Here is a 48,904-nt window from a genome sequence, read left to right as displayed (position 1 = left end):
CAATAAACCTTCTTTTTTTAAATACTGGTTATGCGAGCCCGGATTCCTCTTAGGAAACAAGGCTTTTCGTATCCAATATTTTTGAAATCGCCTGAGAGTGGATATTTTGCAGCCATCTGTCATGCTTACAGTCAAAAAACATATCCAGTATTTTTATCATTAAACCATATTGGATAGTAACGTTGGCCAGAGGCAGCGAAGGGGTGGCAACAGAGTACTGTTCCTACGTTGCTACCCCTCCGGCTCCTGCCTGAATCCAGTTGACGAGTGGACAGTAACGGCAACAGTTCACCCATCTGTTAAATTCGTAACATTCCTCTTTAGAAATCCTTCGCACGATGATATAATGAAAAACGGTTTGCTTGCGATGTGGCCCGGCCGCATCACTGAAAAAGTACCTTATGGAGGAAATGACGATGCTGAATTGGAAGAATCTTGATACGCTTTCATCCTATGCAGAGCTGCAGAAGGTGAAGGCAGTGAACCTGAAGGAAGTCATGACCGGCGAGAATGGTGCCGCTCGTGTAAAGAACTATTCTGTGCCGATGGCAGAGGGAATGGCATACAACTACGGTGCGAAGGCTGTCGATGAGGATGTCCTCGCAGCACTCGTGAAACTGGCGTCGGAAGCACAGCTTGCAGAGAAGTATGAGGATCTCTACAACGGTGATATGATCAACACTGGTGAGAAGCGTCTCGTACTTCACCAGCTGACCCGTGGACAGCTCGGTCAGGATGTTGTGGTAGACGGTGAAAACAAGCGCGCATTCTACGTTGAGCAGCAAAAGCGCATCGCCGCATTCGCGGAGAAGGTTCATTCCGGTGAGATCGCCAATGCAGCCGGCGAGAAGTTTACCACGGTCGTTCAGATCGGTATCGGCGGAAGTGACCTCGGTCCACGCGCGATGTACCTCGCGCTTGAGAACTGGGCGAAGACGAAGGGTCTCCTCAAGATGAATGCACAGTTCATCAGTAACGTCGATCCGGATGACGCAGCCGCTGTTCTCCGCAACATTGACGTCGCTCATTCCCTCTTCATCCTGGTTTCCAAGTCCGGCACGACGCTTGAGACTCTCACGAACCAGACCTTCGTGATGAACGCGCTTCGGAAGCTCGGCCTCGATCCTGCGAAGCACATGATCGCCGTTACTTCCGCAACTTCTCCGATCGCCACCAGCCCGGAGTATCTCGCAGCGTTCTATATGGATGATTACATCGGTGGACGTTACTCCTCTACCTCAGCGGTCGGCGGCGCGGTTCTGTCCCTCGCCTTCGGTCCGGAGGTCTTCGCAGAGTTCCTCGAGGGCGCTGCCGCAGAGGATAAGCTCGCTGCAGAGAAGGATCCGATGAAGAACCCGGATATGCTTGACGCACTGATCGGTGTATATGAGCGTAACATGCTCGGCTACGAGAGCACCGCGATTCTGCCGTACTCCCAGGGCCTCAGCCGCTTCCCGGCACATCTTCAGCAGCTCGACATGGAGTCGAACGGTAAGTCAGTAAACCGCTTCGGTGAGCCGGTGGACTATCCGACCGGTCCGGTTATCTTCGGTGAGCCGGGCACCAACGGCCAGCACAGCTTCTACCAGCTCCTGCACCAGGGCAAGGACATCATCCCGCTCCAGTTCGTCGGCTTCCGTGAGAACCAGATCGGCATGGATGATACCATCCAGGGCAGCACCAGCCAGCAGAAGCTCTGTGCCAATGTTGCCGCCCAGATCGTTGCCTTCGCCTGCGGTAAGGAAGACGAAAACCGCAACAAGAACTTCGAGGGTGGCCGTCCTTCCTCTATCATCATCGGTCAGCAGCTGAATCCGAGAACCCTCGGCGCACTGCTCGCACACTATGAGAACAAGGTGATGTTCCAGGGCTTCTGCTGGAACCTGAACTCCTTCGATCAGGAGGGCGTACAGCTCGGTAAGGTCCTTGCGAAGAAGGTACTCGCTCACGAGACTGACGGCGCACTGAAGGTATACAGCGATCTTCTGAATATCTGATCGCACAAGGAAGATGCAGAGCATATTCTGAATAGTATATTTCGACATTAATTAAGAGCCAGCGCGGTTGCGCTGGCTCTTTTCTAGTGGTGTTTATACAATGCTGCCTTTTCTTTCAAACGCTGTCTTGGTACAGCATCACTCGCTTGGACAGCACTGGCGATGCCTGGTCTGCTGCTCACTCCGAAATCCCTGCCAGTTTCCTGAATTTTTTATCAGACAGTATGCCCTGTGTCAGGAACTGTCCGTCCCGGAACAGGGCGTAGGTGGTGACCGGCGCGGGCACGTTCTGCGCGGCTTCTCTGTCAGTAATGTGGATGGCCTTAAACGGAACGCTGTGTTCCTCCGCGATCTCCAGAATCTTCGGTACCCAGTAGTATGTGAACGGGCACTGGTCGGTGTAGTAGAGGACGAATCCACTCTTCTCTACCTTCGGGTGTCGCGCACAGTCCTTGAATCTCGGTGGCGCTGCATTATCTGCAAGGGGAAGGTACATGAGATTGATTCCGCAGTCGGAGATGTCTGCCACACGAAACCCCTTATAGGTCAGGAATTTCGGGTCAGCGAGAAATTCCCGCTTCCGGCCCTCCGCGCACAGAATACAAATGCCGTTCTTCTCCTGCGCCCTGGCATCGCGGATGCACGCCTCCAGCAGATCATTTGAGTATCCATGTCCCTTCATGGAGCCGGATACCCAGAGGCAGTTAATGTAGAGATATTCGTCTGCCTCAATCGGCACCCATGCATTTTCGACCGGTATATATTCGATAAAGCACTTCCCGCGCTCCTCGCTCCGATAAAAAACCAGACCCTCGTCGAAGCGCTGTCTCATCCACTCTTTTTTAGCAACGCTCTGCTTGCCAGACATGGCGCAGCAGATATGCTCCTTATCAATATTTTCTTTTGTGATTCGAATATAGTTCATCCGTCATCCAACTCCTCATAAAAAAGTAACCGCTCGGTAACTCTAAGTATAGTTACCGAGCGGTTACCTGCCAATAGATTTCAGGGATGCCCATTCATAAAATGTCACCTATTCGTAACTGTTCGGGCAGGGGATCCGGAGGGGCGTCAACGAAGGCACAGTACTCCGAGTCCACTGCCCGAACGGTTGCACCTATTAAAAAACAGCACCCGTTTTCCGAGTGCTGCGTCTTCTTACAGTATATTCTTGTATCGTCCGAGGAAGCTCTGCATACGTTCGTTCTCGGAGTTAAATACGTGCTCCGGAGTGCCTTCTTCGACGATGACACCGTCGGCCATGAAGATGACCTTATCGGAGATGTCGCGGGCGAAGGCCATCTCGTGGGTGACGATCACCATCGCGATGTGCAGGTCCTTCAGGGACTTGATAACCTTCAGGACTTCCCCGGTGAGCTCCGGGTCGAGGGCGCTGGTCGGCTCATCGAAGAAAAGAACCTTCGGATTCAGCGCCAGGGCGCGGGCGATGGCGACACGCTGCTGCTGTCCGCCGGAGAGCTGGTACGGATAGTACTTCTCCTTATCCGCGAGGCCCATCTTTTCGAGGAGCTCGCGGCCGATCTTCTCTGCCTCCTCCCGGGACTTCTTCTGCACATGGATGACCGCGTCGGTCACGTTCTGAAGCACATTCCAGTGTGGGAAGAGGTTGAACTGCTGGAAGACGAGGCCGTAGACCTGCTTGATCTTCCGGAGTGTTTCCTTATCGGCGTATGCTGCACGCCCGTCGGAAGCATTGTCCGCAACCACCGTATCCTCATACTTCAGTGTACCGGCGTCCATCGTTTCGAGCAGCGTGGCGCAGCGAAGCAGGGTGGACTTGCCGGAACCGGACGGGCCGATGATCGACACGATCTCGCCATCCGCGACGGTCAGGCTGATGTCCTTCAGGACCTGGAGGTCGCCGAAGCTTTTCTTCACGTTTTTCATTTCGAGCAGATTCATCGCTTACCTCCTTACTTATAGTAGTTCATCTTCTTCTCGATGCGCTCCATGAGGAAGGCGACGATGAAGTTAAAGACATAGTAGAACACGCCGGCGACGATGAGCGGGGTCATCGATGTCTGGCTGGACGACAGGGCTTTCGCCTTCGTGAACATCTCCATGACCGAGATGGAGAACGCGAGCGAGGTGTCCTTGACGAGGGTGATGACCTCGTTCGTGATGGACGGAAGGATGCGTTTCATCACCTGCGGCAGGATGATACGGAAGAAGCTCTGCACGCGGCTATAGCCGAGGATGTCGGCGGCCTCGTACTGTCCGACCGGCATGGACTGGATGCCCGAGCGGTAGATCTCCGCGAAGTAGGCAGCGTAGTTGATGATGAAGCCGATGTAGACGGCGGAATTACGGTAGGTCGGGCTCAGCTTGATGTGGCAGAGGTAGTACGGACCGTAATACACGACGAAGAGCTGCAGCATCAGCGGAGTTCCACGCATGATAGAGATGTAGGCCTTCGTGAGTCCGCTCACGACGCCGTTTTTCGACATACGCCCGAAGGCCACCAGCAGGCCCAGCGGCAGGCTGAACAGCAGGGTGATGGCGAAGATCTCGACCGAAACGCCAAGACCCTTCAGTAATTCCAGGATGATCTGTGACAGTGCCAAGGTAATTCCTCCAAAAGCAAAATTTGATGGTTTTAACAACCAGTCTTCATCATATCATATTCTCGCGAAAACCAAAGCCGAGGACACAGCTTCCTGCATAAAAGTGGCACATCCGAAGCAACGCTCTGGAAAGCCCTTAAACGCAAAGATGAACCTGACAGGAGTCTGGCCGGTATCCGCCGGAGCCTTCTTCTGTCAGGTCCCATGTCTACACTCGCATGTATCACTTCAGGGTGAATACGTCGGAGCCGAACCAGTCGTTCGAAATCTTCGCTACGGTTCCGTCGTCCTTCATCTCCATGAGGGTGTCATAAACCGCCTTCGCAAGCTCGTCCTCACCCTTCTTGAAGCCGATACCGTACTCCTCTGCGGAGAGGGTATCATCGAGGATCTTCATATCCTTACCGGAAGACTTGATCTGGTAGCCGGCGACGATGCTGTCCATGCAGACCGCATCACAGGCACCGGACTCGAGATCCATGAGTGCCGTGTTATAGTCCGCAACCTCGGTCATCGATCCGAAGCTCGCACTGAGCTCTGCGTCACCCTGCAGTGCAGCGAGTCCCGAAGAATCCTTCTGAACCTCGACGGCCTTGCCTGCGAGATCCGCCTTCGACGCGATATCGCTGTTGGCAGTCACGACGAATACCTGATTGTTCGCCATATACGGGCCTACCCAGGTGTAGGCGTCCTCACGTCCCTGCATCGTGAAACCGTTCCAGATACAGTCAATGTTGCCGGAGTCGAGTTCCATGTCCTTCGCATCCCAGTTGATCGGCTGCGGTACGAACTCGAGGCCGAGACGGGAAGCCACTTCCTTCGCGAGATCGAGGTCGAAGCCGGTGAACTGTCCATCATCACCGACAAAGCCCATCGGCGGGAACTCCTGATCGAAGCCGACCGTGAACTTGCCGCTCGGCGTTTTCACCGTTCCCTCTGCAGCTGCTGCGGTATCACCCGCCTCGGTGGTGGCTACTTCTGTGGTGGCTGCCTCCGTCGCTGCTGCGGTTGTCGCTTCCGCTGTGGTCGCCACCGGTGTCGAACTGGAAGAACCGCAACCCGCAAGCGCACCCGCTACCATCATCGCCGCTGTCATCATCGCTAAAGTCTTTTTCATAATTATCTCCTCCTGCACTTCCGTGCGACGAGCCGGCCTCCGGAGGCCCCTCGTGAATCCCTCTTATGATTCAACACTCTACCATGATAAAGCAGTGATGTCAACCATGAGTTTTTCGAAAAGATGAGTCGCAAATTACTACATCGTAAAAAACTTTGTTATAAAAGCGATGCCCGACTTTAGCCCTTCGGGCACAGAACAAGTTCTGTGGGAGGTCGTTCCGGAGTTTGCCTGATGCAAACCGCCCTAAAGTCAGGCCATGGAAGCCTGACTTTAGCCCTTCGGGCACAGAGCATAGCTCTGTGGGATATCGTTCCGGAGTTTGCTGATGCAAACTCCTACACTCCTACACTCTTATACTCTAGCGACGCCGCTTTTCCGCGCTGCTTCTGCAGTGGCACTGGCGACCGCGTCACGTACGCGAGGGTCGAAGGCCTTCGGGATGATGTACTCTGGGGTGAGCTCGTCGTCGGATACGAGGCCGGCGATGGCATACGCGGCGGCTTCCTTCATCTCGTCGTTGATGTCGGTTGCACGTACATCGAGGGCGCCACGGAAGATGCCCGGGAAGACAAGGACATTATTGATCTGGTTCGGGTAGTCGGAACGACCGGAACCGATGACGGCTGCACCGGCTTCCTTACTATCCTCCGGCATGATCTCCGGGGTCGGGTTCGCCATCGCGAAGACGATACCGTCCTTCATGCTTCTGACCATCTCCTTCGACACGAGACCGCCGCGGGAAACGCCGATGAAGGCGTCTGCACCATTCAGTGCATCGGCGAGTGTGCCGTGGATGTGATCCTTATTTGTGATGTGGGACATCTCCTCCTGACCGAAGTTGAGGCCCTCATCACCCTCGCAGATGATGCCATGAATGTCGCACATGATGACATTGCCGAAGCCCATCTTCACGAGAAGCTTGCCGATCGCACAGCCGGCCGCGCCCGCACCGTTGATGACGATCTTCAGCTCGCCCATCTTCTTGCCGGTGACCTTTACGGCATTCAGAAGTGCCGCAGCTACCACGACCGCGGTACCGTGCTGGTCATCGTGGAATACAAGGATGTCGCACTTTTCCTTCAGCTTCTTCTCGATCTCGAAGCAGCGCGGAGCCGCGATGTCCTCGAGGTTGATACCACCGAAGGAGCCAGCGAGCAGGGAGATCGTGTTCACGATGGTGTCCACATCCTTCGAGCGAATGCAGAGCGGAATCGCGTCCACGCCACCGAACTCCTTAAACAGTACGCACTTGCCTTCCATAACCGGCATGCCGGCCTCCGGACCGATATCACCGAGGCCGAGAATCGCGGTACCATCGGTCACGACCGCGACGGTGTTCCAACGGCGGGTCAGCTCCCACTGCTTCTCCGGATCCTTCTCGATCTCCTTGCAGACCGCAGCCACGCCCGGTGTATAGGCGAGGGACAGCGCCTCGGAACTGTCGACCTTTGCGCGTGACGCCACCTCGATCTTCCCCTTTAATTCATAGTGCAGCTTGATAGACTCTGCAGATACATCCTTTGCCATCGTTGTGTCCTCCTCGATGTTTATTTCTTTTTTATTTTATATTCGGCCAATGCTTCCGACGGAGCAGATATCTCCAGCCGGTCAGCATTGGCACCGGATACTTCTGTGGTCAATGTCTTCGGCGGAGCGATGATTTTCAGCCTGACGGCATTGACACCGTACAGCATAGATGCTGATGTTAGACCATCTTCTCCGGCCGTACCGCCTCGTCATACTCGCTCTCCGACAGGAAGCCAAGGGCGAGCACCGCTTCCTTCAGGGTCGTGTTTTCCTCGAAAGCCTTGTGCGCGCAGGCAGCCGCGTTCTCGTAGCCGATGACCGGGCTCAGACAGGTCACGAGCATGAGGGAGTTGCGGAGATTTTCATTCATTTTTTCCTTCTTCGCCTTGATGCCGCGGACGCAGTGGAGCTCGAAGGAGACCATGCCGTCGCTTAGGAGGCGGATGGACTGCATCATATTGTAGGCGAGCACCGGCATGAAGACATTCAGCTCGAAGTTACCCTGGGATGCGCCGATACCGATCGTGCTGTCGTTGCCCATCACCTGGATCGCGATCATCGTGATCGCCTCGCACTGGGTCGGGTTGACCTTACCCGGCATGATGGAGCTGCCCGGCTCGTTTTCCGGGATGGAGATTTCGCCGAGACCGCAGCGCGGGCCGTTCGCGAGCCAGCGGATGTCGTTCGCGATCTTCATGAGGTTTGCAGCGAGGCCCTTCAGTGCGCCGCTCGTGAAGACGTAGCCGTCCTTCGAGGTGAGCGCGTGGTACTTGTTGCTGCTCGGCGTGAAGGTCTGTCCGCTGAGGCGCGAGATTTCTTCACAGCAGGCCGTGTCGAAGCCCGCCGGGCAGTTAAGACCGGTGCCGACCGCGGTACCACCGATGGCGAGCTTCCGAAGATGATCGGAGGCCTCGAGGATCTGTGCTCTCGACTCCTCGAGCATGCCGCGCCAGCCGGAGATTTCCTGACTGAAACGGATTGGAACGGCATCCTGCAGATGCGTGCGGCCGATCTTCAGCACATCATGATTCTCCTCCTCGAGACGCTTCATCGTCGCGATCAGCGTGTCGATCGCCGGGATGAGCTGCGCGTGAATCGCAAGCACCGCGGCCATGTTCATCGCTGTCGGGAAGGTGTCGTTCGAGGACTGGGACATATTGACATGATCGTTCGGATGGATCTTCAGCTCCGGATGATCATGCATCGCGATATGTGCGATGACCTCGTTCATATTCATGTTCGACTGCGTGCCGGAACCGGTCTGCCATACCTTCAGCGGAAACTCCTTCGGGTACTTGCCGTCACAGATATCGCGGCAGGCATCCGTGATGGCCTGCGCCTCTGCCTCTGGAAGCTTGCCGAGGGCGTGGTTCGCGGTCGCCGCGGCGGACTTCAGCACCGCGAAGGCGTGAATCACCTCGGGTGGGATCGTCTCCGCGCCGATGCGGAAATTCTCCAGCGAACGCTCGGTCTGCGCACCCCAGAAATGCTCTGCCGGCACACGGACCTCACCCATAGTGTCATGTTCGATACGATATTCCATGTATTTCCCTCACTTATATACTTAAATCTCTGTTCATTATAATCCCCGGAAGGCTGCGAGGCAACGGCGATTCCGGCGTCCGGGTGATTTCGAATCACCAGCGGGTAACCGTTCAGACCGGGGCCCTTTCATCTTTACACCATCTTAATACCATCCTTTATTCCCTTATCCCTCCTTTAACTCCTGCCTGTTATCATAGGTGCAATTCAGAGAAAGGGAGAATTTCTATGACTGAAGAACAGCTTCGGCGGATGCATCGTCTTTCGTCGTTTCAGATTATCACCGGGGGCTTCGCCTGCGTCATCCTCGTGGGTGCGCTGCTCCTGATGCTGCCGATTTCGTCGGCGGGCGGCCTCTGGACGCCGTTCCACGAGACGCTGTTCACGGCGACCTCGGCGGTGTGCGTAACCGGCCTCGTCGTGCAGGACACCGGCACCTACTGGTCGAGCTTCGGCCAGGCGATCATCCTCATGCTGATCCAGATCGGCGGACTCGGCATCATCACGGTCGCCGCCGCCTTCGCTCTTCTGTCCGGTCATAAAATCTCGCTCATGCAGCGCAGCACCATGCAGGACGCCATCTCGGCTCCGAAGGTCGGCGGCATCGTCCGGCTCACGCGCTTCATCCTGTGCGGCACCTTCCTCATCGAGCTCCTCGGCGCACTTGCCCTGCTCCCGGCCTTCTGCCGCGACTACGGACTCCGCGGTATCTGGTACGCCGTCTTCCACTCAATCTCGGCCTTCTGCAATGCCGGCTTCGACCTGCTCGGCCGTCCCGGAAATCTCTATCCGTCGCTGACCGCCTACACCGCGGATCCCGTCGTCAACATCACCATCATGCTCCTCATCGTGATCGGCGGCATCGGCTTTCTGACCTGGGAGGATATCTGCACGAACCGGCTCCACTTCCACCGCTACCGCATGCAGAGTAAGGTGATCCTCGTGACCACCCTCGCGCTGATCGTGCTGCCGGCAGCGCTGTTTTTCGCCAATGACTACAGCGGTCTTCCCCTCGGTGAGCGTCTGCTCGCCGCCACGTTCCAATCGGTGACACCCCGTACCGCCGGCTTCAATACCACCGATCTCACGAAGCTCTCCGGAGCCTCCCGCGGTGTGATGATTCTTCTCATGCTGATCGGTGGTTCACCAGGATCCACGGCCGGTGGTATGAAGACCACCACCTTCACAGTGATGATGGCGAACGCCATCGCGACCTTCCGTCAGCGTGAGAGCGTGCAGCTTTACGGACGACGCGTCGACTGCTGTACCGTGCGAACCGCCGCAACGATCATGATGATGTACCTCACGCTCTTCTTCGGAGGCGCCCTCGTCATCAGCATCTATGAGGGGCTACCGTTTTCCAGCTGCCTCTTCGAGACCGCTTCCGCCGTCGCAACCGTCGGACTGACCCTCGGCCTCACACCACATTTACACATTCTGTCGCAGCTGATCCTCATCGTGCTCATGTACATGGGCCGTGTCGGAGGCCTCACCCTCATCTACGCGACCGTTTCGAGCCGAAAGACCATCGTCGCCAGACTGCCACAGGAGCAGATCACCGTCGGATAAAAAATCCAGGCGTTCAGCTAAGAGCACCCGGAGAGACGGCACCGGAGGCAACGTAATACGAGACCGGGGAAACCTGAGCCGGGGCCCCGGATATGAACTCAAAAATAAAGGAGTAAACTACTATGAAGAATGTTTTATTAATTGGTGCAGGGCGTTTCGGTCGTCATCTCGCGATACAGATGATGCAACTCGGTCATCAGATCATGGCCGTGGACATCTCGGAGGAGCGCATCAACTCAGTGCTTCCGTATGTCACCACTGCGCAGATCGGTGACAGCACGAACGCGGATTTCCTCCGCTCCCTCGGCATCGGTAACTACGATGTCTGCTTCGTCACCATCAGCGGCAGCTTCCAGAACTCGCTGGAAACCACCTCGCTTCTGAAGGAGCTCGGCGCGAAGTGCGTGGTCTCCCGTGCAGAGCGTGACGTTCAGGCGAAGTTCCTGCTTCGTAACGGTGCTGATCAGGTCGTCTATCCGGAGAAGCAGCTCGCACAGTGGGCCGCCATCCGTTATACTGCTGACCACATCTTCGATTACATCGAAATCGATAAGCAGCATGCTATCTTCGAAGTCCCGATCCCGAAGAACTGGCTCGGAAAAAGTATCGGTGAGCTCAATATCCGAAAGCTCTACGGCATCAACATCCTCGGCGTGAAATCGCACGGTGAAACGAATGTCACGGTCACCCCGGATACCGTCCTCACGGACGACGTTACGATTCTTGTCATCGGCGAGTACAAGGCACTGCAGAAGTGCTTCCAGATCTAGGAGGTGCGCCATGGATGTCGATGGGATCCTTCTGATCATCGCCCTGCTTCTCTTCTTCCGCTTCGGGATCTACCTCGTAGCCGAGGAGGACCGCGTGGTACGCTACCTCCGGAAGCATGGCCGTAAGCCATAATATCCCTGCCTGAACTGTGATAAGCATCACAAGTCCGATCAGGGCAACATAGGAAGTCGAACCTCCGGTCCGGCTTCTTTATGTTATAATGGCTTTTGAAAGGGAACTATCGTATGACAAAAGCAGAAACAAAATCCAGTAACCCATCAAATGAACATATCCTCGTCTGCCTCTCCTCCTCGCCGTCGAACGAGCGCATCGTCCGCATGGCAGGACAGATGGCGCAGGCCTTCGGGGGCACACTGACCGCACTTTACGTACAAACGCCGGGGAACCAGGCGCTGAGCAGCGAGGATGAGGCGCGCCTCCAGACGCACGTCCGCCTCGCGACGGAGCTCGGCGCGGAAATCGTCACCACCCACGGCGACGACGTCCCGACACAGATCGCCGAGTACGCGCGCGTCTCCGGCATCACGAAGATCGTCCTCGGCCGCAGCGGCGCGGAACGCCGGCACTTCTGGAGCCAGCCGTCCCTGACCGAACGCCTCACCGAGCTCGCGCCCACCGTCGAGATCCACATCATCCCGGATGCAGAAGTCGTCCGCCATACACAGCGGCCAATGCTGGCGATCGCACCGTCGATACCCACCCTGCGGGATCTTGTTCTCACGCTCGTCATTCAGGCAGCGGCCACCATCATTGGCTTCCTCTTCTTCCGCCTGCACTACACAGACGCGAACATCATCACGATCTATCTCCTCGGCGTATTGCTGACCTCCGTCAGCACAAACGGCTACACCTGCGGACTGCTGGCGTCGGTCCTCAGTGTCTTTCTCTTCAACTATTTCCTGACCGAGCCGCGGCTCACGCTCGTCGCCTACGGGAAGGACTACCCGGTGACCTTCGCCGTCATGCTCGGCGCATCCATCCTCGCCGGCACCCTCGCCGCGAAGCTGAAGGCCCATGCCGAGCTGTCCGCGCGGGATGCCTATCGTACGAAAACCCTCTTCGACGCGAACCAGCAGCTGCAGAAGGCCGAAACGCCGACCGACATCTACCGCACGACCGCGACGCAGATTCAGCGTCTCGTGCAGCGCGATATCCTGGTCTATCCTGCGATGCAGCTGGATGTCCCATACGGACAGACCACCGGTACAGCGACTGCTATGCAAGCAGCGGATGCCGCCACGCCATCACCGTATGCTCCGGCATCTGCTGCTTCGATCACAGGCACCAGCCCATCTGGTGGTGTCGCCTCGTCCCGTTTCTGGGATGGCTACCTCTTCCCTGCGAATGGCGGTGCGCCACGCAGTATCCCGGAGAATGCCTGTGAGCCAGAGGTCGTCGACTGGGTCTTTCAGCATCGGAAGCGTGCGGGTGCGAGCACCGAGAAGTTTCAGAACGCACACTGCCTCTACCTTTCGATCCGCACCGGCCAGCAGGTCTACGGCGTGGTCGGCGTGCCCTGCTCAGCGAAGGCTCCTCTCGACGCCTTCACTTCCAGCATCCTCCTCTCCATCCTCGGTGAGTGTGCCCTCGCGCTTGAGAGCCTTCACAACGCTGAGGAGCGCGAGAAGGCCGCCGTACTCGCGAAGAACGAGCAGCTGCGGGCGAACCTGCTTCGCTCCATCTCGCACGATCTTCGAACGCCGCTCACTTCGATTTCGGGCAATGCAGACGCCCTGCTCCACAGCTACCAGGCGCTCGACGACGACAGCCGGACACAGATGATCACGGATATCTACGATGATGCGCAGTGGCTGACGGAGCTCGTGGAGAATCTCCTGGCGGTCACGAAGATCTCGGATGGCAGCGTGAAGCTGCAGCTCTCCGACCAGGTCGTGGATGACATCGTGGCGGAGGCACTCCGGCACATCGACCGCCACGCGACGGAACACCACATCACGAGCGACTGCGGTGAGCTGCCGCTCCTCGTACGGGCAGATGCGCGCCTCATCATGCAGCTTCTCATCAACCTCGTGAACAACGCGATCAAATACACCCCGGCAGGATCACATATCGAGATCCACGCCTTCCGTGAAGCGGAGCATGCGGTGATCGAGGTCTCCGACGACGGCCCGGGCATCCCGGATGCGCAGAAGGCGCAGGTCTTCGAGATGTTCTATACCGGAAGCAAGCGCGTGGCAGACAGCCGCCGAAGCCTCGGCCTAGGGCTCTCCCTCTGCCGTTCCATCGTGCATGCACACGACGGCGAGCTCTCGCTCCGCGATCATCAGCCACACGGCTGCGTCTTCTCCTTTACATTGCCGCTCAGTGAGATTAATCTCAATATGTAAACATGAACAAGCCAGTGAAGAGGCGACCACTCGCAGGCCTGACGATGATGTACATCCCTAGGCATTGGCCTCACTCGTGTATATAGAAACCCGAATGATATGAGGTGAATAGAATGAATAAAGCACTGATCCTCGTGGTGGAGGACGATACGCCGGTCCGGAATCTCATCACCACCACGCTGAAAACCCATGATTATAAATATCTTTCCGCACCGGATGGCACGAGCGCCATCCTCGAGGCGTCGTCTCATAATCCGGACATCGTGCTGCTCGATCTCGGGCTGCCGGACATCGACGGCGTAGAGGTCATCCGGAAGATCCGCACCTGGTCGAACATGCCGATCATCGTCATCAGCGCACGCACCGAGGACAGCGATAAGATCGAGGCTCTCGACGCCGGTGCCGACGACTACCTGACGAAGCCCTTCTCCGTCGAGGAGCTCCTGGCACGCCTCCGTGCGACGCAGCGCCGCCTCGGCTTGATGAAGTCCGAATCCGGACAGGAATCTCCGATCTTCACAAACGGCGAGCTGAAGATCGACTACGCCGCCGGCTGCGCCTATATGCAGGGCGAGGAGCTGCACCTCACCCCGATCGAGTTCAAGCTCCTCTGTCTCCTCTCCCGGAACGTCGGGAAGGTCCTCACCCACACCTACATCACCAAGCAGATCTGGGGAAGCAGCTGGGATAACGACGTCGCCTCCCTCCGCGTCTTCATGGCGACCCTTCGCAAGAAGCTCGAGCGCGGCGAAAACGCCCAGCCGTACATTCAGACGCACATCGGCATCGGCTACCGCATGCTGAAGGTCGAGTAAAAAAAGCTTTCCGGTTGCCCGGAAAGCTTTTTCTGTCTTCTGCGAAGCCGTACGGGGTCAGACCCCCGCGTGGCGTCATCAATCTCCTTACGCTATTCATAAGGGAGTCTGACCCCCATCAGCAGATTTATCCATCCGCTTCCATCTTCAACGGTGCGCCGCAGTGCGGGCAGGTGCCGATCGTACCGGCGTAGTAGGTACAGCCACAGTAGTCACACTTCAGCATCTTCGGCTTACCATCGATCTTATAGGTCCGGATGCCCTTCTTCTGACCATCCAGATAGTTCGCACGGACCGCGATGGCCGTACCGACGAAGGCACCCACGAGGATCAGACCGAAGAAGAACTCAGCGAAGCCGCCGCCCAGGTTCTCCATATCGACCGTGAAGCCCTTCGCCTCGTAATACGCGAGATAATCATCGAAGGTCGTCGCCATCGCGTCGCCGACATTATCCCCGTTCGCACGGGCGAGGTTCTTCTGAAGCAGATCGATGAGCTGATCCTCATCCTTCTTCTTCGCCGTCTTTCCGAGATCATCACCCCACATCGTATGGTAGTGGAACTCGTTGAAGCCGGTCTCCGGATTCTCCGCACCGTAGCCGTAGGTGATCAGCACGTGGTACTCATCATCGAAGTTGTAGATGTACTCGTTGTACGCGAAGCTCTCCATATCATCGTAGTCCAGCTCCCAGGCGGCATCGTTCGTAAACTCAACGGCCGGGATGATACCGGTGTGATCCCGGAACGCGCTGAGACTCTGATCGAGCCGGTCCAGCTCTGCATCCGTCAGATGCCCGTAGTCGTCCTGGATGAAGATCGACTGATCCACGTACCCCGGCACGACGGTTTTCTTATACCCGATGGAGAACGCGGAAAACATCGTGACGAGACCGAGCAGCATAATCGCAATCCCCGGGATACCCGCGATGATTGCAAATACGACCGAACGGATATACTGCCCCTTTGTCGTCTCCTCGTGATAATTCGGCTCATCGGTATAGACGACCTTCGGCTCATTCATCCGATTATATATGACGAACGCCCGACCGCCGGTGAACGGCGTACTGGAATGTCGGTAGCTCTTCGCACTGCCACCGGATCCGCCACTGGAGCCTCCTGAATAACTGCTTCCACCTGAATGACTGCCGCCCCCTCCTGAATGTGGCATGGTGCACCTCCTTCTCAAAACGCATCAAAGGATGCGAGTATTCCGAACCATCATAGATACTATTATTTTAACCTGTTCGACCCGTGTTTCGCAATACAAAAGGGGCTGCGGTCTGCATCAAGGGCCCAAAATCGACTTCATCGCGATTTTCCATTTTCCTGCATTGACATCGGATATGAAATGACGATAATTACGGATGTAAAACGTGAATGATTTATCAAAAATAAATGGGGTATTCTTATGTTACCATCCAGCGTGGATTTACTTGCATTTATGGGTCAGAGCAACATGGCGGGCCGTGGTGTCGCGGCACAGGCGCCAGCCGTCCCGGAGGGTCACGGTTATGAGTTCCGTGCCATCACGGCACCGGATCGTCTCTCACCGCTCGTGGAGCCGTTCGGCCAGTATGAGGATAAACCAGATGGCATCTACGAGCCGGGCATGAAGTCCGGCTCCATGGTGTCTTCGTTCGTCAATGCTTACTACGCGGAGACAAGTACCCCGGTCGTCGGTGTATCGGCAGCGAAGGGTGGCTCTGCCATCGCGGAGTGGCTGCCGGAGGGCGCGTACTACCGGGATGCGGTCGAGCGTGTACAGCGATGTGAGTTCTGGCTTTCTGCACGCGGTGTAAACATAGCGCATCGGAATATGGTCTGGTGTCAGGGCTGCACGGATGGCGATCTGCATACCGACCCGCAGGTATACTATGAGCGCACGAAGCTGGTCCTTACCTCCTTCATGCGGGACTGTGACCTCGCGTACTGCTTCCTGATCCGCATCGGAAATCACCGGGACGATCCGGCGCTCTATGTACCGATTCAGAAGATGCAGGAGAAGCTCGCCGCGGATGTACCGAACATCGTCCTCGTGAGCCAGTGTCTCGCTTCTTTCGCGGCAAAGGGCCTCATGAAGGACGAATTCCACTACCTGCAGGAGGGCTACAACCTCGTCGGCGAGGAAGCCGGCAAGGCCAGCGGAGCATTCGTTCGCACAGAACACTGACGACAGGCGTAAGCCAGGGGCCCCGGAGAGCGTCCAGCAGAAACCATACGGAGAGGTCGTGAAGAATCAAAATCCCCTGGCTTAGCGCTTACAGTGTCGGAAATTCCTTTTCGAACTCCGAGCTCAGGATGAAGCGGTCGATCATGCCGTTGTTGAGATACCACTCGTAGTCCGCGCCGCTCTGCTTCGCCATCAGGACGAGCCGGACGTCCGGGTTCAGGCGTCGGATGATTTCGCAAAGCTCGATGCCGTTCATGGTAGGAAGCCTGTACGCCGTGATGACCATATCGTAGGCGTCTGGCGCCTTCTGGATGCGATCGATCAGCGCCGCCGGATGGCCGTAAAAATCGATGGCCTTTTCGGATGCGCGGACGAGCGATTTCCACGTCTTCTGCCGCTCTTCGCGGACGACAAAAGCGATCTTCGCGATCGGTTTCGGATGTTTCTGGCTGTACATGCTCCCGGTGACAGACATTTTTCCGACCGTAACGCCCGTATTCCCGTCCGGGCCCCGGCGATCCGCGGCATCCGCTCTCTGCCCTTCGGCTGTACCACGGTCAGATGCAGCACGTGCATCCTCGTCATCCCCGACATCCTCACAGAGCGGTATCTCCATGGTGAAGCAGGTCCCTTCACCGAGCGTACTCTCGACGTGGATCGTACCGCCGATCGAGCCGAGGATGTTCCGGACGACGGACAGCCCGAGGCCGGTACCATGACGGGAGCCCTTCGTCGTATAGAACGGCTCGAAGATCTTTTGCTGTACATCCTCACTGATGCCACAGCCGGTGTCACGGACGCGGAGAATCAGTTGTCCATGCCCGCCCATCAGCTCGATCCCGAGCTCCTTCCGCTCCGTCTTTTCCATCGCCTGAAAGGCATTCTTGCAGAGGTTCATGAGGATATGCTCCGCCATGCCCTTTCGTCCGAGGATATAGAGCGGCTCCTCTGTGATGTCTGTATGCACGGTGATCACCGCCGGTGCCAGCTGCTCGACGATACCGACTGCATGCCGGACCTCCTCCGTAAAGTTCAGCTGCTCCAGACGTACGCCGGTATCCTGCCGTGCGAAGGCCAGCAGCTGCTTCGAGAGGTCCGAGGCCCGATCGACCGATACCAGCATCTCATGGATCATCTCTTTATTCTCCGTCGAGATATTCGCATCGTTCTCGAGCAGCTCCGCGTAGATCATGACGGGCGTCAGATAGTTATTGAACTCATGCGCGATGTGGCTCGACATCATTCCGAGCGACTGGATACGCTGATAGTACCGGATCTCCTCGTTCTTTCGGGCCACCGTCTCCATGCCCCGGTTGATTTCCTTCAGGTACGTGATCTCCTTTTCCTGGGCTACTGCCTGAAAATGGCTCTGCAGCACGAACACCACGATGATCCCGAGCAGCATGATATAGACGAACACGATGCCGATCATCGTCATCATCATATCGTCGAGCGGCGCCGAAAGCTCCGTCACCGGCAGCGTCGAGTTCACGATCCAGCGCTCTCCCTGGATATAGATCGCCTGAAAGGCCACCACACGCTGTATCCTCGGATGCGTCTCATCCGACCAGTCATAGGTATCGATCACACCGGTTCCGGAATCCTCGGTCTCCTGCTTCTCCAGCCACGCATGCATGCTGCTGTAATTGAGCTCCGGATACAGACGCTCACGTCCATAGAGCGCATCGAGGCCGATCTGCGATTTCGCATGATGCATGATGATGTACAGGTCCTGATCCTTCACCACCGAATAACCGTTTTTTCCGATTTTGACCTTTGCCACGCTGTTCTCGTACAGTGCCTCCATATTCATCGCGAAGCACAGCTGATAGGTGCCCTCCTTCGTATCGATTTCCTTCTGGATATACAGCTCATACCAGCCTGTAACCGGTGAGATTTTTTTTCCCGTGATCCGCGCCGCATGCTCGGTGCCGGCATTGGCCTCCGAAATCGCCCCGCGATCCGTAGCCCCGCTTCCTGTGCGCATGCTTCCGCCGCTCATCCGATGGCCGCCCGCGGTCGCTGTCGCTGCATCCGAGGAGCTCGCCTCCGCGTCGTCCAGAGAACGTTCCGTCTTCCCGCTTCCGATCTTCGTCACCATGGTCGACTGCCCCGGCGCATAGCGCGTCACCGTCCCGTCGGGTGCCGTCACCGTCACCCAGTTATACAGCGCGCCGTTTTCCTGCAGAAAGAAGTCCGTTCGTTCACGCATTCCATTATTTCGGATCCAGTCCTCTGGCATACCCGCATTCCGATAGATGAGGTCGATCTGATGGATCTTCTGCTCGAGATAGGAATCGAGATTATCACCCACGATACCGGCGATCGTCAGCAGCTGACTCCCCTCCATGGAGATCGCCTGCCGCCGATAGTTCTGGTAGTAGCGAAAGCCGGACAGCGCCGCGATCATCGAGAGCAGCAGAAAGACGACCACCGCTCTCAGCTCTGTCTGTTTATTCGTAAGCCCGTTCCGGATACGTTTCATCTCACTCTGCCCTTTCTTCCTTCTGCTTTCATCCTGCACCCGCCGTGCGTTCGTCCTCCTCTCAGTACGATGAACTCACTCGCCACCGGGCCGGGCGATATCGGGTCACTCCTCCACGGTCAGCATGTAGCCGATGCCGCGCACGGTCTTCAGGTACTTCGGCGACTTCGGGTCCTCCTCGATCTTGCTGCGGATACGCTTCACATAGACCGTGATCGTGTTGTCGTCGACGACCGATTCGTTCCACACCTGCGCATACAGCTGCTCCTTCGTGAACACCTGTCCCGGATGCTCCAGCAGGAAGCGGAACAGCGCCTGCTCACGCGCCGTGAAGTTCAGCGGCTTCTCATCCTTCAGGCACTCCATCTTCAGCATATCGACCGCAAACGGACCGCGGCGAATGCCGACATCGGACACCTCCTGGCTGTAGACCTGACTCCGCCGTATCAGCGCCTTCGCGGTCTGAATCAGCACCGCCGTATGAAACGGTTTCGTAAGGTAGCTGTCGGCGCCGAAGCCTAGGCCGAGCACCTGATCCATCTCATCCGACTTTCCGGACAGCATCATGACCGGCGTGTGGTCTCCGGCTGCACGCATCTTCTGCAGCACCTCGTAGCCACCGACCCGCTCCATCATCACATCGAGGATCACCAGCTGATATTTCTCTTTTTTCAGAAGTGCGAGGGCCTCGAGTCCATCCGACGCCTCCGTCACATCCATGCCCTCGCGCCGAAGCGCCATGCGGACCGCAAGCCGGATCGCCTGCTCATCGTCCACCAGTAACACTCTGTTCATATATTCATCTCCTGTCATCACGGACTGACCTGCCTTTCTTCATTTTAGCACAAAAGAGCGAAATCAACACTGTCGCGCTGATTTCGCCCTTTCGCGTTTGTTATTTTATAGGAGTTTATCTAAAAAAATATTAGATAACATAGATGAATATACGGTGACTGTGTGATGACAAATCTGTCATTTCATCATTTCCCCGTCATTATTTGCCGAAGGTCAGTACGCCCTTGCGGTAGGATGGATCGTGTATACAAAAAGAGCCATGCGCGGGCATGACTCTGTACGTATAATTTTATATGTTGTTTCCGCTGGCTCCGTTCAGCTGAGGGCCTACGTGCCCTGGACGACACCTCGTGTTTCGCTCAGAAGGATGGCGGGGTGATGGCAAAGATGACGCGGGCGTCGATGGTGCCGCGGTTGTGCCATACGTGGGCGGCATACGGCGGGATGCGCACGCTGTCGTCTGCGGTGAGCAGGAACTCGGCACTGTTCATCTCCAGGACGACGCTGTCGCCGGAAATCAGATAAGCGACTTCCTCACCTTCATGGCTGCGAGCGTCGCGGTAGGAGCTCATGCCGGCCGGGATGATCATCATGCAGAACTCGATGCTGCCCTTCGTGTCCGGTGTCAGCAGTTCATAGCGCACATCCGGAGCGCTTTTAAAGCCGAGGGAAAGGCGATCCTCCGGGTGAACGACCGGAGATTCATGGTCTTCTTCGCGGAAAAACATGTAGATCGGTGTGTCCAGCGCATTGGCGATGCAGCGAAGTGTATTGATCGATGGATTGACCAGGTCGTTCTCGATCTGGCTCAGCATCGACGGTGTAATCTCTGCAAGATTCGCCGTTTTCCGCACGGAAAAGCCCTTCGCCGAGCGGATTTCCTGTATCTTTTTTTCCGAGACTAAGTCCATTCATATAGTCGATCCCCCTATGTGCCATATAAAAATCAGCAGTTCAAATTATCCCACACTAACTTGATGAAGTCAAACAATAGTGAAGTGCGTTTCTCATTCCCAATGGTTATATACGCCATCTGCAAAACACTCAGCAGCATATGGGATCGTCATCGGCGGGCAGTGTCTTTCCACATACTTATGTCGGTCATCCGGCAAAGTTCCCACCAACGTATGGGATCGTCATCGGCGGGCAGATCACGCTTCCGCCGTCCACGTCTTTCCGTGATCTTTCGAACAGAATGTGATGCCGTCACTTTCTGCCGATCCGGAGGTCACGGTCATACGGAGGGTGGTGCCGTCATATGTCGGCATCGTGAGATAATGGTAGTCGTCAAGCGTCAGTCCATAGGATTTTCCAGGTTCCGGGACCTCTGTGATCTGGTCCATCGGAAGCTGGATTTCCGCAAAACTGAGACCACCATCTTCTGTCATGAAGATGCTGGAGTATTCGCCCGATGCTCCCGTAAGTCCGATAAAGCCGAAGCTTTCATCGAAGAATTCGATGCCCTCCGCGACGCCGGCACTGCCGTCAAATGGATCTTCATTGATACTGGTCCACTGCTTTCCGGCATCGGTCGACTTTTCGAGACCGTAAAAGCGAGACCCCAGTGCGGCATCCATCACCACCAGCCGATAGCCTGCATTGGCGTCGGACTGTGCGAAGGTATAGACGGAACCGTCGGCTTGATCCACAGTCCAGCCGGTCGCACTTTGCGCTGTCTCGACGATCTGATCCTCGTGCTGCGCGTTCAGCGCGCTCTGCGGGATGTATTTCGGCTCCATGATATAACGCTCCGGTGTGATTTCCGGATGATCCGGCATGTAGAGCGACATCTCGTAGCCGCTCACCTCACCGCCGGCATTTACCATGTAGATGGCATCGGCGGTACCCGGAACGCCGTCCCCGTCGGCATCGCCCTCGATGAAACGGAGTCCCTCCTCCGTCCGGAAGCTGCGCTTTCCATAATAAAGGATTTCGAACGTAGCATCCGCGTCCGCCACCGCCCAGCTGCGCACCGTCGCTTCGGTATACGCTTTTGAGAGAATATCCGGAAGCGGCGACCACAAAAGTGCAGTATCGAACGTCATATGCGCGGCACCGTCCGTCCATTAATCGATCATTTTCTTCATAAGAGTCCTCTGTTTCTTCATTGTTATTTCTCTGATTCTATAGTGTAGCGCAAAAGATAGACGGATAAACAGACGAATTCTTTTCGATTTTAGAAGTTCTTTTGCATGGATTTCTGATCCTACATATCTCTATTCAGACGCTGCCCACCGGTCCACGTCTGAATGGACTTGTGTATGACCATGCACAGCGTATAGAACATACTGGGAATTGTGCTATATATAGCATCATGTTATAGTAATAAAGTTAAACCAGCATATATAAGGAATAAAGGATGTAGAAATGACGACTACCGAAACCATGAAGGAAAATAAAATGGGCGTGATGCCTGTAAAGAAGCTGATCATAAATATGTCTGTACCGATGATGATTTCCATGCTGGTACAGGCGCTCTATAACATCGTTGATTCGATTTTCGTCGCACAAATCAGCGAGAATGCACTCGCGGCTGTTACCTTTGCCTTCCCGCTGCAGAATCTGATGATCGCGGCAGGATGTGGCACCGGCGTCGGCATGAACGCGCTACTGTCACGTTCGCTCGGCGAGAAAAATTTTGAGTGTGCAGATGATGCCGCAAATAACGGACTCTTTCTGAGCATCGTAAACTTTATCATCTTCCTGCTCGTCGGCATCTTTGTGACGGAACCGTTTATCCGGAGTCAGACGAGCGTTCCGGAAATCATCCAGGCGGGTGACACCTACCTCAGCATCGTCTGCATGTTCTCGGTCGGACTTTTCTTCCAGCTGACCTTCGAGCGCCAGCTGCAGTCGACTGGTCAGTCCGTGCTTTCCATGTACTCTCAGCTCACCGGTGCTATCCTGAATATCATCTTCGACCCGATTATGATTTTCGGTCTCTTCGGCTTTCCATGCCTCGGCGTAGCCGGTGCCGCCTATGCGACTGTATTCGGTCAGTGCATCGCCGCAGTCCTCGGACTTTTCCTGAACCTACATATGAACAAGGAGCTGCATATTTCGCTGTCCCGGATTCTTCACCCGAAGAAGGAAATCATCGGTCAGATCTACTATGTCGGTGTTCCATCGATTCTGATGATGGCGATCGGTTCCATCATGACCTACTGCATGAACCTGATCCTCGCCGCTTTCTCCACGACGGCAGCCGCTGTATTCGGTGTGTACTTCAAGCTGCAAAGCTTTTTCTTCATGCCGGTCTTCGGCCTCAACAACGGACTCATCCCGATTCTCGCCTACAACCTCGGTGCTCGGAAGAAGCAGCGCATCAACGAAGCACTGAAGTTTGCCATCACACTCGCGATCTGCATCATGCTCTGCGGCACACTCGCCTTCGAGCTGGTGCCGGAAGTACTTCTTCGTTTGTTCAATGCTTCCGACGATATGCTTGCGATCGGAACCCCGGCACTTCGCATCATCGCGTTTCATTTTCCGCTGGCCGCCTGTGGCATCGTCATGGGCTCGATCTTCCAGGCCTTCAGTCAGAGCTTCTACTCCCTGATCGTTTCCCTAGGACGCCAGCTCGTCGTACTCATCCCGGTTGCCTGGCTTCTCTCCCTCAGCGGCAACGTCAACAACGTCTGGTGGTGCTTCCTCATCGCTGAAGGCGTAGCTATGGTCCTGTCCACCTTCTTCTTCCGAAAAGTATATCGGAAGAAAGTTGCGCCACTGTAAGGTGAAGATCCAACTTCATTCTATTTTTATCATTCCTTTAAAACACAAACTATTGTATTATAAAAGGATATAAACGCTGCTTTTCCGCATGGAATATGCAGTATCCGGCGAGGTAAAGGAGTGACAGAATGGCGAAATTCACCAGGCAGGCGATCATGTACAGCACGCTGAAGCTCTTGCAGGTAAAACCGATCGATAAGATCACGGTGCGCGACATCTGTGATCAGTGCGAGCTTACACGAAATACGTTTTACTACTATTTCAGTGATATCTATGAGGTGGTGGAGGAGCTTCTGAAATTCGAGACGGATAAGTCGCTTTCCGAGCAGCAGGAGTTCGACAGTCTGTATGATGCGTATCTTCAGAAGTATCATCTCGTGCTGGAGTATAAGAACGCAGTCTATCATCTATACAACTCGAAAAACCGAGACATGATCCTCCGTTATCTCTATGACATCACGGATGATTTTGTCGAGAAGTACGTACGGAACGAGGTCCGTGGGCACCACTTAAGTGAGGACGATATTCACTTCATCACCCGCTTCTACAGCTGTTCGATGGTCGGCAGTATCCTCCGCTGGCTGCAGGAGGGCATGAAGGACTCGCAGGAGGAGATCATCTATAAGATATCGATGGTCTACCAGGCGACGATCCAGACGCTCATCCAGCAGATCGAAGCGTCGAAGAAGACAAATTAAATATCTGCCCGCTCATTTCCGGGCAGCCACGGGGTCAGATCCCCGCTGAGATTTTTTCATCCCCTGGCACCTGGCAGAAAGGGGTCTGACCCCTGTCCATCCATGCACGACTTGAACTGAATCTGGCTGACAATCTGATAGCAAAAAAGGAGCCGCAATCTGCGGCTCCTTTTGTTCAGTCTACGACACCACCCTCAACGACCATGGAATCCGGGTTGGTATCCTCACCGAATACGGCCTTCAAGGTCTCATCATAATCCTTGTGGAAGAAGTTTTCCTCACCGAGTGTCTTGATCTCATCGTTCAGGAAATCGAGCACGGTGCTGTTGCCCTTTGCGACTGCGGCTGCGATAGTGTCATAATCACCGAGGGTCTCGATACCTACTGTGAAGCCAGGATTTGCCTTCGCCCATGCGATGACCTCTGTGTTATCGGTGGAGAATGCATCGCCTCTGCCATCGAGGAGCGCGTTGTACGCATCGGCATACGCATCATACTTCTGGAGCTTCACCTCCGGGTAGTTCTTCTCGAAGTAGGTCTCTGCCGTGGTTCCCTTTGCGACGATGAGGGTCTTATCCTTCAGCTCATCGATGGAGCTGATGACCGCACTGTCCGGTGAAACGACACCGAGTGCGACCTTCATGTACGGCAGTGCGAAGTCGACCTGCTCCTGTCTTTCCGGCGTCACGGTGAAGTTTGCGAGGACAATGTCTACCTTACCGGTCGCCACGTACTCTACGCGAGACGCAGGGTCGAGGGAGGTGAACTCTACGTTTACGCCGAGGTCATCTGCGATTCTGTGTGCATAGTACACATCATAGCCCTGGTACTCACCCTTATCATCGACATAGCCGAATGGTGCCTTATCTGAGAAAACGCCGATCTTTACGGTTCCGGACTGCTTGATCTCGTCAAGTGTACGGAAATTACCGCTTGCAGCTGCGCTGGTCTCAGCCGCCGCTTCTGTTGCGGCAGGGGTAGTTGTGTCTGTCGCAGCCTCTGTGGCAGCCTTCGCCGCGGCAGTGGTTGCGTCCGGTGTAGAGGAAGCGCCGCATGCAGCCAGACTCGCTGCTGCTACGATGGCGGTAAATGCTGCAAATACTGACTTTTTCATAATTTTTCTCCTTTTTTGATATTGTTCAGCATCTTCATGTCGATCTTTCAGATTCGCTACGCCAGGCGTCCTGTAACAGGGGCTTCTCCTGAGCGTCGACCATCCTTCTCGGATCGGTCATGCGCTGAACGGCTGATTAGAATGTTATGTAAATGTATATATGTTCATCTGCGTTCGCTTTCCGGACAGCTACCGCAGGATAAACCACCTCACTCCACATCGTTCTTTCGCTTCTTCGCGACGAACTCGAAGTTCTCGAGGAACTCCTTCGCACGTTCGCTCTTCGGACGGGTGAAGAAATCTTCTGGCGTCGCCTCCTCGACGATATGACCGTCATCCAGGAAGATGATCCGGTCGGCGATGGCTCTCGCGAAGGCCATCTCATGAGTGACGATCAGCATTGTCAGACCCTGCTCCGCGAGCTCGAGCATAACGTCGAGTACCTCACGAACCATCTCCGGGTCCAGCGCCGCGGTGACCTCATCAAACAGCATCATCTCCGGATGCATCTCGAGGGCCCGCACGATCGCGACACGCTGCTTCTGTCCACCGGACAGCATACGCGGATAGGCGTTTTCCTTATCGGCGAGTCCGACGCGCCGAAGAAGCTCTCTGGCCTCCTTCTCCGCATCCGCCTTCGAACGCTTCTGCACCTTCTGCGGTGCCATCGTGATGTTATCGAGGATCGTTTTATGTGGGAAAAGATCATAGCTCTGGAACACCATGCCGATCTTCTGCCGGTACTTCGACATCTCCGCACTGCTCTTTCCCGAGATTTCCTCTCCGTCGAGGGCGATACTTCCATGATGGATCGTCTCGAGACCATTGATGCAGCGGAGCAGTGTCGACTTTCCGCAGCCGGATGGTCCGAGCAGGACGACGACCTCGCCCTTCCTTACGTCGAGATCGATCCCCCGGAGGATCTCGAGCTCGCCGAACGATTTATGCAGATCTTTAATTAAAAGCTGTATGTCAGCCATATCACCTGTTTCCTTTCTACGGGAGTTTATGCGCGTTTCTACAAGCGGTGCGCGGATGGCTGATACATGTGCATGTGAGCTTGCTCGCAAATGCACATGTATCAGCTCAGACGCATAGCGCGACAGCGCGACATGAGTATGAAGCGAAGCGGAATACGAATGGCACCGCAACTATAACTTCTAATTTTTCCAGCGCTTCTCGAGATAGCGGGCCAGCATCGAGATCGGCCAGCAGGAGAAGAAGTAGAGGAAGAAGACGACGCCGTAGATCGGGAGCGCCGCGGTCGGGTAGGCGAAGCGGTTCGCGTCGATGATCTGCTGTCCGGTCTTTAGGACCTCCACGACGCCGATCAGGACGATCAGGGAGGTGGTCTTGATCATACGGGTGATCAGGTTGATCGCCAGCGGGATCAGGCGGCGAAGCGTCTGCGGGATGATGACGTAGAGGCTGGTCTGCAGCGGGGTCATTCCGAGCGCCGCTGCGCTCTCGTACTGGTGCTTCGGGATGCTGATGAGGGCGCCTCGTACGAGGTCTCCCATCTCTGCAGTGCCCCAGAGGACGAAGACGATGACGGCACTGAGCTCACCGGAGAGATTGATTCCGAAGGCCCGGGTCGTACCGAAGTACACGATGAAGAGCAGCACCAGCTGCGGCATGATACGGATGAAATCGAGGTAGACACGGCTCAGTGCCTTCGTGACCGGATTCTTCCTTGTCATGAGCATACCGAAGAGGATGCCCAGCGGGATGGAAATCAGTACGGCGATGAGGGAGATACGGATGGTCACCCACAGTCCGCCCAGCAGTCGGATGAAATTATTTCCCTTAAACAGGATCGAGATCGCCGGCGCCTTCTTCTGGTCCGCGGCCGCCTGTGCGGCTGCAATGGCCTCCGGTGTGGCGGCGGCCAGCAGCTTCATCCCGAGGCCGCGGAAGCTGTCCGCGAAGTGCAGAAGCTCGAGGCCGAACGCATTGGCAACGTGATTAATGACCGAATCCAGCATAGCGCAGCCTCCTTTCAAGTAAGGTTCCGAGGATGGAAATCGGAAGCAGGATGATGAGGTAGGCGATGACCAGCATGCCGAGGGCTTCCGGAGTCTTATAGTAGAGTCCGATGAGGTCCTTCGCGACGTACATAAGGTCCGCCAGGGCGATGCCGCTGAACACGGAGGTTTCCTTCAGAAGGAAAATGACATTCGCCACGAGGGATGGCACCGAAACGGCCATGGCCTGTGGGAGGATGACACTCCACATCGTCTGCACCGGGGTCATCCCGAGGCTGAGCGCTGATTCCTTCTGGATCGGCTCGACGGTTTCGAGACCGGAACGGAAGGCTTCGGTCATGTAGGAGCCGCCGAGGAAGGCAAGTCCGACGATACCGCAGAGCTCCGCGGACCAGCGGATGCCGATCTTCGGGAGACCGAAATACAGGAAAAAAAGCTGTACGAGCAGCGGGGTGTTTCGGCTGAGCTCGACGTAAACGGAAACGATGTGGCGCAGTACCGGGATCCGGTAGTACTCGACCGCGCTGCACAGGATGCTGACGACGGTCGCGAGCACGATGCCCAGAGCACCAATCGTAAGCGTCAGTCGCGCAGCCTCGACGTACATCGGAATGTACTGCTGAATAAACTGAAAATCCAAACTTTTGCTCCTCTCACAGATCTGCTTAACCTTGGATGCCCGTAAGAAATATTTTCCATTTCTTACAGTTTTTACGGTCGTCGAGGAAAGCTACCGTCGCTTTTCTCACCACTTCTGTAAAAAAGAAAAAAGGACCCGCGATGTGCGAGTCCTCTTCGTCCCAATCAAAACAGATCCTCTATTTCTAAATAGATCCTATCTTCCCGGATGAAATTCAACGCACATCAAAGACGCCCTATGGCAAGCCATACAGCAGCAACAGCAACAACATGTATTCATATTACGGTTGCTTCTGAACGTCATGTGCGTTTTCTCCTGAAAGATTTTTCCGGCAGGTCTAATTCCTACTTCCCTACTGGAATTTGCTTAACTTTATCACCATGAAGTGCTGCCGTCAATGCTTTCGACCGGATTCTGCTATCACCATTCGGAATAGAAGTGAAAACCCCGACGGTGTGTATGCGCACGGATCTCTCTTGAAAAAACTGCAGTACACTGGTACTCGCAGCCTGTACTGAATCCGAAAACTTGAAAACCCCGACATGCCATGCACGCCGGGGTTTTCAGGTTCATTTTTCAGGATAATAGTAAAAAATACTGAAAACAGTATTTCATCGCGATTACAGAATGTCGATGTGCTCACCGGCGAGGGCCTTGTTCATGCTGCGGACAGCACAGAATTTACCACACATACTGCAGGTATCGCTGTGGTCGTCCTCCGGGAGACGGTCATTACGGATCTTCTTTGCGGTCTCCGGATCGAGTGCACACTCGAACTGTGCGTCCCAGTCCAGGGCCTTACGTGCATCGGCCATCTTATCGTCGATGTCACGCGCGTGCGGGATCCCCTTCGCGATATCCGCTGCGTGGGCCGCGATCTTCGAAGCGATAATGCCCTGCTTTACGTCCTCAAGATTCGGAAGTGCGAGGTGCTCTGCCGGTGTGACATAGCAGAGGAAGGATGCGCCGTTCATCGCGGCGACAGCACCACCGATGGCTGCCGTGATGTGATCATATCCCGGTGCGATATCCGTCACGAGCGGTCCGAGAACATAGAACGGTGCGCCCATGCAGAGGGTCTTCTGTACTTCCATATTTGCAGCGATCTGGTTCAGTGGCACATGACCCGGACCCTCGACCATGACCTGAACGTTATGTGCCCATGCACGCTTCGTGAGTTCACCGAGACGTACGAGCTCCTCGATCTGGCATACATCGGTCGCATCCGCGAGACAGCCCGGACGGCAGGCATCGCCGAGGGAAATGGTGACATCATACTCCTCACAGATATCGAGGATCTCGTCGAAGTACTCGTAGAACGGGTTCTCCTGACCGGTCATACTCATCCATGCGAATACGAGGCTTCCGCCACGGCTGACGATGTTCATCTTACGCTGGTGCTTGCGGATCTGCTCGATGGTCTTCCGGGTGATACCACAGTGCAGGGTTACGAAGTCGACACCATCCTGTGCATGCAGACGGATGACGTCGAGGAAATCCTTCGCGGTCAGGGTATCGAGGTCACGCTGATAGTGGATGACGCTGTCGTATACCGGCACCGTACCGATCATCGCCGGACACTCCCTACAGAGCTTCTGACGGAACGGCTGCGTATTTCCATGGCTGGAGAGATCCATGATGGACTCCGCACCCATACGAACAGCACTCATCACCTTCTCCATCTCGAGATCATAATCCTTCATATCTCTCGACACACCGAGGTTTACATTGATCTTCGTTCGAAGCATCGAGCCGACACCCTCTGGATCCAGGCAGGTATGGTTCTTGTTTGCGCAGATCGCGACCTTACCCTCTGCCACAAGCTGACGAAGCTTCTCCTCCGTCATATGCTCCTTCTCTGCGACGATCTTCATCTGCGGCGTGACGATACCCTTCCGCGCCGCATCCATCTGTGTTGTATAATTCTGCATATTTTCTCCTTTTTCTGATTCGGGATCAGCCATCATCTGTTCAGCCGCTAGACCATGACTCTGGAAAACAGCGCTCCCGCATCCTCAGGATGCCTCGCATCATGGCCTTTCTTCTGAACATATAAAAAGAGAACACCCGCAGGTGTTCTCTCAGATCCATAAACGTACAGAAGACGTCTCATCCTAAGTATTTACCTACGTTGGCATTATCCAAATCAGGTTGCGGGTCGAGATTTCTGAATCTCCTCTCAGCCGACAGCAGTCAGCTCCCCTCTTTATAATTTTGCATTTGTTAAATTATAGAACGCCTGCCTCCTGTTGGCAAGGCCAGGAAGAAAAAAGATTCAGCAAAAGATTCAGCATCCGTCTTCCTTCGCCCAGCCGTAAGCATACTTGACGGCCTTGTTCCAGCCCTTGATCTTCTTCGCTCTGTCCTCGTCAGAGATCTTCGGCTCGAAGGTCTTATCGATCGCCCAGTTCTTGATGACGTCTTCCTTGCTGGTCCAGTAACCGACGGCGAGCCCTGCAAGATAGGCTGCGCCCATCGCGGTGGTCTCTACGCACCGTGGGCGCTCTACCGGAGCATCGATGATGTCAGACTGCGTCTGCATCAGGAAGTCGTTGGCACTTGCGCCACCGTCTACCTTGAGGGCTGCCAGCTCGATACCGGCGTCTGCCTTCATGGCGTTCAGCACGTCATTTACCTGATACGCGATGGACTCCAGCGTTGCACGGATGATGTGATATTTATTCACGCCACGTGTGATGCCGACGATGGTTCCTCTTGCGTACTGATCCCAGTGCGGCGCGCCGAGGCCGGTAAATGCCGGAACGACATAGCATCCGTTAGTATCTTTTACCTTCTTCGCCATATACTCGGAGTCCGGTGAAGAATCGATGATCCGAAGCTCATCTCTCAGCCACTGAACCGCTGCACCTGCGACGAAGATGGAACCCTCGAGTGCGTAATTTACCTTGCCGTCGAGTCCCCATGCGATGGTGGTTACGAGACCGTTCTTAGAGAAGATCGGCTTCTCACCGGTATTCATCAGCATGAAGCAGCCGGTTCCATAGGTGTTCTTCGCCTCACCAGGATGGAAGCAGGTCTGTCCGAAGAGTGCGGCCTGCTGGTCACCTGCAGCACCCGCGATCGGGATCGCGCCGCCGAGGTACGAAGGATCTGACTCGCCGTATACGCAGCTGGACGGCATCGGTGTCGGCAGCATGCACTTCGGGATATCGAGCTCTGCGAGGATCTCATCATCCCACTCCAGTGTGTTAATGTTAAAAAGCATCGTACGGGAAGCGTTGGAATAATCGGTTACATGAACGTGGCCCTTGGTCAGCTTCCAGATCAGCCATGTCTCGACGGTACCGAATAAGAGCTCACCCTTCTCTGCTCTTTCTCTTACACCCTCTACGTGATCGAGAATCCACTTCACCTTCGTGCCTGAGAAGTACGCATCGATGACGAGACCGGTCTTCTCTCTGAACTTATCGGTGAGGCCCTTCTCCTTCAGACTGTCACAGTACTCGGAGGTTCTGCGGCACTGCCATACGATCGCGTGATATACCGGCTCGCCGGTTTCCTTATCCCATACGATGGTGGTCTCTCGCTGGTTGGTGATACCGATACCTGCGATATCCTCTGCAGTGGCACCGATCTTATTGATCGCCTCGACGGCTACACCGAGCATGCTCGCCCAGATCTCCTCTGCATCATGCTCTACCCAGCCCGGCTTCGGGAAGTACTGTGTGAACTCACGCTGTGCCACGCTGCACATCTCACCCTTCTCGTTGAACAGGATACACCGGTTACTCGTCGTTCCCGCATCCAGCGCCATTACATACTTCGCCATCTCTTTTCTCCTTGTGAGGTCATGTCACATGTAGTCTACGGATAACCAGCTTAAGATAAACTGACAGGAGAATGATACCACAGATATCACTGCAAAATCAAAATCCGGCTATTTCCTCAGTTCTGCGATTCGGCGGTTCAGGGTGCTTCGGGAAATCGAAAGACTTCTGCAGATTTCTTTCTGCGTCTTTCCGGCCTCCAGGAGCTCCCGTATCTTTTTCATCTCATACTCTTTTGAAGAAATGTCTGGACGCTCGTCTTCAGAATGTGCCACAAATCCATCCTGCAAAACAGCCATCTCGAGCTGGGTATTCAGTTCATTGATCTCCAGTCCCATCAGCCGTTCATAATCCTCAGGCGCAATCGACAGCACAGGTCGTGCCTTTTCATGGAGACGTCCGTAATAATCCAGCATACTTTTTGCATAGCGCAGAAACAGCGCACGGTCTGTATGAACCGTGTGTACCGGCTTCAGGCAATGTTCCTTCATGGTCTCATACAGTTTCCAGCTGAACATCCCGGTCTGACAGAGCTCCTCCAGATTTTTATCCGTGCAGAACATGATCCGCACAGATTCCAGATCCCTCCGCTTTTTCCGATTCGCAATCAGTTTCGCGAGATACTCCTGATAGCAGAGCTGCATTCGCTCTGGATAGTGGATGACGACCGTTCCCTCATTGTTATTCTGCAGCAGCCCATCTTCTCCGAACAGATAATCCGACAGATAATCCTGGTAAATGCTGGAACTGCGCATGATCAGGATATCCTTCAGTTTGCGGCTCGATTCGTTGTGAATCGCCTTCGCAAGAAGCTCATTGATCTCCATGTCATCGGTATTGATCAGAATGGTGTCGTGATTTTCCAGTGCATAGTTCCTAGCCTGTTTCAACAGATCCGCATCGCAGATGTTTTCGAGAAAATCGAAGGTGATGTAGCTTCCATTGGCAAACTGCACTGACTCCTTCTGAATCTCACTGTATTTACGAAAGGTAAACAGCATGGTCGCGCCGTGCTTATGCTCAAACGTCGGTTTGACGTTGATGATTCCATAGAAATGGTTTCGCTGAATGGCCGCTTTCACCATCTGGCCTTTTCGCTCCGGTGTCCGGAACGTTTCCTGAATCGACTCATACGGAAACAACTCCTGGATCCGTTTTCCCAGAAGCGGCTCCGTGATCCAGAACTGCTTTCGAAAAGCCTCGTTTGCAAACAGAATATTTCCATAATAATCCGTGTACACCAGCGCCGTATCATTGGCATCGAGGATACTTTTCAACTCGTCATTTTTCTCTTCTATGATCCTGGAGTACTGGCTGTCCGTAATCTTGGAGGCGATCAGATCGGCCATGCTGTGCATGAAGGTAACCGTGGATGTAATCTTTTTAAACAGCGCTTTTCCTGTGTCTTTCGGAAGAATCAGGGCGATGACACCGATGGTCCGGTTATCGAGGCGAATCGGCACGCCCACAAAGGATTCCATCTTGCAGTTATGATATTCCGTACACTGTCGGCAGCTTTCTTTATCTTTCTTCCGTTCGATCAGCAGATCCTTATTATCATAAAAAACCTCCGCGATCAGCGAACCGATTTTGATATCCTGATACAGGGAAAAATACTGGAACGCGCTACCGATGACATTCATGTCTGCGTCGGTGATGATGACATCGGTTTCCAGCACATCTGAGATGGTCCGTGCGAAATCATCAAATTCTGTCTTATGCTCACCCTTAAACTTCATTTCATTCTCCGTAATACAGGTAAGCCCGGGAAAGCCACTCAGTGGCTTTCCCGGACCTTCCTCATCTCATGTTGTTATTTTGTGTACTCCGCCGTAATCTGACGAATCAGCTCTAATCTCTCTGGCGCAATATCCGAAGCGATGGTGCAGTCCGCGCCGATGGCAACGCCCTTTGTTCCTGCCTCATCGAGAATCTTCCTGATTTCCGCTCTTAACTCTTCCTCTGTTCCAGTATAGAGGATGCTTCCCTCCGCATTGTCGAAACCACCGATGACCGGCTTGTCACCGAGGATCTTCTTTCCTTCGCCGAGGCTGATTCCCTCAGAATATACCGCCCAGTTGTACGCAGCAACCGGATAGTCCTTATACCAGCTTAAGTGGTTGGTATATTTTCCATATCCGCAGATATGAAGGATGGTATTATCTGCAAACTGGTTGATATAGTTTAATACATCCAGGTCCAGTGGCTCTACCAGCTTCTTATGACCATCGTGTGTCAGCATCTTATCCTGTACACACTGTACACTGTAGTAAATACCGTCGATGGAGGTCTCCTCGAACAGCTTCTTCACGAGGATCTTGGTGTCCTCTGCGATGCATCTCGCCGCCTTCTCCATCACCTCCGGGCTCTCGTGGAACAGTCTGACGAACTTCTTGAAGTCCTCGTCATACTCCTCGAAACGAAGACGGATGTACTGAAGCGGGGAGAAAAGGTTGTAATACTTATAAATATCATCTCCTGCATACTCGCAGATCTCCTTCACATACTCAACCTGCTTTGTGATCCACGGATGATCTGCTCCCACAGACTCCACCTTATCCAGATCCTCCACCGAAGTGATGGTCTTGCGGCAGACAGATGGATGGCCGAAGAAACCATCGGACATGATCTTTAAGAAGTCCGGCTTTACCTCGTCGATGTACTTCTTCTGCTCCGTTACGACGGTGTTGTAGATGTCCGGATCCGCACCGCTGTAATGGTTATGGAAAGATACGAAGTGATGCCAAAAGGCTGCCGGTACTCGATCTTCCGTTTCGTTCTTTAAAAATGCCTCAAAAACCGCTTTTCTATCGTCTGTCATACAATTCTCCTTTTCCTTCACCTGCCTTGAAATCCAGTGAATTCTTCCATCATTGATATTATTCGGAATCGAACAGTCCGCACCCATGATGTAGCCACGATGTCCGTTTTCCCGGATGAGCTGATTTACAAATCTGCAGACCTCTTCCTCGGTGCCTCTGTCGATCAGGGTATCCGGGTTGTTGTCAAAGCCGCCCAGCACGCACTTGCCTGGGAACAGCTTACGGCCTTCCTCGATGCTGATACCCTCGGTAAAGGTCGCCCAGTTATATGCCTTTGCCTCATAATCCTGATACCAGCTCAGGTTGTTTGTGTGATGCGCGTATCCGCAGATGTGGAGGATATTGTAATCACTCAGCTTGTTTGCGGTCTCCAGCACACGGGTCTCGGTCGGGCGGATCAGACGGTCATAGGTCTCACGGTCATACATACTGCTCTGTACATTCTGTACGCAGTAGTAAATTCCGTCAAGCTTTGTCTCCGTCAGAAGCTTCGTCACCAGGATCTCCAGGTCTTTCTGAATCTCCATGCCGGCCTGATGAAGTTCCTCCGGGAAGTGCTCTGCGAGGTATACAAAGCGGTCATATTTCAGATCATAAAAGTCCAGGCGGATTCGGATGACCTGAAGCGGAGCGAACACGTTGTAGAAGGTCATGACCTTATCGCCGAACATGTCGACCAGGCGGCGCACATGCTTCACCTGCTCCGTAATCCACGGATGATCCGGTCCGATGCTCTTGATGGCCAGAAGATCTTCCGCTGTTTCCAGATGGTTGTTCATCACTGGCGGATATCCCATGAAGCCCTCGTTCATGAGCTTCATCATATCCGGCTCGATCGTCTCAAAATAGCGCTTGTGGCCTTCTACGATCTTTTCAAGAATCTCTGGATGCTCCAGTCCCTGGAACTGATCTTTCCCGAGTACAAAGTGATGCCAGAATCCCATCGGAATACGGTATGTCTCTTTATTGTCCATGGCATCTTTCAGAAGCTGCCGTTTATTCTCGCTCATAGATGCGACTCCTTATTTTCTTATTCTGTGATTTTTCCAGCTGCGTAATCCATCAGTGTAGCGATCTGGTAGGACATCGTAACTGCGCCCGGATCCAGATTGCCCAGTCCGCGGTTTGCCTGATAGCTTGCGCGGCCTCGGATAGCTTCCATATTCTTGGTATTCTCTGCGCCGTCTTCAGCAGCCTTCTTTACAAGTGCACATAACTCTGCAGACGGCGTTCCGTTTGCGAGGCACTCCTCGTAGGTCTTCACTGCTGGTGCCAAGGAGTCGATCATGGTCTTGTAGCCTTCCTTTGCCTGGCCTCTTGCTACGATGGCATCCAGCATCGCCTTTAATACGGTGCACAGCTCTGCATCATGAAGAACCTCCACACCCTTTAATGCCTTCGCCGCAGCGATGTAAGCACTGCCGTACAGAACGCCGGAAGAACCGCCGATAACTGACATCATGATCTTACCGATCTCCTTGAACTCATCCGAAAGCTCCATGACTTCCAGACGATCGATGTTCTTTACCAGGTTCTCAAAGCCCATGTTGATGTTGGTCCAGTGATCACCATCACCGGTAATGCTGTCCAGCCCGGTAATATAGTCACCCTTTGAATGGATCAGCTCATAGGCCAGCTTAATATACTCTGTATAATCTTTTGCAGTTAACGTAAACATGATTTATTTCCTCCATCAGATCTTAAGTGCCGGCGTGTCACACGGAGCATCCAGCAGTTCCTTCAGTTCATCATCCAGCTTCATCAGGGTAACCGATGCACCCGTCATATCGATGGCGGTGCAGTAGTTTCCTACGAAGGTACGGTAGGCCTTGATGCCCTTTTCCTTCAGAAGCTTCTGTACTTCCATATTCAGGATGTAAAGCTCCATCAGCGGCGTTCCACCGAGGCCGTTCACTAATACAGCTACCTCGCTCCCTGTGTAATCATAATCCGCCAGAATGCGGCCAACCAGAATCTCTGCGATTTCCTTTGCAGTCTTGATCTTGGTCGTCTCAACACCCTGCTCTCCATGGATACCCATACCGATCTCGATCTCATCGTCTGCAATCTGGAAACCAGGCTTGCCGACGGCCGGAAGGGTGCACGGCGTCATGGCCACACCCATGGTACGGATATTGCGCACCGCCTTCTCCGCTGCTTCCTTGACTTCTGCGAGACTTGCGCCCTGCTCTGCCTTTGCACCTGCGATCTTATGTACGAATACAGTACCAGCGATGCCTCTTCTTCCGGTTCCCTCTTCTCTGTCCGGAACAGCCACATCGTCCTTTACAACGACCTGTGCCACCTCGATATCATCCATTTCTGCGAGGTCTGCGGAAAGACCGAAGTTCATGATATCACCGGAATAGTTCTTGATGACCATCAGTACACCCTTACCACAGGAAACCTGCTCGATCGCGCTTCCGATACGGTCTGGACTTGGTGAAGAGAAGACGTTACCGGAAATGGCCGCATCCAGCATACCCTTTCCTACGAAACCTGCGTGCAGTGGTTCATGACCTGCGCCACCGCCGGAGATCACCGCAACCTTGTCGGTCTTCTTTTCTTTTCTGCTGATGACTTCCATCTTCGGTGTGTACACCAGCTTATCCGGGTACGCTGCCTGCATGCCCATCAGAGCCTCACTTACTACGTCTGTCGGATTGTTAATAATCTTTTTCATAACATACATCCTTTCCTGATTTTTGCCTTATGCCATACCGAGATAAGCTTTCTTTACCATCGGATCATTTGCAATGTCGCTGGCCTTGCCAGACATACTTACGAGACCGTTTTCCAGTACATACGCTCTCTGAGAAACCTGAAGTGCCATATTCGCATTCTGCTCGATCAGAAGAACCGTAACGCCCTGCTCGTTGATCTTTTTGATCATGTCGAAAATCATCTCTACGAAGTTCGGCGCAAGTCCTAAGGACGGCTCGTCCAGCAGAATCATCTTCGGGTTTGACATCAGTGCCCGTCCTACCGCCAGCATCTGCTGCTCGCCGCCGGACAGGGTACCTGCCTGCTGTGTGATACGCTCCTTCAGACGTGGGAATAATTTATATACTCTCTCATAGGATTCCTTGATCTTATTCTCGTCCTTCACAACGAACGCACCGATACGCAGGTTTTCCTCTACGGTAAGCTCCGGGAATACCTCACGTCCCTCCGGCGAAATACCGATGCCTGCTTTCGTCATTGCATGTGCAGGTAGATGCGTGATATCTTTTCCGTCAAATGTAATCGTACCGCTGCTCGACTTGACGATGCCAACGATCGAATTTACAAGCGTTGTTTTTCCGGCGCCGTTACTGCCGATCAGGCAGACGATCTCGCCCTCATCTACTTCCAGGCTGATGCCCTTTAAGGCGTGGATCGCGCCGTAATTGGTGTGCAGATCATCAATTTTTAGCAGCATTATTCGAACCTCCCAGATATACGTCGATAACCTTCTGATTCTTTGCGATCTCTTCCGGAAGTCCTTCCGCGATCGGCTTTCCATGGTCGATGACATAAATACGGTCCGAAATATTCATAACTACACTCATATCATGCTCGATCATAAGAACAGTGTAACCCTGCTTCTTTAAAAGTCGGATGAACTCCATCAGTTCGTGCGACTCCTGCGGGTTCATGCCTGCTGCCGGCTCATCAAGCAGAATCAGCTTTGCACCGGTAGCGATTGCACGGGCGATCTCCAGCTTTCTCTGATCGCCGTAAGGAAGGTTCGATGCATAATCATCCTTCCGGTCGTAAAGGCCTACTTCCTTCAGAACCTTCAGTGCATCATAGGTAATTGCATCTTCCTCTTCTCTGAATTTCTTTGTTCTGAAAATAGAAGAAGCAAAGTCATATTTTGTTTTGATATGTGCACCAACAAGTACATTTTCGATTACCCGCATATCCGAGAAAAGGCGGATATTCTGGAATGTTCTTGAGATACCTTTTTTTACGATATCTCTCGGGTTTATGCTCTGGATTTCTTCACCCTTAAACTTGATGGTACCCTCATCTACTTTATAAACTCCGGTCAGCATGTTGAATACGGTCGTTTTTCCTGCTCCGTTCGGTCCGATAATACTGATGACCTCACCCTCGTGAACCTTGAAGCTGACATTTTCCACCGCAACAATGCCACCGAATCGTTTCGTTATTCCCTTGACCTCTAATAACAAATCTTCTCTAGCCATTGTGCCTCCATCCGTTCCCAACTCGTTCTATTACACGTTTGCCTCTTCACCGTTCATCTTCGCCTGCACCTTCTGAGATAATTTATAAGGTAAGGTCGATTTCCATCCCAGTAATCCTTCTGGACGGAAACGCATCATCAGAACCAGGATGACGCCATAGAGAACGAAGCGGTATTTCATAAGGCTTCTGGAAATCTCCGGGAAAGCAACCAGAACGATTGCTCCTACAAACATGCCTCTGAGAGTTCCCATACCGCCTAAAATAACGATACTTAAAATCAGGGTTGAAACATCAAAGTTAAATGTATTCGGATCGATATAACCGATCAGGGAAGAATACAATGCTCCGCCCAGTGCGCAGATCATGGCCGAAATAACAAATGCCAGGATCTTATATTTTGTGATATTGATTCCCATCATGGTGCTGGCCATCTCATCGGTTTTGATAGCTCTGAGCGCTCTTCCGGTCTTCGACTGGATCAGTGCTCTGCAGAACAGAGCGATCAGCACGATCATGATCAGAATCAGGAAATACATACCATTGTTTGCCACCGTCAGCTTCATGCCGAAGATCTGTGGCTTCGGGATATTTTTTACGCCGAGTGTACCATTCGTTACACTCTGCCAGTTCATCAGAACCATCTTGACGATCTCACCAAATCCCAGGGTGATGATGGAAAGGTACGTTCCGGTTACACGTAATGTAGGCAGTCCTACCAGCACGCCGATGACGGCAGCCACCAGCATTCCGATGATCATCGCTGGGAAAAAGGACCATCCCAGGGTGACAGCTAAAAGTGATGCTGTGTAAGCTCCGATGGCGACGAAGCCTGCATGCCCCAGCGATACCAGACCGGTATAGCCGGTCAGGATATTGAGACCCAGTCCAAGGATCGCGTAACATCCGATTTTTGCAACGACCGTCAGAAAATACTGGTTCTTTGCCACGAACGGCAGTGCAATCAGAAGAACAGCCAGAACGCCCCAAAGGATCTTTGCGTTCTTCGCTGTAAACTGTTCGAACGAAGAAAGCAGTGTACTATTATCTTTTTTCATCTTTATCCTCCAAGTATCGTTACGGTGTCTTATACCTTGGTGATGCCCTTCTTACCAAACAGACCGTTCGGACGAATGATCAGCACCAGGATCAAAATGATAAATGCTACAGAATCGCGGTAGGTAGAGCCGAAGAAGGCAACCGCCATACACTCGGAAACACCGATAATCAAACCGCCCAGGATCGCGCCCGGAAGACTTCCGATACCGCCGAGAACGGCCGCTGCAAAGGCCTTTAAGCCGGCCATGAATCCCATGTTCGGATAAACGATTTCGTAATAACCGCCAACCAGCGCACCGGCGAGTGTTGCAGATACACCTGCGAGGAAGAATGTAAAGCTGATGACAAAGTTTACATCGATGCCCATCATCTTTGCGGCCTTTGCATTCTGCTGACTGGCTCTCATCGCAAGACCGATCTTGGTTTTAAATACGATGAATACGAGGATCAGCATCAGCACGACCGACACCACGCACATCATGATCTGTGTCAGTGTGATGGAAATAGAACCGATCTTGATCATGCCGTAACCGAAGATGTTCGGGAAGTTTCTTTTCTCTGAACCGAGAAAAACAATCAGGAGGTTGGTGATGATGTTGGAAATACCGATGGTCGTAATCAGAGATGCGATTGGCGGTGAGCCCTTTTTACGAAGCGGCTCCAGTGCGATCTTATCGATCATGATACCTAACGCACCGGTTACGAACATACTTAAGAGAATCCCTGGTACGATGCCGAATTTCATACTTACGATGAATACCATGGCGATTTCCGCGCCAAACGCGTAAATGGAACCATGTGAGAAATTGACCAGTCGAAGGATTCCGAATATCAGCGAATAACCGACCGCTATTAACGCATATCCCATGCCCAGGGCTAAACCATTAAAAACCTGTTGAACAAGCATTGAGGCTCCTTTCGAAGATATAGTGAGAGCCGGAAAGCACGCTTTCCGGCTCTCTCAGATGTACTTACATAAATTTTTAAGTTTGCTTATTTCATTTTAACGAACTTGCCATCTTCGATGGTTACCTTTACGAATGCCTTATCTACATCACCCGTTGCGTCAAACTTGGTCTGACCGGTAACGCCTGGATAATCCACGTTGTAAAGCGCATCCTTCACCTTATCGGACTCCGTAGTGCCTGCAGCTTCGATTGCGGTCAGCAGCATGCCTACAGAATCATATGCCTGAGAGGTCAGTGCAGATGGTGCGCTGCCGTACACATCGGTATACTGCTGTACATATGACTTAACCTCAGGATCATCAGAATCTGCAAAGAAGATAACCGGGAAGCATACACCGTTTACGGCGCTTCCACCAAGCTCCAGGAGCTGCTGGCTGTAGGCGTTAGAGAATGCGATGATGGCAACATCCGGATTCACCTGCTTGTACTGCTTTGCAACTGGTGCTACGAGGTTATACATACCACAGCAGATAACAGCCTCTGCCCCTGCCTCGTTCAGCTTTGCGATTGCTGCAGAATAGTCATCGGAGCCTTCCATCACTTCCTCATGTGCTACGACAGAAACGCCCTTATCGCTCATACCGTCGATGATGTCGGTGATGATCTTCGAGGTATTGGTTCCCCAGTCGGTCATGATGGAGATGATACCAATCTTCTTCTTGCCGAGGTCGTTAACTGCGATATCTACACTCGCACCACCCTCCTTGGAAATAACGGTGTTGTTTCTGAAGATATAGTCACCGATGGAAGAATAGTCCGGATGAGAGGAAGATGGGGAAATCTCGATCACACCGTTTTCCTGGTAGATCGGCGCTGCGGTCATACATACGCCAGAAGCGAAATGTCCGATGACGCCGGCGATGTTGTCCTTATCCGATACGATCTTCTGTGCGATGGTGGTTGCTTCCTCAGAAGTATTCTTATCATCGTACTCAACGATCTGTACCTCTCTGCCCAGGCATCCGCCGTCCGTGTTCCACTTCTCTGCCATTAACTTGGCTGCGTTTGCGAATCCGATGCCGTACTCTGAGTTGTCACCGGTCATCGGTCCTGCAACTGCGATGGTAATCGGATTCGATGTGTCCAGATTACCGCTGCCACCCTCTGCTGCTGCAGAAGTCGCTGCCTCTTCCTTCTTCGCTGCTGTGGTTTCCGGAGCCTTACCGGAACCGCCGGAGCACGCTGTCGTCAGCGCCATCGCTGCAGCGAGTGTTAATGAAAGTGCAATATGTCTTTTCTTCATATCTGTTTCCTCCTGATTTCGTGAACTTTCCCTGTTCACCTTTTCGCTTGTGATGTAATATTACTTTTTTTCATCAGCAGAGTCAATGCATTTTGTGCATTATACTTATTTTTGCCGTTTCTACATGGCGATCATTTGTTTTATTTGTACATCTTATTGCATTATTACAAAGCTTTTTTAGATAGATGTGTCATTTTGAGACAAGCGGTGAACCGTGCACTTTAGAATTCTTTTGATTTTACCTAGCATGCGCTCCTTTCATAATAAAAAAAACCATCACATCCCTGTTTCAGGAACATGACGGCTTTGCCACCTAGTTATAATTTATATAAGGCTACTAATATCAGTGCTGTTATCAATAACCTTATTTTTATTATTTTTATACTAAAGTCAACATTCATTGTCAAGCATAATTTATGTCTGCCTTTCATTCGTATATTATGCCACTATCCACACTTACATCCTGAGCAGAAGTTCCTTTGCGACGACGTCACCGCCCTCCAGGTAGTAGCGTGGTACGCGCTTGCTGACCGCGCAGATGAGCTCGTACGGGATGGTGCCGGCGAGCTCCGCGAGCTTCTCGACCGGCTGCTGTGTGCCGAAGATCTCCACGACACTTCCGACGTCAACATTGGTCTTATCCGTAAGATCGATCATGCACATATCCATGCAGATCTTGCCACGCTGAGCGGCCGGACCATCGACGGTCATCAGGCTGCAGCGGTTCGACAGTACACGGAAGAAGCCGTCGGCATAGCCATACGGCACGACGCCGATGCGCTCCTTTTTCGTGGTCGTGTAGATGCCGCCGTAGCTGATATGCGTACCGGCCGGATAGATTTTAATCGTGCTGACCGTCGTCTTCAGTGACATGAGGGGCCGGAGGCCGAGCTTCTGCGCGAACTCGCCATAGCCGTACAGCAGGAGGCCCGGGCGCACCATATCGAGCCAGGTCTCCGGATAATCCACGGTCGCACCGGTGTTGGCGCAGTGCCGGAGGAGGAAACGGTGCCCCCACTTCGCCTCGGCAGCTGCGATCACGTCCGTGAAAAGCTTAAACTGATGCTCGGTGTACGCCCGGCAGTCCTCGCCCGGCTCGTCGGCCACTGCGAAATGCGTGAAGATCCCCTCCGCCTCGAGGCCCGGCAGCCGGCACGCCTCCACGATCCCGTCGACGCCATGCTGGAAATAATCGCCGTCACAGATGTAGCCGAGTCGTGACATGCCGGTATCCACCTTGATATGGATCTTCAGCGTTCCGCCGTACTTCACCGCCTCCGCACTGTATTCATGCGCCTTCGCCTCACAGGTCACGGCCTGCGTGATGTTGAAACAGATCAGCCGGTCGACCTGCTCCTTCGGCGTGTGCCCGAGAATCAGAATCGGCATCGTGATGCCGTGAAACCGGAGCTCCATCGCTTCGTCAATGCTGGAGACCGCGAGGTAATCCGCGCCGAGCTCCTGCAGTTTCTTTGCGATATGTACCGAGCCATGCCCGTAGGCGTCGGCCTTCACCACACCGAGAAATTTCCGATCACGCCCGATATAGTCCCGGATCGTATGATAGTTGTGGCTCAGGGCATCGAGATCGATCTCCGCCCAGGTCCTCCGAAGTGTTGACGTCATATCTGTAGATTTCATCGCATGCAGCCTCCTTCGATGCTGATCGACCAGCTGTTCGTATAGGTCTCCTCCGGCTCCACGGTGATGAAGTCCGGTTTCGTTTCGAATTCGTCGATGACGCTGTCCGTCGACGGGAGGGACGACCATGGTTCGATGCAGACGAACGGAGCGTCGGTTTCCGGTGCGTGCCAGATGCCGAGGTACGGCATGTCCGGGAAGGTCACGGTGACCTTCTTCTCGTCCTTCTGCGAGCCCAGGGTGACGGTATGCGGCATATCCTTCAGGATGATCGCATCGTGGTCAAACAGGCTATGCTGCAGCGGCAGATAGCGTCCTTCCGCCAGCGCATAGTCATGCATGCCCCCGCTGATCGTATAGCGCTCCGTGAGCTCCATCTGCTTCGGGGTCGATACCTCATGGAAGTCGAGCCGGTAGTCCTCGAAACGGAGCGCCGGGTTCAGCGGCACGTTGAAGCCCGGGTGGATGCCGTAGCCGAAACGCATCGTGCGCACATCGCGGTTCCGCACCTGGAACTTCACGATCAGCGTTTTTCCACATAAGCTATAGAAGATATCCACGGTCCAGTCGCGGTCATAGAGCTGCCGCGTCGACGTATCCGACTGAAGCTGCAGATGCAGGGAAGTCACCGTCTCTGCCTCAGCGCCAGCCTGACCTGCTGCATCTCTTACCGTTTCGGCTCCTGCCTGCTCCTCGCTCTCCACCTTCGTGAGCTCGTAATCCCGCAGAAAGCCATGCTGACCCATCTCATGCAGCGCGCCGTCCATCCGATACTGATTATTCGTGAGCCGCCCGATGCACGGGAACAGCTGCGGCGCATGCCGCTTCCAGTACGTCGCATCCCCGATCCAGATATACTCCGTTTTATCCGCGTCCTTCATCGACACGAGCTCGCCGCCCTTACTCGACACCTGCACTTCCATCTCACTATTCCTAAGCGTATAAATCATCACCACCACTCCTTTTCACGCACACGACTTGCATCCGCAAAATCGTCATATAATTAACGATATAACTATATCCTATTCTCTAATAGAAGGAAATAGAGTAAGCGAATTAGCCATAGTTTTAATCATACTGTACACACTGCCGCACTCCGCGAAGCATCAAGTTTGGAATTTGCCAATCGTATATTCGCAATTATTTCGAAATTGCCAACCGAAAATATGGAATTATTTAGAAATTGCCAATCGAAAATTTATGTTCTAAAAACTCAGCCGAGGCATCTGCCCCGGCTGACTTCAACTTCATTTCTTTTTCGTCTGCGCGTGATGTCTCGTTCGTACCACGCTCTTTCGATGGCGTATAACGCTTCTTCCGCATATCACGCCTCGTATACCACGCTTTTCTTCCGTATATCACGCTTCGTTCGTGTGTCTCTTTTTCTTCTTATAGGTTACACCCCATGCGGCGAGGAGTACGACCGCTCCGCCGAATACAGCGCCATAGGTACGCATGCTGCTCTCATCACCGGTCTTCGCTCTGCGGGATGCGCCGAGGACTCTGCCAACCGGCGTATCTGCGAGCTTGTCACGTACCGCACCGAGAACTCGTCCTACTTCACCTTCTGGCTCTACGGTCGGCTTTCCGGTCGGGCCGTTCGGATCCGTACTCGGATCTCCCTTCGGGCCTCCACCAGAGGAAGATCCTCCGCCACCGCCGCTGCTCTTCCGGTAGCTGTTCTTAAACTCCACGATGCTCACTTCCGCACCGTTCTTCGTGATGGTCTTCTGGGCTTCGAGCTTGTCCTCTGCGTTCCGGATGACATTGACGGTCATCGTGTAGACGGAATCATCATAGGTCCAGCGGGCGTTGCTGCCAGCCTTCTCGGTAAAGGTATATACATACGGACCGCCCACGGTCGTGTAGCTGATCTCGCCGAACTCGATCTCACCTGCGCCCGCCGTTACGGTCTTCGGCGTGCCTGCTGCAGTGCCTTCCGGCATCGGCGCGTCGGCACTCGGCGTCATCACGAACTCGAACTTCTCGTCACTCGTGATGCTGTTGCCGTACTGGTCGGTGATGACCTTGCGTACCGGTGGATCCAGCTTCGCGGTCGACAGCTTCCAGGTCTTCGGCATCGCCTTCACTTCATACTCATAACCACCCTCGACGGCCTCCGGCATGATCACCAGGAACGGGCTGAAGCTGTGCCATGCGACATGCACGGTCTTCTGCTTCACGAGATACAGTCCGATCTCGAGCTCGCCGACCTCCTCGCCCGATTTGATGTCATCCTTCAGTGCGGTGATGCTGTGATCCTCTGCGTATTTCGCGAGCGTCTTCGGCAGCTCCGCCGAGTTCAGGCTCTCGCGATCGATCGTCACGCCACTGCCTGCGAAGTCCTTCGCCAGGGTGAACTCTGTCACGGAGCTTCCATCGACCACATCACCGACACGGTACAGCGTATAGGTTCCGGCCTCGTCAGCATCGACCGCTGCGCCCTTATGATCCTGGTCACCCGGCGTAATCGTGATGCTTCCGAGCTTCGTCTGGCTATAGCTCTCGACAGACGCAAAGGCTGTAACTGTCTGCATCGCGAGAAGTGCCACTGTCGTGATTCCCATCAGCCATTTTTTAATTCGTCTTGTTTTCATCATCTGCTTCACCCGATTCCTTACTCCTGTGCTCATCCTTCTTCTTCGACGGTATCAGCAACGCGATCAAGAACAGCACCGCGACGCCCATCACCGCAAACGGGATGTACTTCTGAATCTTCTCCTGTGTCGTGAGCTCTCGCTCGACGTGAACGACCGGAATGCTCTTCACTTCTTCCTCCGGCAGGTTCTCGATCCGGTGGCCCCTCACCAGAAGTCGGTGAGTATTGATGCCATACGGCGTACACGTCATCAGTGTAACATAATCCTGTCCATCCTCTACCTCCAGCGCCTCCAGCTCTGTCGGCAGCACCGTCAGAATCTGGTCCACCTGATACGTCATCTTCCGGTCCATCACGGTGAGGATGAAAATGTCTCCCTCGCCCAGCTCCGGCAGATCCGTAAACAGCTTCGCACTCGGCAGTCCCCGATGCGCGCTCAGCACCACATGTGTGCCCTCGCCGCCGACCGGAAGACTGGATCCCTCCAGATGTCCCACCGCCTCGTTCAGCACCGCACCGGATGTGCCATGATAGAACGGCAGCTTCACGCTGATTTTCGGGATCTCCAGGTAACCCATCATCCCCGATCCATCCACGTTCAATGCTGTCTCATAGCCTTCCGTCCGGCTGTCTTCCGAAAACGGGTTAGGATTCTGCCTTAGTCTTTCGTTATACTCCTCTGCGACCTCGAAATACTGACTGAAGTCCTCAGGGGTGATCTCCTTCACCGCATCATCATAGTTTACGACCACGCGCGATGCATGCTTCGCGTTCACGTACTCACTGACGTACGGATAAAGAACGATACCTAATCCAGCCAGAAACAGCAGAATGATCAGTATAGTCGCGATAATTCGTTTTTTCATTCCAACCTCCGGCTTTCAGTTTCGGGAAATGTTTCACGTCCCGGAGAGTCCCAGGAACCGGGACCTGGTTCCTGAGCTACTCCCGGATGTCAAGCACCCGGTATCATACATTTGAGAGATATGATCGTCGTTCGAAAGATTACCTGCACTTCTTATGCTCTCTTCTTGATGATGAGGGTAACCGCTGCACCAGCCATCACGATCAGGCCAACCACTGCGAATGCTACCGTACCCATGCCACCGGTGGAAGGAAGAAGAAGACCCTTTACGTTCTCTACAGAAACAGAATCGTTCGACTCAGCTGTTCCATTTTTAATGCTTACTCTACCGCCATTAACATGGCCCGTCGTCTCATCATAAGTTGCTGTCACAGTAATGGTAATTTCATGATCCAGTACATTATAACCGTTTGCGGTAGCTGTCTCTACCAGATAATAGGTTCCAGCTCCAAGACCACGAACATTCAGCTCCGTGTCATCTACTGCAGTGATATTTTCTGTTGCATCTGATTTGGTAGAAACATGGTAATGTGTTCCATCCGTCTTAAACTTCATTGCATTTGCAGTTCTACCGGCCTTCAACTCGGTATAGTTATTTGCGTCATAGAGCTTAAAGGTAGCTGTTAAATTACTATCCTTCTCACCACTTCCCTCGAAGGTCTTTGTCAGGCCAAAATCATACGTCATGACCGGAACATCTTTTTCAGTTGTCTTATACTCAGAATAAGTCAAAAACTCTTTGTTTACAAATCTAGTATCAGCAGCTGCTTCATCTTTCAGTGTAGCGGTGTACTTAAAAACGAGGGTCTGTCCAACATACTTTTCCTTATGATTCTTCGGATCAATTTCGATATGGAATGCACAGCCATCATCTAAACCAGTAATAACTGTTGTACCTTCAGCTAATTCACCATAGTTTAAGCCCTTTAATGTTGTAACCGGTGTGCTTGCATTCAGCTGGTCCGTCGTATCTGCTGCATATACCTGCACACTCTTATCATTGAAGCTAAGTTCATTTGGAAGCTTATCATGTACTGTAATCTTTTTGCTGATGTCAATGGACTCTGGAACGACCACTGTAATATAATACGTAGCATTCTGGCCTGCCGTAATTGATGCGGTCTCAACCTTCTTATCATCCTTCGGGTAATCGTTCTTTTCTGTAATCTCGATGTCGGAGGTTGCAAGAATCAGATTCGTTCCAAGTGTAGATGTGATCAGATAGTATCCATCACCTACAACTGTTTTAGCCGTATCTGCAGTAAGTTCAATCACATCTGCATTCTCAGGACATTTTTCATTAAAAAATGCTGCCATAGCCTTGGCTGTAGCTTCGTTACTCTCAACCCCTTTCTTTAAAGTCACAACATATCTCGTGCCATCTGCAGATGGTTTGCAATCGAGCCAAAGCTGCTTTTCATCCTGCAGCACAGGTAACCACTTGCTATCGCTGGCAATTGAATATGCAATACCAGATGCAGATGAAGGCTTTCCTACTGTAGCATCCGTAGTATTCCCCTTAGTAGCATCATCCTTGATTACATCCAGAATCTTGTACGCCTTATATTTCTGTTTTGCCTGTCCATCATAAGTATTATCATGCTTAATTGTAATACTTGCTGCCATTGTTGTGAACGACATCGCTCCAACCAGTGCGCTGGCTGTTAAAACTGCAAATAATTTTCTGAACTTTTTCATTATCTCTTGTATGATGATTCCAGAAGCTAAATCAACATTTTCCTTTCTTTTTGATTCTGTGGTTCAATACATTCAGATACTGTGGGACTTTTTATTATCCCCTGTAGCTCTGACTA

General features: G+C 53.4%; 41 protein-coding genes. 9 read left to right on the top strand and 32 right to left on the bottom strand.

Features of this window, described 5'->3' with window-relative positions; genetic code table 11:
- The first annotated feature begins 416 nt into the window (after nt 1–416).
- Nucleotides 417–1,997 (top strand): glucose-6-phosphate isomerase, encoded by a 1,581-nt coding sequence (locus tag ACTNC3_RS10220; protein WP_441227366.1) that lies wholly within the window; start codon nt 417–419, stop codon nt 1,995–1,997.
- Between the two features lie 178 nt (nt 1,998–2,175).
- Here the strand turns inward: ACTNC3_RS10220 and ACTNC3_RS10215 are convergent, their stop codons facing one another.
- The 6 genes from ACTNC3_RS10215 to fumC all read right to left on the bottom strand — a co-directional run bounded on the left by ACTNC3_RS10215 (nt 2,176) and on the right by fumC (nt 8,772).
- Complete coding sequence (locus tag ACTNC3_RS10215) at nt 2,176–2,922, bottom strand: YoaP domain-containing protein (RefSeq protein WP_410042279.1); 747 nt, start codon at nt 2,920–2,922, stop codon at nt 2,176–2,178.
- Nucleotides 2,923–3,155: 233 nt separating this feature from the next.
- Nucleotides 3,156–3,920 carry an amino acid ABC transporter ATP-binding protein gene (locus ACTNC3_RS10210; protein WP_441227365.1) on the bottom strand — a complete coding sequence of 255 codons (765 nt, stop codon included), beginning with the start codon at nt 3,918–3,920 and terminating at the stop codon, nt 3,156–3,158.
- A gap of 11 nt (nt 3,921–3,931) precedes the next feature.
- The gene (locus ACTNC3_RS10205) at nt 3,932–4,582 is read right to left on the bottom strand and encodes an amino acid ABC transporter permease (RefSeq protein WP_441227364.1); all 651 of its coding nucleotides are present in this window, start codon (nt 4,580–4,582) and stop codon (nt 3,932–3,934) included.
- A gap of 223 nt (nt 4,583–4,805) precedes the next feature.
- Nucleotides 4,806–5,699, bottom strand: coding sequence for an amino acid ABC transporter substrate-binding protein (locus ACTNC3_RS10200; protein ID WP_441227363.1), 894 nt, complete (start codon nt 5,697–5,699; stop codon nt 4,806–4,808).
- Nucleotides 5,700–6,053: 354 nt separating this feature from the next.
- Nucleotides 6,054–7,229: an NAD(P)-dependent malic enzyme gene (locus tag ACTNC3_RS10195; RefSeq protein ID WP_410042275.1), complete on the bottom strand. Its 1,176-nt coding sequence runs from the start codon at nt 7,227–7,229 to the stop codon at nt 6,054–6,056.
- A 178-nt stretch (nt 7,230–7,407) separates the two neighbouring features.
- Nucleotides 7,408–8,772: a class II fumarate hydratase gene (gene fumC / locus ACTNC3_RS10190; protein ID WP_441227362.1), complete on the bottom strand. Its 1,365-nt coding sequence runs from the start codon at nt 8,770–8,772 to the stop codon at nt 7,408–7,410.
- Nucleotides 8,773–8,999: 227 nt separating this feature from the next.
- Between fumC and ACTNC3_RS10185 the strand changes: the two genes are divergently transcribed.
- From ACTNC3_RS10185 to ACTNC3_RS10165, 5 genes are all read left to right on the top strand, one after another.
- Nucleotides 9,000–10,340: a TrkH family potassium uptake protein gene (locus tag ACTNC3_RS10185; RefSeq protein WP_441227361.1), complete on the top strand. Its 1,341-nt coding sequence runs from the start codon at nt 9,000–9,002 to the stop codon at nt 10,338–10,340.
- A gap of 122 nt (nt 10,341–10,462) precedes the next feature.
- On the top strand, nt 10,463–11,110 hold the full coding sequence (locus ACTNC3_RS10180; protein ID WP_441227360.1) for a potassium channel family protein: 648 nt from the start codon (nt 10,463–10,465) through the stop codon (nt 11,108–11,110).
- 10 nt (nt 11,111–11,120) lie between these two features.
- A complete protein-coding gene (locus tag ACTNC3_RS10175; RefSeq protein WP_410042265.1) occupies nt 11,121–11,243 on the top strand; it encodes a hypothetical protein in 123 nt (40 codons plus the stop codon).
- Between the two features lie 113 nt (nt 11,244–11,356).
- Nucleotides 11,357–13,480, top strand: coding sequence for a DUF4118 domain-containing protein (locus ACTNC3_RS10170; RefSeq protein ID WP_441227359.1), 2,124 nt, complete (start codon nt 11,357–11,359; stop codon nt 13,478–13,480).
- Between the two features lie 113 nt (nt 13,481–13,593).
- Nucleotides 13,594–14,295, top strand: coding sequence for a response regulator (locus tag ACTNC3_RS10165; protein WP_410042263.1), 702 nt, complete (start codon nt 13,594–13,596; stop codon nt 14,293–14,295).
- Nucleotides 14,296–14,422: 127 nt separating this feature from the next.
- On the opposite strand, the gene ACTNC3_RS10160 is transcribed toward ACTNC3_RS10165, so the two are convergent.
- Nucleotides 14,423–15,463 carry a hypothetical protein gene (locus tag ACTNC3_RS10160; protein ID WP_410042262.1) on the bottom strand — a complete coding sequence of 347 codons (1,041 nt, stop codon included), beginning with the start codon at nt 15,461–15,463 and terminating at the stop codon, nt 14,423–14,425.
- A 240-nt stretch (nt 15,464–15,703) separates the two neighbouring features.
- Between ACTNC3_RS10160 and ACTNC3_RS10155 the strand changes: the two genes are divergently transcribed.
- On the top strand, nt 15,704–16,465 hold the full coding sequence (locus ACTNC3_RS10155) for a sialate O-acetylesterase (protein ID WP_441227358.1): 762 nt from the start codon (nt 15,704–15,706) through the stop codon (nt 16,463–16,465).
- A gap of 88 nt (nt 16,466–16,553) precedes the next feature.
- Here the strand turns inward: ACTNC3_RS10155 and ACTNC3_RS10150 are convergent, their stop codons facing one another.
- The 4 genes from ACTNC3_RS10150 to ACTNC3_RS10135 all read right to left on the bottom strand — a co-directional run bounded on the left by ACTNC3_RS10150 (nt 16,554) and on the right by ACTNC3_RS10135 (nt 21,790).
- Nucleotides 16,554–18,950, bottom strand: coding sequence for an ATP-binding protein (locus tag ACTNC3_RS10150; protein WP_441227357.1), 2,397 nt, complete (start codon nt 18,948–18,950; stop codon nt 16,554–16,556).
- 105 nt (nt 18,951–19,055) lie between these two features.
- The gene (locus tag ACTNC3_RS10145) at nt 19,056–19,745 is read right to left on the bottom strand and encodes a response regulator transcription factor (protein ID WP_410042259.1); all 690 of its coding nucleotides are present in this window, start codon (nt 19,743–19,745) and stop codon (nt 19,056–19,058) included.
- 359 nt (nt 19,746–20,104) lie between these two features.
- Nucleotides 20,105–20,656: a cupin domain-containing protein gene (locus ACTNC3_RS10140; protein WP_441227356.1), complete on the bottom strand. Its 552-nt coding sequence runs from the start codon at nt 20,654–20,656 to the stop codon at nt 20,105–20,107.
- A gap of 240 nt (nt 20,657–20,896) precedes the next feature.
- Nucleotides 20,897–21,790: a WD40/YVTN/BNR-like repeat-containing protein gene (locus ACTNC3_RS10135; protein WP_441227355.1), complete on the bottom strand. Its 894-nt coding sequence runs from the start codon at nt 21,788–21,790 to the stop codon at nt 20,897–20,899.
- 322 nt (nt 21,791–22,112) lie between these two features.
- Between ACTNC3_RS10135 and ACTNC3_RS10130 the strand changes: the two genes are divergently transcribed.
- A complete protein-coding gene (locus ACTNC3_RS10130; protein ID WP_441227354.1) occupies nt 22,113–23,477 on the top strand; it encodes an MATE family efflux transporter in 1,365 nt (454 codons plus the stop codon).
- A gap of 128 nt (nt 23,478–23,605) precedes the next feature.
- Complete coding sequence (locus ACTNC3_RS10125) at nt 23,606–24,175, top strand: TetR/AcrR family transcriptional regulator (protein ID WP_410042251.1); 570 nt, start codon at nt 23,606–23,608, stop codon at nt 24,173–24,175.
- Nucleotides 24,176–24,350: 175 nt separating this feature from the next.
- Here ACTNC3_RS10125 and ACTNC3_RS10120 read toward each other — a convergent pair whose 3' ends face one another.
- The 21 genes from ACTNC3_RS10120 to ACTNC3_RS10020 form a co-directional block, all read right to left on the bottom strand.
- Nucleotides 24,351–25,289, bottom strand: a complete 939-nt coding sequence (locus tag ACTNC3_RS10120; RefSeq protein ID WP_441227353.1) for a cysteine ABC transporter substrate-binding protein — start codon at nt 25,287–25,289, stop codon at nt 24,351–24,353.
- Between the two features lie 209 nt (nt 25,290–25,498).
- Nucleotides 25,499–26,269 (bottom strand): amino acid ABC transporter ATP-binding protein, encoded by a 771-nt coding sequence (locus ACTNC3_RS10115; protein ID WP_441227352.1) that lies wholly within the window; start codon nt 26,267–26,269, stop codon nt 25,499–25,501.
- 180 nt (nt 26,270–26,449) lie between these two features.
- Nucleotides 26,450–27,274: an amino acid ABC transporter permease gene (locus tag ACTNC3_RS10110; protein ID WP_441227351.1), complete on the bottom strand. Its 825-nt coding sequence runs from the start codon at nt 27,272–27,274 to the stop codon at nt 26,450–26,452.
- Nucleotides 27,255–27,914 carry an amino acid ABC transporter permease gene (locus ACTNC3_RS10105; RefSeq protein WP_441227350.1) on the bottom strand — a complete coding sequence of 220 codons (660 nt, stop codon included), beginning with the start codon at nt 27,912–27,914 and terminating at the stop codon, nt 27,255–27,257. Before ACTNC3_RS10105 ends, ACTNC3_RS10110 begins: the two co-directional genes overlap by 20 nt.
- Before the next feature lie 620 nt (nt 27,915–28,534).
- Nucleotides 28,535–29,845, bottom strand: coding sequence for a phosphomethylpyrimidine synthase ThiC (gene thiC, locus ACTNC3_RS10100; RefSeq protein WP_441227349.1), 1,311 nt, complete (start codon nt 29,843–29,845; stop codon nt 28,535–28,537).
- A gap of 356 nt (nt 29,846–30,201) precedes the next feature.
- Nucleotides 30,202–31,704 carry a glycerol kinase GlpK gene (glpK, locus tag ACTNC3_RS10095; protein WP_410042245.1) on the bottom strand — a complete coding sequence of 501 codons (1,503 nt, stop codon included), beginning with the start codon at nt 31,702–31,704 and terminating at the stop codon, nt 30,202–30,204.
- Nucleotides 31,705–31,812: 108 nt separating this feature from the next.
- The gene (locus ACTNC3_RS10090) at nt 31,813–33,441 is read right to left on the bottom strand and encodes a GAF domain-containing protein (RefSeq protein ID WP_410042244.1); all 1,629 of its coding nucleotides are present in this window, start codon (nt 33,439–33,441) and stop codon (nt 31,813–31,815) included.
- 74 nt (nt 33,442–33,515) lie between these two features.
- Complete coding sequence (locus ACTNC3_RS10085; RefSeq protein ID WP_410042243.1) at nt 33,516–35,534, bottom strand: uroporphyrinogen decarboxylase family protein; 2,019 nt, start codon at nt 35,532–35,534, stop codon at nt 33,516–33,518.
- Nucleotides 35,535–35,554: 20 nt separating this feature from the next.
- Nucleotides 35,555–36,202 (bottom strand): dihydroxyacetone kinase subunit DhaL, encoded by a 648-nt coding sequence (gene dhaL, locus ACTNC3_RS10080; protein ID WP_410042242.1) that lies wholly within the window; start codon nt 36,200–36,202, stop codon nt 35,555–35,557.
- A gap of 15 nt (nt 36,203–36,217) precedes the next feature.
- The gene (dhaK, locus tag ACTNC3_RS10075) at nt 36,218–37,207 is read right to left on the bottom strand and encodes a dihydroxyacetone kinase subunit DhaK (RefSeq protein WP_441227348.1); all 990 of its coding nucleotides are present in this window, start codon (nt 37,205–37,207) and stop codon (nt 36,218–36,220) included.
- A 27-nt stretch (nt 37,208–37,234) separates the two neighbouring features.
- Entirely contained in the window at nt 37,235–37,942 is a 708-nt protein-coding gene (locus ACTNC3_RS10070) for an ABC transporter ATP-binding protein (RefSeq protein WP_410042594.1), read from the bottom strand.
- Nucleotides 37,929–38,717: an ABC transporter ATP-binding protein gene (locus tag ACTNC3_RS10065; protein WP_410042240.1), complete on the bottom strand. Its 789-nt coding sequence runs from the start codon at nt 38,715–38,717 to the stop codon at nt 37,929–37,931. The genes ACTNC3_RS10070 and ACTNC3_RS10065 overlap by 14 nt, the downstream gene beginning before the upstream one ends.
- A 30-nt stretch (nt 38,718–38,747) precedes the next feature.
- Nucleotides 38,748–39,773, bottom strand: a complete 1,026-nt coding sequence (locus ACTNC3_RS10060; protein ID WP_410042239.1) for a branched-chain amino acid ABC transporter permease — start codon at nt 39,771–39,773, stop codon at nt 38,748–38,750.
- 29 nt (nt 39,774–39,802) lie between these two features.
- Complete coding sequence (locus ACTNC3_RS10055; protein WP_410042238.1) at nt 39,803–40,681, bottom strand: branched-chain amino acid ABC transporter permease; 879 nt, start codon at nt 40,679–40,681, stop codon at nt 39,803–39,805.
- 86 nt (nt 40,682–40,767) lie between these two features.
- Entirely contained in the window at nt 40,768–41,985 is a 1,218-nt protein-coding gene (locus ACTNC3_RS10050; RefSeq protein ID WP_441227347.1) for an ABC transporter substrate-binding protein, read from the bottom strand.
- Nucleotides 41,986–42,441: 456 nt separating this feature from the next.
- Nucleotides 42,442–43,626 (bottom strand): alanine racemase, encoded by a 1,185-nt coding sequence (gene alr, locus ACTNC3_RS10045; RefSeq protein ID WP_441227346.1) that lies wholly within the window; start codon nt 43,624–43,626, stop codon nt 42,442–42,444.
- Entirely contained in the window at nt 43,623–44,576 is a 954-nt protein-coding gene (locus tag ACTNC3_RS10040) for an aldose 1-epimerase family protein (protein ID WP_441227345.1), read from the bottom strand. Before ACTNC3_RS10040 ends, alr begins: the two co-directional genes overlap by 4 nt.
- Before the next feature lie 226 nt (nt 44,577–44,802).
- Nucleotides 44,803–44,949 (bottom strand): hypothetical protein, encoded by a 147-nt coding sequence (locus ACTNC3_RS10035; RefSeq protein ID WP_441227344.1) that lies wholly within the window; start codon nt 44,947–44,949, stop codon nt 44,803–44,805.
- Between the two features lie 35 nt (nt 44,950–44,984).
- Nucleotides 44,985–46,193, bottom strand: a complete 1,209-nt coding sequence (locus ACTNC3_RS10030) for a Spy0128 family protein (protein WP_441227343.1) — start codon at nt 46,191–46,193, stop codon at nt 44,985–44,987.
- A gap of 10 nt (nt 46,194–46,203) precedes the next feature.
- A complete protein-coding gene (locus ACTNC3_RS10025) occupies nt 46,204–47,091 on the bottom strand; it encodes a class C sortase (RefSeq protein WP_441227342.1) in 888 nt (295 codons plus the stop codon).
- 152 nt (nt 47,092–47,243) lie between these two features.
- On the bottom strand, nt 47,244–48,788 hold the full coding sequence (locus ACTNC3_RS10020; protein ID WP_441227341.1) for an isopeptide-forming domain-containing fimbrial protein: 1,545 nt from the start codon (nt 48,786–48,788) through the stop codon (nt 47,244–47,246).
- Between the last annotated feature and the right edge of the window lie 116 nt (nt 48,789–48,904).

It is taken from the genome of Oribacterium sp. HCP3S3_B9, from assembly GCF_052064255.1.
GTDB lineage: Bacteria > Bacillota > Clostridia > Lachnospirales > Lachnospiraceae > Oribacterium.
The sequence above is the reverse complement of the archived record's forward strand: the minus strand, read 5'-3'. Positions and strand labels throughout refer to the sequence as shown.

Excerpts from the sequence above, each read along its gene's own strand:
- ACTNC3_RS10220 (WP_441227366.1), top strand. The coding sequence starts at position 417 with ATGCTGAATTGGAAGAATCTTGATACGCTTTCATCCTATGCAGAGCTG.
- ACTNC3_RS10215 (WP_410042279.1), bottom strand. The coding sequence starts at position 2,922 with ATGAACTATATTCGAATCACAAAAGAAAATATTGATAAGGAGCATATC.
- ACTNC3_RS10210 (WP_441227365.1), bottom strand. The coding sequence starts at position 3,920 with ATGAATCTGCTCGAAATGAAAAACGTGAAGAAAAGCTTCGGCGACCTC.
- ACTNC3_RS10200 (WP_441227363.1), bottom strand. The coding sequence starts at position 5,699 with ATGAAAAAGACTTTAGCGATGATGACAGCGGCGATGATGGTAGCGGGT.
- ACTNC3_RS10195 (WP_410042275.1), bottom strand. The coding sequence starts at position 7,229 with ATGGCAAAGGATGTATCTGCAGAGTCTATCAAGCTGCACTATGAATTA.
- fumC (WP_441227362.1), bottom strand. The coding sequence starts at position 8,772 with ATGGAATATCGTATCGAACATGACACTATGGGTGAGGTCCGTGTGCCG.
- ACTNC3_RS10185 (WP_441227361.1), top strand. The coding sequence starts at position 9,000 with ATGACTGAAGAACAGCTTCGGCGGATGCATCGTCTTTCGTCGTTTCAG.
- ACTNC3_RS10180 (WP_441227360.1), top strand. The coding sequence starts at position 10,463 with ATGAAGAATGTTTTATTAATTGGTGCAGGGCGTTTCGGTCGTCATCTC.
- ACTNC3_RS10175 (WP_410042265.1), top strand. The coding sequence starts at position 11,121 with ATGGATGTCGATGGGATCCTTCTGATCATCGCCCTGCTTCTCTTCTTC.
- ACTNC3_RS10170 (WP_441227359.1), top strand. The coding sequence starts at position 11,357 with ATGACAAAAGCAGAAACAAAATCCAGTAACCCATCAAATGAACATATC.
- ACTNC3_RS10165 (WP_410042263.1), top strand. The coding sequence starts at position 13,594 with ATGAATAAAGCACTGATCCTCGTGGTGGAGGACGATACGCCGGTCCGG.
- ACTNC3_RS10160 (WP_410042262.1), bottom strand. The coding sequence starts at position 15,463 with ATGCCACATTCAGGAGGGGGCGGCAGTCATTCAGGTGGAAGCAGTTAT.
- ACTNC3_RS10155 (WP_441227358.1), top strand. The coding sequence starts at position 15,704 with ATGTTACCATCCAGCGTGGATTTACTTGCATTTATGGGTCAGAGCAAC.
- ACTNC3_RS10150 (WP_441227357.1), bottom strand. The coding sequence starts at position 18,950 with ATGAAACGTATCCGGAACGGGCTTACGAATAAACAGACAGAGCTGAGA.
- ACTNC3_RS10145 (WP_410042259.1), bottom strand. The coding sequence starts at position 19,745 with ATGAACAGAGTGTTACTGGTGGACGATGAGCAGGCGATCCGGCTTGCG.
- ACTNC3_RS10140 (WP_441227356.1), bottom strand. The coding sequence starts at position 20,656 with ATGGACTTAGTCTCGGAAAAAAAGATACAGGAAATCCGCTCGGCGAAG.
- ACTNC3_RS10135 (WP_441227355.1), bottom strand. The coding sequence starts at position 21,790 with ATGACGTTCGATACTGCACTTTTGTGGTCGCCGCTTCCGGATATTCTC.
- ACTNC3_RS10130 (WP_441227354.1), top strand. The coding sequence starts at position 22,113 with ATGACGACTACCGAAACCATGAAGGAAAATAAAATGGGCGTGATGCCT.
- ACTNC3_RS10125 (WP_410042251.1), top strand. The coding sequence starts at position 23,606 with ATGGCGAAATTCACCAGGCAGGCGATCATGTACAGCACGCTGAAGCTC.
- ACTNC3_RS10120 (WP_441227353.1), bottom strand. The coding sequence starts at position 25,289 with ATGAAAAAGTCAGTATTTGCAGCATTTACCGCCATCGTAGCAGCAGCG.
- ACTNC3_RS10115 (WP_441227352.1), bottom strand. The coding sequence starts at position 26,269 with ATGGCTGACATACAGCTTTTAATTAAAGATCTGCATAAATCGTTCGGC.
- ACTNC3_RS10110 (WP_441227351.1), bottom strand. The coding sequence starts at position 27,274 with ATGCTGGATTCGGTCATTAATCACGTTGCCAATGCGTTCGGCCTCGAG.
- thiC (WP_441227349.1), bottom strand. The coding sequence starts at position 29,845 with ATGCAGAATTATACAACACAGATGGATGCGGCGCGGAAGGGTATCGTC.
- glpK (WP_410042245.1), bottom strand. The coding sequence starts at position 31,704 with ATGGCGAAGTATGTAATGGCGCTGGATGCGGGAACGACGAGTAACCGG.
- ACTNC3_RS10090 (WP_410042244.1), bottom strand. The coding sequence starts at position 33,441 with ATGAAGTTTAAGGGTGAGCATAAGACAGAATTTGATGATTTCGCACGG.
- ACTNC3_RS10085 (WP_410042243.1), bottom strand. The coding sequence starts at position 35,534 with ATGAGCGAGAATAAACGGCAGCTTCTGAAAGATGCCATGGACAATAAA.
- dhaL (WP_410042242.1), bottom strand. The coding sequence starts at position 36,202 with ATGTTTACGTTAACTGCAAAAGATTATACAGAGTATATTAAGCTGGCC.
- dhaK (WP_441227348.1), bottom strand. The coding sequence starts at position 37,207 with ATGAAAAAGATTATTAACAATCCGACAGACGTAGTAAGTGAGGCTCTG.
- ACTNC3_RS10065 (WP_410042240.1), bottom strand. The coding sequence starts at position 38,717 with ATGGCTAGAGAAGATTTGTTATTAGAGGTCAAGGGAATAACGAAACGA.
- ACTNC3_RS10060 (WP_410042239.1), bottom strand. The coding sequence starts at position 39,773 with ATGAAAAAAGATAATAGTACACTGCTTTCTTCGTTCGAACAGTTTACA.
- ACTNC3_RS10055 (WP_410042238.1), bottom strand. The coding sequence starts at position 40,681 with ATGCTTGTTCAACAGGTTTTTAATGGTTTAGCCCTGGGCATGGGATAT.
- ACTNC3_RS10050 (WP_441227347.1), bottom strand. The coding sequence starts at position 41,985 with ATGAAGAAAAGACATATTGCACTTTCATTAACACTCGCTGCAGCGATG.
- alr (WP_441227346.1), bottom strand. The coding sequence starts at position 43,626 with ATGAAATCTACAGATATGACGTCAACACTTCGGAGGACCTGGGCGGAG.
- ACTNC3_RS10040 (WP_441227345.1), bottom strand. The coding sequence starts at position 44,576 with ATGATTTATACGCTTAGGAATAGTGAGATGGAAGTGCAGGTGTCGAGT.
- ACTNC3_RS10035 (WP_441227344.1), bottom strand. The coding sequence starts at position 44,949 with ATGCGGAAGAAGCGTTATACGCCATCGAAAGAGCGTGGTACGAACGAG.
- ACTNC3_RS10030 (WP_441227343.1), bottom strand. The coding sequence starts at position 46,193 with ATGGGAATCACGACAGTGGCACTTCTCGCGATGCAGACAGTTACAGCC.
- ACTNC3_RS10025 (WP_441227342.1), bottom strand. The coding sequence starts at position 47,091 with ATGAAAAAACGAATTATCGCGACTATACTGATCATTCTGCTGTTTCTG.
- ACTNC3_RS10020 (WP_441227341.1), bottom strand. The coding sequence starts at position 48,788 with ATGAAAAAGTTCAGAAAATTATTTGCAGTTTTAACAGCCAGCGCACTG.